Origin of the sequence: Pontiella desulfatans (assembly GCF_900890425.1) — a bacterium.
GTDB classification, from domain to species: Bacteria; Verrucomicrobiota; Kiritimatiellia; order Kiritimatiellales; family Pontiellaceae; genus Pontiella; species Pontiella desulfatans.
In genome coordinates this window covers 2,998,382-3,056,052 of the sequence record NZ_CAAHFG010000001.1, presented here as the reverse complement: position 1 = coordinate 3,056,052, position 57,671 = coordinate 2,998,382, and the positions used below count along the sequence as shown (strand labels likewise).

The 57,671-nt window shown below is 53.4% G+C and carries 37 protein-coding genes (2 of these 37 running past the window's edge); 33 read left to right on the top strand and 4 right to left on the bottom strand.

The window, feature by feature from the left end:
* From E9954_RS10735 to E9954_RS10600, 28 genes are all read left to right on the top strand, one after another.
* Window positions 1-502: the 3' end of a sulfatase family protein gene (locus E9954_RS10735; protein ID WP_136079168.1), read on the top strand. The gene continues 953 nt to the left of window position 1, outside the view; only the last 502 of its 1,455 coding nucleotides appear in the window; its start codon lies beyond the left edge, outside the window; its stop codon occupies window positions 500-502.
* A gap of 26 nt (window positions 503-528) precedes the next feature.
* A complete protein-coding gene (locus E9954_RS10730; RefSeq protein WP_136079167.1) occupies window positions 529-1,950 on the top strand; it encodes a sulfatase family protein in 1,422 nt (473 codons plus the stop codon).
* Window positions 1,951-1,969: 19 nt separating this feature from the next.
* Window positions 1,970-3,556: a sulfatase gene (locus E9954_RS10725; protein ID WP_136079166.1), complete on the top strand. Its 1,587-nt coding sequence runs from the start codon at window positions 1,970-1,972 to the stop codon at window positions 3,554-3,556.
* Window positions 3,549-5,939 carry an alpha-L-rhamnosidase-related protein gene (locus tag E9954_RS10720; protein WP_136079165.1) on the top strand — a complete coding sequence of 797 codons (2,391 nt, stop codon included), beginning with the start codon at window positions 3,549-3,551 and terminating at the stop codon, window positions 5,937-5,939. Before E9954_RS10725 ends, E9954_RS10720 begins: the two co-directional genes overlap by 8 nt.
* A 72-nt stretch (window positions 5,940-6,011) precedes the next feature.
* A complete protein-coding gene (locus tag E9954_RS10715; RefSeq protein ID WP_136079164.1) occupies window positions 6,012-7,511 on the top strand; it encodes a sulfatase family protein in 1,500 nt (499 codons plus the stop codon).
* A complete protein-coding gene (locus E9954_RS10710) occupies window positions 7,511-8,506 on the top strand; it encodes a hypothetical protein (protein WP_222847143.1) in 996 nt (331 codons plus the stop codon). The genes E9954_RS10715 and E9954_RS10710 overlap by 1 nt, the downstream gene beginning before the upstream one ends.
* Before the next feature lie 69 nt (window positions 8,507-8,575).
* Entirely contained in the window at window positions 8,576-9,454 is an 879-nt protein-coding gene (locus tag E9954_RS10705) for a TolB-like translocation protein (protein ID WP_136080214.1), read from the top strand.
* Between the two features lie 59 nt (window positions 9,455-9,513).
* Window positions 9,514-11,007 (top strand): sulfatase family protein, encoded by a 1,494-nt coding sequence (locus E9954_RS10700; protein WP_136079163.1) that lies wholly within the window; start codon window positions 9,514-9,516, stop codon window positions 11,005-11,007.
* A gap of 156 nt (window positions 11,008-11,163) precedes the next feature.
* Window positions 11,164-12,438: an FAD-dependent oxidoreductase gene (locus E9954_RS10695; protein ID WP_222847141.1), complete on the top strand. Its 1,275-nt coding sequence runs from the start codon at window positions 11,164-11,166 to the stop codon at window positions 12,436-12,438.
* 114 nt (window positions 12,439-12,552) lie between these two features.
* Window positions 12,553-13,908, top strand: a complete 1,356-nt coding sequence (locus E9954_RS10690) for a sulfatase family protein (RefSeq protein WP_136079162.1) — start codon at window positions 12,553-12,555, stop codon at window positions 13,906-13,908.
* Window positions 13,901-14,908 (top strand): hypothetical protein, encoded by a 1,008-nt coding sequence (locus E9954_RS10685; protein WP_136079161.1) that lies wholly within the window; start codon window positions 13,901-13,903, stop codon window positions 14,906-14,908. Before E9954_RS10690 ends, E9954_RS10685 begins: the two co-directional genes overlap by 8 nt.
* Window positions 14,909-14,951: 43 nt before the next feature.
* Window positions 14,952-16,037: a uroporphyrinogen decarboxylase family protein gene (locus tag E9954_RS10680; RefSeq protein ID WP_136079160.1), complete on the top strand. Its 1,086-nt coding sequence runs from the start codon at window positions 14,952-14,954 to the stop codon at window positions 16,035-16,037.
* A gap of 556 nt (window positions 16,038-16,593) precedes the next feature.
* Window positions 16,594-18,228 (top strand): sulfatase family protein, encoded by a 1,635-nt coding sequence (locus E9954_RS10675; protein ID WP_168442155.1) that lies wholly within the window; start codon window positions 16,594-16,596, stop codon window positions 18,226-18,228.
* Between the two features lie 69 nt (window positions 18,229-18,297).
* Window positions 18,298-19,893, top strand: coding sequence for a sulfatase family protein (locus E9954_RS10670; RefSeq protein WP_168442154.1), 1,596 nt, complete (start codon window positions 18,298-18,300; stop codon window positions 19,891-19,893).
* Entirely contained in the window at window positions 19,890-20,084 is a 195-nt protein-coding gene (locus E9954_RS10665; protein WP_136079157.1) for a hypothetical protein, read from the top strand. The genes E9954_RS10670 and E9954_RS10665 overlap by 4 nt, the downstream gene beginning before the upstream one ends.
* Before the next feature lie 29 nt (window positions 20,085-20,113).
* Window positions 20,114-22,207, top strand: a complete 2,094-nt coding sequence (locus E9954_RS10660) for a hypothetical protein (RefSeq protein ID WP_136079156.1) — start codon at window positions 20,114-20,116, stop codon at window positions 22,205-22,207.
* Window positions 22,208-22,235: 28 nt separating this feature from the next.
* Window positions 22,236-23,678: an arylsulfatase gene (locus E9954_RS10655; RefSeq protein ID WP_222847140.1), complete on the top strand. Its 1,443-nt coding sequence runs from the start codon at window positions 22,236-22,238 to the stop codon at window positions 23,676-23,678.
* Window positions 23,679-23,713: 35 nt separating this feature from the next.
* Window positions 23,714-25,207: a sulfatase gene (locus E9954_RS10650; protein ID WP_136079155.1), complete on the top strand. Its 1,494-nt coding sequence runs from the start codon at window positions 23,714-23,716 to the stop codon at window positions 25,205-25,207.
* Window positions 25,208-25,357: 150 nt separating this feature from the next.
* Complete coding sequence (locus tag E9954_RS10645; protein ID WP_136079154.1) at window positions 25,358-26,782, top strand: sulfatase family protein; 1,425 nt, start codon at window positions 25,358-25,360, stop codon at window positions 26,780-26,782.
* Complete coding sequence (locus E9954_RS10640) at window positions 26,779-28,341, top strand: arylsulfatase (protein ID WP_136079153.1); 1,563 nt, start codon at window positions 26,779-26,781, stop codon at window positions 28,339-28,341. Before E9954_RS10645 ends, E9954_RS10640 begins: the two co-directional genes overlap by 4 nt.
* A gap of 53 nt (window positions 28,342-28,394) precedes the next feature.
* Window positions 28,395-31,154 (top strand): HzsA-related protein, encoded by a 2,760-nt coding sequence (locus tag E9954_RS10635; protein ID WP_136079152.1) that lies wholly within the window; start codon window positions 28,395-28,397, stop codon window positions 31,152-31,154.
* 39 nt (window positions 31,155-31,193) lie between these two features.
* On the top strand, window positions 31,194-32,570 hold the full coding sequence (locus tag E9954_RS10630; protein WP_136079151.1) for a sulfatase: 1,377 nt from the start codon (window positions 31,194-31,196) through the stop codon (window positions 32,568-32,570).
* A gap of 7 nt (window positions 32,571-32,577) precedes the next feature.
* Entirely contained in the window at window positions 32,578-33,693 is a 1,116-nt protein-coding gene (locus tag E9954_RS10625) for a uroporphyrinogen decarboxylase family protein (protein ID WP_136079150.1), read from the top strand.
* 2 nt (window positions 33,694-33,695) lie between these two features.
* Window positions 33,696-35,651, top strand: a complete 1,956-nt coding sequence (locus E9954_RS10620) for a sulfatase family protein (protein ID WP_168442153.1) — start codon at window positions 33,696-33,698, stop codon at window positions 35,649-35,651.
* A 15-nt stretch (window positions 35,652-35,666) separates the two neighbouring features.
* On the top strand, window positions 35,667-38,681 hold the full coding sequence (locus tag E9954_RS10615) for a glycoside hydrolase family 2 protein (RefSeq protein ID WP_136079148.1): 3,015 nt from the start codon (window positions 35,667-35,669) through the stop codon (window positions 38,679-38,681).
* The gene (locus E9954_RS10610; RefSeq protein ID WP_136079147.1) at window positions 38,678-41,515 is read left to right on the top strand and encodes a sugar-binding domain-containing protein; all 2,838 of its coding nucleotides are present in this window, start codon (window positions 38,678-38,680) and stop codon (window positions 41,513-41,515) included. Before E9954_RS10615 ends, E9954_RS10610 begins: the two co-directional genes overlap by 4 nt.
* Before the next feature lie 108 nt (window positions 41,516-41,623).
* Complete coding sequence (locus E9954_RS10605; protein WP_136079123.1) at window positions 41,624-42,868, top strand: IS4 family transposase; 1,245 nt, start codon at window positions 41,624-41,626, stop codon at window positions 42,866-42,868.
* A 180-nt stretch (window positions 42,869-43,048) separates the two neighbouring features.
* Window positions 43,049-44,965: a sulfatase family protein gene (locus E9954_RS10600; protein ID WP_168442152.1), complete on the top strand. Its 1,917-nt coding sequence runs from the start codon at window positions 43,049-43,051 to the stop codon at window positions 44,963-44,965.
* 39 nt (window positions 44,966-45,004) lie between these two features.
* Here E9954_RS10600 and E9954_RS10595 read toward each other — a convergent pair whose 3' ends face one another.
* Window positions 45,005-45,889 (bottom strand): helix-turn-helix domain-containing protein, encoded by an 885-nt coding sequence (locus E9954_RS10595; protein WP_136079145.1) that lies wholly within the window; start codon window positions 45,887-45,889, stop codon window positions 45,005-45,007.
* A 225-nt stretch (window positions 45,890-46,114) separates the two neighbouring features.
* Here E9954_RS10595 and E9954_RS10590 point away from each other — a divergent pair, with 225 nt between their 5' ends.
* Together E9954_RS10590 and E9954_RS10585 are read left to right on the top strand one after the other, a co-directional pair.
* Window positions 46,115-47,158 carry an L-rhamnose/proton symporter RhaT gene (locus E9954_RS10590; protein WP_136079144.1) on the top strand — a complete coding sequence of 348 codons (1,044 nt, stop codon included), beginning with the start codon at window positions 46,115-46,117 and terminating at the stop codon, window positions 47,156-47,158.
* Window positions 47,159-47,268: 110 nt separating this feature from the next.
* Window positions 47,269-48,675 (top strand): L-fucose/L-arabinose isomerase family protein, encoded by a 1,407-nt coding sequence (locus E9954_RS10585; RefSeq protein ID WP_136079143.1) that lies wholly within the window; start codon window positions 47,269-47,271, stop codon window positions 48,673-48,675.
* 66 nt (window positions 48,676-48,741) lie between these two features.
* Here E9954_RS10585 and E9954_RS10580 read toward each other — a convergent pair whose 3' ends face one another.
* The 3 genes from E9954_RS10580 to E9954_RS10570 all read right to left on the bottom strand — a co-directional run bounded on the left by E9954_RS10580 (window position 48,742) and on the right by E9954_RS10570 (window position 52,072).
* Window positions 48,742-49,377, bottom strand: coding sequence for a response regulator transcription factor (locus E9954_RS10580; RefSeq protein WP_136079142.1), 636 nt, complete (start codon window positions 49,375-49,377; stop codon window positions 48,742-48,744).
* Between the two features lie 97 nt (window positions 49,378-49,474).
* Window positions 49,475-50,071: a hypothetical protein gene (locus E9954_RS10575; RefSeq protein ID WP_136079141.1), complete on the bottom strand. Its 597-nt coding sequence runs from the start codon at window positions 50,069-50,071 to the stop codon at window positions 49,475-49,477.
* A gap of 57 nt (window positions 50,072-50,128) precedes the next feature.
* Window positions 50,129-52,072, bottom strand: coding sequence for a sensor histidine kinase (locus tag E9954_RS10570; RefSeq protein WP_136079140.1), 1,944 nt, complete (start codon window positions 52,070-52,072; stop codon window positions 50,129-50,131).
* A gap of 136 nt (window positions 52,073-52,208) precedes the next feature.
* On the opposite strand from E9954_RS10570, the gene E9954_RS10565 reads away from it, so the two are divergent.
* The 3 genes from E9954_RS10565 to E9954_RS10555 all read left to right on the top strand — a co-directional run.
* Entirely contained in the window at window positions 52,209-53,795 is a 1,587-nt protein-coding gene (locus E9954_RS10565; protein WP_136079139.1) for a hypothetical protein, read from the top strand.
* Window positions 53,796-54,211: 416 nt separating this feature from the next.
* On the top strand, window positions 54,212-55,021 hold the full coding sequence (locus E9954_RS10560; RefSeq protein WP_136079138.1) for a PEP-CTERM sorting domain-containing protein: 810 nt from the start codon (window positions 54,212-54,214) through the stop codon (window positions 55,019-55,021).
* Window positions 55,022-55,315: 294 nt separating this feature from the next.
* A protein-coding gene (locus E9954_RS10555; RefSeq protein ID WP_136079137.1) for a glycoside hydrolase family 2 TIM barrel-domain containing protein crosses the window boundary here: on the top strand, window positions 55,316-57,671 show its 5' portion. It continues 1,370 nt past the right edge of the window; only the first 2,356 of its 3,726 coding nucleotides appear in the window; the start codon lies at window positions 55,316-55,318; its stop codon lies off the right edge, out of view.

Sequence of the window (57,671 nt, the reverse complement as noted above, 5' to 3'; positions counted from 1 at the left end):
GCCGCTGCTGGTCGTTGACCCGCGGGGGCTGGAACCGCAGGTTGTTCCGCAGATCGCAGTGAACGTCGACATCACCCCGACCATTCTGGAATACGCCGGTCTTCCGGTTCCGGCACACTATCACGGACGCAGCCTGAAACCGTTTGTGGACGGGAAAATGCCCAACGACTGGCGCACTGATTTTCTCGGTGAATTCTGCGGAGGTAACGGCTCGATTCCGGACTGGGAAGGTATTCACGGTGAGCGCTATGTGTATGCCCGTTATTTCGACAACGATCATGAGTTCCTGCACGACCTGAAAAAGGATCCCGATCAGCTTAAAAACCTGGCGAATCATCCTGAATATAAAGTGATTCTGGAACAGATGCGTAAACGCTGCGACGAAGAAATTGAACTGCGCGGCGGTGCCTTCACGCAGGAGGAGCGTTCACCGCGCGCCAAACGCCCGCCAAAGAAAAAGGGCGACTCAAAAAATAAAAAGCAGAAAGAAAAAAGATCGTAAAAACGGGAAATAGGAGATCGTTGGGCATGGGGAAATACAAAGTAGATCGGGTAGGGCGCCGCGGGTTCATGAAAAATACCGCCGCCGCAATGGCCTCGGCCACCCTTGCGAATGCAAAGGCGCAGGGAAGCGGAGTCAGACGGCCGAACATCATTTACATCTTCACGGATCAGCAGAGTGCGAAGATGATGAGCTGCACGGGGAATCCATGGCTCAAGACGCCGGCGGCGGACTATCTGGCGAAAAACGGCGTACGCTTTGAACGCGCCTACACCACCAATCCCGTTTGCGTTCCGGCGCGCACCTCGTTTATGACCGGGCAGTTCCCCGATACCTATGGAATCCGTTCAAACAGCAATGCAAAGCAGTTTAAGCCGAAGCCCGGATACGAGCAGAACCATATCGGGGCACAGCTCAAGCGCGCCGGGTACGACCTCGCCTATGGCGGAAAAACCCACCTGCCACCGGAACTGGAGCCCGGTAAACTCGGATTCGAGGTGATGAGTACGGGGCGGAAGATGGACTTGTCGGAAGATGCCGTGGAATACATCAAACGGGATCACGAAAAACCCTACTATCTGGTGCTTTCCTACATCAATCCGCACGATATCTGTTACTATCACCGCACCGACCTGAAGCCGAAGAAGGAGAATGTTGAGCTGTTGAAGGTTGCGAAAAGCGATCCCGGCTTTTTCACCAATGGAAGCTGCCCGCCGCTGCCGCCGAACTTTGAACCCCAGACGGATGAACCCGAAGCGTTTCAGGCGAAGAAGGCCATTAAGCTGAGCAACCGCAACGCGCTTTCCGAAGAGGATTGGCGTCTGGGGCGCTGGCTCTACTGCCGCCTGACAGAGAGTGTTGATGCTGAAATCCAGGTGGTTCTGGATGCCCTGAAAGAGAGCGGCCAGGAAAAAAATACAGTGGTCATTTTCTCCAGCGACCATGGTGAAAACGACGCGACGTATCGTCTCAGTGGTAAGAGCACGTTTAATGAAGAAAGCATCCGGGTGCCTTTCATTGTGATGGATAAGGGCGGTGCGCAGCAGGGCGGGCTGGTCGATAAAACCCATCTGATCTCAAACGGGCTGGATCTGCTGCCGACGGTGCTGGACTATGCCGGCGTACCCGGTGCCAAAGGCGATCCGCGTGGGCGCAGCGTGCGTCCGCTGGTGGAGGGTCAGGCAGCCTCGTGGCGCGACCATCTCGGGGTGGAAAGTGCATACGGCCGTATGGTGATGAACGACCGGTTCAAGTATATTGAGTATGACGTCGATCGTAATATCGAGGTGCGCCTGCACGACATGCAGAATGATCCCTGCGAAAAGACTCATTTCACTGCAGATACCCAACGCGCAACGGACCTTGAGGATATGCGGGAACTCTTTAAGCGCTGGTTCCCCCATGAAGGAACCCTGATGCGCAACAAAAATAAAAAGAAAAAAGCTTAAAGCTGAATGGTGATCAGGAATGATGAAAAATGTGTTTAACTGGATAGTGAGTGGATTGGTTGTTGCTTCCGTTGTTTCGGCTGCAGAGCAGAAACCCAATATTGTTTTTATCCTGGCCGATGATCTCGGGATTAATGATGTGGCGGCCTTTGCCGGCCATTTCACCGGAAAGAGAACCGGCGAGCTGTTTTATGAAACCCCGCATCTCGATCAGTTGGTCAGCAAAGGGATTGCTTTTTCGCAGGCGTATGCCAACCCGCTCTGTTCCCCGACCCGGGCCTCCATTTTGACGGGTAAAAACGCGGCCCGTTCAGGATTCACAACGGCAACCCCGAACACGCCGACCTATTATCATAAAAAGATGACCGTGCCGGCGGGGTACAGTCCGCATGATGCGATTGATCACAAAGATCCCATTAAACACCAACAGGCCTGGCTGAACGGAAAATCCAATACCGGGTTGGCTCCGTCGCCGTTCAATCTGCCGAACGTGCTGGACAGCCACCATTCGGTCTTTATCGGAAAATGGCATGTGGGAGGGCATAATGTCGAAGACCTGCAGCCGGCCGCCCACGGTTTTGATGAAGTGCCCTGGTGCAAAGATGCGGGAGCACATGCCTATTACGCCAAAGGAAAAAAGGGAAAGAAAAAACAAGCTGACCGGTATGAGGGGGAATACCTCACCGATCACCTGACCGATCTTGCGGTCGATTTCATTGATAACTACGGTGCTGAACAGAAGAAGGGCGTTGCTCAAAAACCGTTCTTTCTCTACTTCTGTCACTTTGCGGTGCACACCCCGCTGCAGGCGCCCGAAGAAACCAAACAGCTTTTTGCCGACAAGCCGCAAAAAGGAACGCTGGGTCATGAAAATGTGACGTATGCGGCGATGATTAAACACCTCGACGACTCGGTCGGGCGCATCATGGAGACACTTCAAGCGCAGGGGCTGGATCAGAACACGCTGATCGTTTTTGCATCGGATAACGGCGGTGCGGAATATACGAAGTCGACGGACAATGCGCCATTCAAGGGCGGCAAAGCCACCATGTACGAGGGCGGCGTCCGCGTGCCGATGGTCTACTATCTGCCGGGAAAATATGAAGGGGGCGTCTGGTGCGATTCCGTGGTTTCGATGTACGACCACCTGCCGACACTTGCGTCCATCACGGGAAACAAAATCCCCGCCGATCTCGACGGTAAGGATTTGACCGGAATCCTGGCAAACCCCAAAGCGGACGGTGGCGACCGAACGATCGTCTGGCACTATCCGTACAATGTGAAAGTGATGCACCCCGATAATGGGCTTCCGCTAACACCCCACACCGCGATGCGCAAAGGGGATTATAAGCTGATCTGGGACTGGCACGGCAAGCTGGAGCTCTACAACATTGTTGAAGATCCATACGAGAAAAAGGATCTCGCGAAGCAACTGCCTGAAGTGACGGAGGCGCTGTTTGCAACGATGCAGGGCTGGCTGAAGGAAAATGTAAAGCCGCACTATCTGCCGCAGCTGAACCCTGATTACGATGCAGCGCAGGACCAACGTCCCTATCCGTTTCGCGACCTGCGAGTCAAAGGGTTTACGGAGATGAAGAATGATTGATAAACGATGGATCGGGGCCGCTTTTGCGGGATCTGTTTTAATGGTGTCTGGCGCGGATTCGTGGCAGGCGTCGTGGATCGGGGTTGACGGAACGGGGATTGAAATAACACCGAATCCTGAAGCGGTGAAAGAAGGAGTCCCTGACAAAAAACGTAAAAAGAAGATGCCGAAACCTTCAGGTTACTGGACGTGCTTCAGAAAAGGTATAAAGCTCGACAAGGCTCCGGATCATGCGGTTGCAAAGATCGCTGTCGATTCCAAGTACTGGCTCTGGATCAACGGCGAGCAGGTCGTCTTTGAGGGACAGCTCAAACGCGGGCCAAACCCGAAGGATACCTATTATGATACCGTCGATTTGTCCGCCCACCTGAAAAAGGGCGACAACACGATCGCGCTGCTCGTCTGGTATTTCGGGAAAAGCGGGTTCAGCCATAATGACAGTGGCAAGGCCGGCCTGATTTTTGATGCAAGCATCGACGATAAACCGCTGTTGAGTGATGCGAGCTGGAAGACGATCATTCACCCGGCTTATGGTTTCACCGGGGCGCCTCACCCGAACATTCGTTTGCCCGAATCCAACATCCGCTTTGATGCTCAAAAAGATATGTTGGATTGGCAGATGCCCGGCTTTGATGATTCCCAATGGCTGGCGGCGACTGAGTATGGAACGGTGCCGTGTGACCCTTGGAATAACCTGATACTCCGTCCGATTCCGTTGTGGAAAGATTTCGGATTGAAAGATTATGTGAATGTCGACGAGCTGCCGTCGGTTTCCACGGGCGAACCCATAATCGCCAAGCTTCCGTACAACGCGCAGATTACACCGTATTTGAAAGTGGAAGGCCCGGCGGGGCAGCTTATCGATCTGCGGATGGACAACTATCGCGGGGGCGGTCCGCCCAATGTCCGGGCGGAATATGTGACCCGCGCAGGTGTGCAGGAATACGAAAGCCTCGGCTGGATGAACGGGCATGAAATGCACTATACGATTCCCGCCGGCTTCAAAATCCTGGCCCTGAAGTATCGTGAAACCGGATACGATACGGAATTTACCGGTACGTTTGAGTGCGACGATGAATTTTTCAACCGCTACCGTCAGAAAGCCCTGCGCACGCTTTATGTTACGATGCGGGATACCTATTTTGATTGCCCGGACCGCGAGCGTGCTCAGTGGTGGGGCGATGCGGTGAACGAACTCGGCGAGGCATTCTATGTGCTGGATCCACGCAGCAGTGACCTCGCCCAAAAGGGCATTCTCGAACTGATGAATTGGCAGAAAGATGACGGTACGATTTTTTCACCGGTACCCGGGAACTATACACGGGAACTACCGATGCAGATGCTCAACTCCGTCGGTTATTTCGGCTTCTGGACCTATTACCTCTATTCGGGCGACCTCGAAACCATCCGCACGGTTTATCCGGGCGTGAAACGTTATCTGGAAGTCTGGCAGATCGGAGACGACGGACTTGTTATCCCGCGCAAAGGCGGCTGGACCTGGGGCGACTGGGGCAAGGACAAGGATATGACGATCCTTTATAACGGCTGGTTTTATCTGGCGCTCAAGGGGCAGAAGCTGATGGCGGAAGCCGTGGGTGAAACGGCCGATATTCCGGTCATCACGGCCCGAATGAAAAGCATAGAAGCGAACTTCAACAAAACCTTCTGGACCGGAAAAGAGTACCGCTCGCCCGGCTACAAAGGGTCGACCGATGACCGTGCTCACGCGCTGGCGGTCATCTCCGGTCTCGCCCAGCCGGAGCAGTATCCCGCGATTCTTGAAGTCTTTCGCACGGAGGAACACTGCAGTCCCTATATGGAAAAGTATGTCGGCGAGGCGCTCTATCAAATGCGTTTTGAAGAGGACGCCATTGCTCGCGCCAAGAAACGCTACAACTATATGACCGCGCACGAATACACGACGCTCTTTGAAGGGTGGGAAATCGGCCGGAAGGGCTTCGGCGGCGGAACCATCAATCACGCCTGGAGCGGCGGAATGCTGACGTTGTTATCTCAGTATGGCGCGGGCGTCGCGCCGGTAACGCCGGGATATGAAACGTATCAGGTCCTGCCGCAAATGGGGTCGCTTCAGTTTATTAAAACCATCGTTCCGTCGGTAAAAGGTGACATTAAACTGGAACTCCATAATCAGACGGACGCGTTCTCCATAAACCTGGTTTCACCGGAACACACCGAGGCGATGGTCGGGCTGCCCAAACCATCGGGGGGCTCCGTCAAGCACATCACCGCAAATGGAGAAACCGTTTGGGAGGACGGACAAGCGACGCAATTACCCAATGGGCTGCGTTTTGTGGAGGAGACGGAACACTACATCAAGTTCAGTGCCCGGCCCGGTGACTGGAAATTCAGTACCTTTTATTAATGTGGATGAACCGAGGCGTTTGAAGTTGAAATCAACATTTGGCAGCCCCGTAAAAAAGGAAACAGGTGGTGCATGATGCAACGTAGATCATTATTAAAAACAACTGCGGCCAGCAGTGGGGCCCTGATGGTGCCGTCGATGCTGCGGGCAGCAACAGGTTTGAAAAAGAGGCCGAATATACTTTTTATCATGAGTGACCAGCAGCATGACCGCATGATGAGTTGTGCGGACAACAAGTGGTTGAACACGCCGCATCTGGATGGCTTGGCGGCGGAAGGCGTTCGCTTTGCGAGCGCCTACGCTGCAAATCCGGTGTGCGTGCCGAGCCGGATGAGCATGGCAACCGGTATGATGCCCGGCCGCTTTGGCGGGGGAGATAATAAAACGGCATCAAAAGCAAAACTTGCCCCGCACATTGATGAGAACTCAATGGGGAAAATCATGAAGCGCGCCGGTTATGACACCTTCTATGGCGGAAAGGTGCATATGTGCGGGCAACTGAGGCCTGACAGTGATCATGGCGCAGGATATGGCACCTATTTCAAAGACCAGCGGGACCTGTTGCCGGGAGCCTGCCTTGAATTCATCACGCAGGAGCGGGAGAAGCCCTTCTTCGCGGTGGCGTCATTTATCAACCCGCACGATATCTGTTTCGCCCACAAGGCGCATGCAACGGGTAAATCTCCCGTGAAGAACCTTTACGATGAGGCGATGGCGATGCCGCTGGATGAACTGCCGCCGCTTCCCGACAACTACGGCATACAGGTCGGGGAGCCTTCCGGGATTCAGGCAAAACTGAGCACCACGGCGGTAACGCCGTCGATGACGATGCGCACCGAGTATGTCGAGAAAGCATGGCGGATTAATCGCTACATCTACCACCGGCTCACCGAACGGGTGGATGGTGAAATCGGTAAGATTCTGGACGGATTGAAACAGGCCGGTCTGGAAGAGAACACGCTGATAATTTTCACCAGTGACCACGGTAATATGGATGCAAGCCATCGACTGGCCAGTAAATCCTTTCCTTATGAGGAGTCGGTTGGCGTTCCGTTTATCATGAAATACAAAGGGGGCATTCCTGCCGGTCAGGTCGACGGGGAACACCTCGTTTCCACTGGACTCGATATCCTGCCGACGATCTGCGACTATGCCGGTGTCGAAATACCCGAACACCTTATCGGTAAAAGCCTGCGCCCGGTTGCTGAAGGTAAAGCCGTCACCGACTGGCGCGAGTATGTCGTGTCGGAAGATGCCAAGTGGCGGATGCTCCGGACGGAGAACTACAAGTATACCACCTTCTCTGATCCCGCCAGTAAAGAGTCTTTGGTCGATCTGAAGAAGGATCCCGGCGAAATGCGAAACCTGGTTGATCACCCCGAATACAAGGAAATCCTGCGGGGTCATCGGAAACTGCTTGCGGAGTGGTGCGAGACAACCGGCGACACGGAGGCATTTAAGTTTGCGCGCAACGACGATGGAAGCAGCGATTACACGCCGCCGCCCGAGGCGGAGGCTCCCGGGGAAAAAGCGGGCAACCGGAAGAAGAAAGCGAAGAAGGGGAAAGCCTGATGAATCAGTTAAGGGTGAGTAGCTGTTTTTTAGGGACGGTGTTTTTTGCACTCCATTTGGTGCAGGCGCAAACCAACACGCATGGGTTTGTCGGGCTCCGTCCACTTTCCCGAACCAAAGCGGACTGGAAAAGTGTGCATGGCGGCTCCTGGCACGGTACCCCGACCTATGCCGACCAGAAAGGAAACTATCCTTTTTGTGCCGAACATGTGGATGTCATCAAAGGTTGGCTGGATGGCGATTTTAAAACCAGGCGGATGTTTTTTGAGCATTATTGGGGAATTGACGAGAAATGGGATGTTCTTGACCCTCAAAAAAACACGCTGATTAAAAAAATCAAAAAATGGGAAGCGGCGGGAGGAATCGTCGATCACATTTTAATGGCTCGCGAATACCGGCTGGCAATACATCGGGGACATCCGGATGCCAAGCCGGGGCCGTTCAAGGAAGACACCCGTATTCTCTACGAGGAAGATGTCGCCAATATCCGTCAGTTGTTCAAAGACGCTCACAAACAGGGGCTGATCAAGCATGATAATTACAAGCTGATTATGATGGTGGAGCATCCTTCGTTTTTTGCTGACGATCCGCGCGTGCATCCGCTCATCGAAAAAATGGACGGCGTCGCCTATGAGTGCCACCAGTTCAACCGCCACTGGCCGCTTAAAACCGGCTGGTCGAACCCGGAAGAAGTGATCCGGGGCGCAAAATGGACTCTGGCTCAGAATAAAGAATACATCTTCTATTACGGCCCGATCATCTGGAAGGCGGATAAGAAAAGGTACTATGAGTTTATCGAGCGCGACTGGCTCGAAACCTATTGGGCAGCCGGACTGCCGAAGCACCATCCGAACATGCATTACTATTTGAACACTTTCCCGAATGGCAGCGGACGCTTTCGTCCCATCGGCCCCGAATCCGACCCGCACTCCGTGCTCGGATTTACCAAATGGCTGATTGAAGAGATTAAAAATCCGGAGTGTGTAACCCCGTAGGAGTTTGCAGAAACCTCGAGTATAAGGAAAAAATAGATGTGTGTCGCCAATCGTTGCGTCCAACCTGTTATGACTATCGAAACCCTGCGCAGTTTGCTCGCCGAGCGGGACTCGTACAGCATGCTCGAAATCGTGGATGTCCATACGGGCGAACGCACGGTGCTTAAGGAATTCGATCACGTCATCGAGGCGCCCAACTGGACGCGGGACGGTAAAACCCTAGTCTACAACAGCCGGGGAAAAATGTTCACCTACGAACTGGCAACCAGCGAGGTGAGGGAGATCGATACCGGCTTTGCGATGGACTGCAATAACGACCACGTGCTGTCGCCGGATAACCGTCAGCTTGCCATCAGTCATTTCACGAATGAAGATGCCGTATCGCGCATTTACACGCTGCCGTTGGCGGGCGGTATGCCGACCCTTGTCACCGAAAGGGGACCCAGTTACCTGCATGGCTGGTCTCCCGATGGGGAGCGAATCGCCTACTGTGCCGAAAGGGATGGGCAATACGATATTTACACGATCCCGGTCAACGGCGGCGCGGAAACGCAGCTCACCGATGAACCCGGTCTGGATGATGGTGCCGAATATTCACCGGACGGAAAGCATGTCTGGTTTAACTCCACGCGCACCGGTCTGATGCAGATCTGGCGCATGGCTGTAGATGGTTCGAAGCAAACCCATATGGTCCGGGAGGAAGCCAACTGCTGGTTTCCGCACGTCTCACCGGATGGGCAGTGGGTCGCCTACATCGCTTACGGTAAGGATGATGTCGAAGCGGGTGATCATCCACCGAATAAACAGGTTGAAATTCGCCTTGTCCCGGCCGGGGGAGGCGCGTCTAAAACCATCGTAAAACTCTTTGGAGGGCAGGGCACGATGAATGTCAATTCATGGGCACCCGACAGCCGCAGGCTGGCGTTTGTCTCGTATCGACTCAAATGATCGGTATGCTGTACCCGACCCGACTGGACTATAAATAAACACACAGATGAAGGATTAGAATGAAGTATTTGAACAAAAAATGGGCAACCGCCTGGGTTGCAACCTTTCTGATGAGCACGGCTTTTGGTGCGTCACGTTCGCCTAACGTGGTTTTAATTTTGGCGGATGATCTGGGCTACGGGGATTTGGGCTGTTACGGCGCGACCAGAATCAAGACGCCGAACATTGACCGCATCGCGAAAACCGGCATGCGCTTTACCGATGCCTATGCGCCGGGCGCGATTTGCTCGCCGAGTCGTTATGCCATTATGACCGGCCGCTATGACTGGCGGACGGGCGAAAAGTGCGGGGTCATTAACTGGGATGCGCCATACCATCTTGAGCCGGGGCGTCCAACCCTTGGAACCCTATTCCAGAACAGCGGCTACCGCACCGGATATTTCGGCAAGTGGCACCTCGGCTTCGGCATGCGCCACACCGTGGATTGGGACAAGCCGCTGATGCCCGGGCCGCTCGAAGCGGGCTTTGATTCCTTTTACGGCCTGCCGGCCAATCACGAAAATGTTCCCTACATTTATGTGGAAGGCCATGCGGTGGTGGATCGCATTCCCGGCGAAAAGGTGCGTCTGGAAGGAACGCATCCGAAGTGGGAAACGCGCGGGGTTTCGCCGTTGCGGGATAAATTTGAATGCGGTCCGCGCGTGGCCGATAAAGCAGTGGAATTCATCGAATCGGTACCGGAAGGCCAACCGTTCTTCCTCTACTATTCATCCGTGGAACCGCACATTCCGATTACACCGTCCGATCCGTTCAAAGGCAGCAGTGAATGCGGGCCGTACGGCGATTTTATCCAGCAGCTCGATCACCATGTCGGCCGGATTCTTTCCGCGCTTGAAGCCAAGGGCGTGATGGACAACACGATTATTCTTTTCACCTCCGACAACGGCGGGCTCTATGTCGGGGAAAGCGGAACGCTGCCCCATGCGGAGGCCGCGCGAAAAGGACACCGGATCAACGGCGAGCTGCGCGGACGCAAACATGTCATCTATGAAGGCGGTGTCCGCGTTCCACTGATCGCCAGCTGGGCAGGGAACATTCCGGCCGGAACGGAATCTGCGCAGGTGGTGAGCGGCGTGGATATCATCGCGACGCTCGGCGAAATTATCGGATACCCGTTTGGCCATCGGGAATATATTGAAGACAGTTTCAGTATCGCCCCGGTGCTGCTCGGCAATCAGCCGATCGATGAACCGGTCCGTCCGCCGGTCGTCTCCACGTCGGCGATCGGCACCTTTATGATCCGTGATGGCGAGTATAAGGTGATCGAAGAGCGCGCGCTCATTCCCCAGCTGATGGAGCACGTGAAAAGGCACTATGATGGATGGGGCGGGGAAAACAGCAAACAGGTCTATAAGCTCTCGAAGGATATCACCGAAGAGCAGAACATTTTTGTGGAACGCCAGGATGTCTACGACCGCCTGACGGCCTACCTCAACCGCCTGCGCCGCGACGGCAGCAGCAAAGGCTTCGATCCCGCCGATTATCCGAAGTAGGGGGCTAATGTAGGCTCGGTCCCCGACCGGGCGCACTGACGATGATTGGTTTTAATCGCATAATGGGATTGATACAAGTCTATATATATGACAGATTGTATTTTGCTGGTGTGGTTATAAAAAAGTGAACACGGAATAAAAAAAACCGAGGTAATCGTGAAAAACATTGGACGACGTACAGTTATGCAGGTGTCAGCGGCGGGAGTTGCGCTGGCAGCGACCGCAAAAGCAAAACAGTCCGGCATGGTTCCTGTTAAACAGAAGCCCGTAACCGGTTCGGTCAGCAATGAAGTGGATGTGCTGGTGGTTGGCGGCGGAACCGCCGGTGTGGTTGCAGCGATTCAGGCGGCGCGCGCGGGCGCACAGACGATGATTGTCGAGCGCGGCACCCAGTTGGGCGGAACGATGACCACCGGGGGGGTGGCATGGCCGGGGATTTTTGACGCATGGGGTAAACAGGTGATCGGCGGCATCGGCTGGGAACTGGTAAAAGAGAGCGTCGAACTCGACGCCGGCGAAATGCCCGACTTTTCAGTTTATGAGAAACCCCACTGGAAAAATCAGGTTCAAATCAATCAGTACCTCTATGCGCTGCTGGCCGAGGAAAAGTGTGAAATGGCCGGCGTTAAAATTGCCTATTACGAATTCCCGATAAACGTGACGAAAACGGCCGGGGGCTGGACGGTGGACTGTGCCGGATTCGGAACGCAGCGCACGGTAAAATGCAGGCAGCTTATTGACTGCACCGGCGGAGCCGAAGTGGTCGGCCTGGCCGGCGGAACACGTCTGCGCGAAGAGGAGACTCAACCCGGATCGTTTCTATATAAGATGGGTAAGCCGCATGAGCCCGGCAGAGGGCAATGCCAACGTATTTATGTTCATGATGCCGACTCGACCAATTCCCAGACGGTCACGGAGGCGAACCTCGCTGGAAGAAAAGGCGTTCTCAAGAAGTTGCGCCAGAATCTTAAAAAACATAAGGGGCTGCAAATGATGCACCTGCAGCCCGAAACCTCGTTCCGTGAGAGTTATCGGATTCAGGGCGAAGCATTTATTACCGAGGCGGACTTCGTATCCGGGAAAATGTATGAGGAGTCGATCTGCAATTCCTTTTATCCCATTGATCTCCATACCGGAGGAAAGTTGGTGGGCAAAAAACTGAAGCCCGGCATCGTGCCGACCGTTCCGTTGGGTGCGTTGATTCCGGCGGGCATGAAAAACATTATGGTGGCAGGCCGTTGTGTGTCGAGTGACCGCCTGGCGAACTCGGCGTTACGTGTTCAGGCTTCCTGCATGGCCATGGGGCAGGCGGCGGGTGCTGCCGCCGCGCTGGCGGTTGAAAAGCAGACCTCGCCGGGTGCCGTTCCGCTAGATGATCTCAAAGCCTTGCTGAAAACCCACGGTGCCATTTTGGCGGGCGAGTCGATCTGAATAAAAGGTGTAATGTATGTAGTCCCGCTCTTGGGCGGTTGTGAAAAAGACATGTTGTTCTGCCTTTAGGCGAGGCGTGTTTGTATCTCTCTAGAAAGTTCTGGGATTTGATTTATGGATAGAAGAAAAAACATTGTGTTTCTGCATGTTGACCAGTTGACGGCCAATGTGCTCAGCGCCTATGGCGAAACGGGGGCCAACCGGCCCGCAACGTTTACCCGCACGCCGGGGCTGGATCATATTGCGTCGAGGGGACGCACTTTCATTAACAGCTACTGCGCCGGCCCACAGTGTGTGCCGTCGCGTTCCAGCTGGTATACCTCGCGCACGGTCGCGGAGACGGGCGTGTTGCGCAACCAGTATGTGATGGGAACGGAGTTTCCAAACCTTGGAAGCTGGCTGCGCGACAAGGCGGACTACCTGCCGGTCTATGCCGGTAAGTGGCACGTCAGCCGGATCAGGGTGGAAGATGGGTTTGAACTGCTGGACAAAGGTTCGGGGCACGGGGAGGCGAACGATGCCGGCGTCGGGCGCAGCGCCATGGCTTTCCTGAATAACTATAGCGGGGAAAAGCCGTTCTTCCTGAATGTCGGCCTGCTCAATCCACACGATTGCTGCTTTTTTTCTCCAACCTACGGAAAGTACGGGTTGAGCGACCGCGGGGCTTCGGGCGACCTGTCCATCGAATCGCCCCCGCTACCTAAAAATTTCAATGGCGCGGAAAGCAAGTGGCTCAAGGATTGGACCGAGGCCGACTGGCGCTATTATCTCTACCAATACTCGCGGCAGACGGAGATGATCGACACCATTACCAAGCGCATCTGGGACACGCTGCGCGCATCCAAATTTGCCGATAATACGCTCTTTATCTTCAGCGCAGATCACGGGGAAGGGGCCGCCAACAAGGGGCGGGTGTCGAAGGGGTATCTCGACGACAACACCATGCGTGTGCCGCTGATCTGCGAAGGGCCGGGGATTGCGAATCCCGGAACGGTGGATCGCTCCCATCTGGTGAGTGGCATCGACATCGGGGCGACGGTTTGCGAGATCGCTGGATGCGCTCCGATGCCGGGCGTGTCGGTTGCGCGCAGTTTCCTGCCGCTGCTGGCCGGGGAGCAGGAGCCGTGGCGCGACTATGTGGTCTGCGAATCCGGCAAGGGCGGGTTCGGTGCGTCGGTGATCAGTGAGCGCTATCAATGCAACTTCCGCCACGACGGACAATGGGAGGTTTTTGATCGGATAAATGATCCGTTCCAGATCAACAATCTCGCTGCCACCGATGCCGGCAGGCAGGCGAAGGAAAAGCATCTGGAATACCTGCGCGATTATCTCGGAAAAATCACCGTCTGCCTCAACGGTGGACAGGTGACGCCCAAATATGCCGATACAGCCGACGCGTCTATGGCGAATTTCCAGACGATGTTGAAGATGTATGATGCGATCAGCAGAGGGGAGGCGCTTTATGTTTAACCGTCACGATTTTATTCGAAACACGTCCATGACTGCCGCGCTGGCCGCTGCCGGACAGCTGCCTCTCTGGGCGGCCACAGAAAACGGCGACTGCTACGTCGCGCAGGGGTTTGCTAAATTCCTCAAGACCTATGTTCCGCCGAAGACCGCGACCGGCGGCAACGTCGATTACACGCTGATCGATATGACTAAAGAGTACGGTCAGCTCAGGGTTGCCCGAATGGGAGCCGGTGCGGTTTCCTGCGTTTATTCCATTCAGCCTGGCAGCAGCTGCGAAGCCCGCTTTGAGTTGAACGGTGACCTGTTGGCCGGCGTTCGTTCGTGGAAGCTCACTTCGACGACGGATCCGGTTTCCCAATCGATGGAAGGCCTGAACGTCTACACGGAAACCGGTGAGGTGCGTAACGGGCAGGCCGTTGTAAAGGTCGGAGAAATATGTACCAGTCAGTTTGCGCTCGCTGCGCCGCTCATGCCGGACTGGCTCCTTCCGCTGGCCGTTACGATGCTCCCGGCACAAGCCGACGGTTATGATTTTTGCCTGTTGCGCGAGGGAACCTATTTTCTCAGCGGGCAGCGCCTGTGCTACGACGGCATCGTTAAGATTCCGGTTAAGGGCGGACAGATGCTGGAGTTGAAAAACTACCTGCATGTCGGGGAGGGCACGCTGCCCACGAACTACCTGGTTGACGGGAACGGCGCGACGCTCATTGTGACCCATGGCATTACCGCACAGGTGCTTGGAGGGGAAGCGATGCCCACTCCGAAAAAAATCGTTACAAAACCGAAAGAGAAAGGTGATCCTAATCTCGTTCGGATGTGGGTCGAGGGGAACCGTAAAAAACAGAAGGAAGGTTCCTTCGTGAAGATGTTCAAGACCCAAACGGGGAAGGTCGTCATCACCGTGAGGCAACCCGACGGAACGGAAGCGAATATTCCGCACAAAATCCTGACGGCGGGAGATCTCGCTTATCTCGAATCGATTCAGGCTCATATCCGATAACTGGAATGCATTTGCGCTATCAGCAAAAAAAATGAGCAACAGAATGACTAAACGAGAAAATCTACTGAAACTGTATCGGCGCGAAGGATGCGAAGAGGTTCCGGTCGGAATGCATTTCTGTCCGTCGCTGGAAGAGGAATTCAAGCGCCGTTATCCGGGCAAGACCGATTATCTGGAGCATTTCGGTGCACCGTACCGCATTATTTACGATCCCGGTTTTGCGTGGAACTTTGACGAAATATGGCGCATTCCGGAGCGCAACGTCGACTGGCACGACTTTTATCCGGACGGCTTCACCTACGATAAGAAATTTGACGGCTGGGGCGTGGCGCATGAGGAGAACCCGAACTCCGAGCATATGACTCGTATGCATCATCCGATGAAGAATTTCGAGGAGCTCGAAGAGTTACAGAACTACCCGTGGCCCGATTTTGAAAACATGGATTTTTCCTACCTGCCGGAACAGGTGAAGGCGATTCAGGATCAGGGGCTGGCGGTTTTTGTCTGGGCGGAATGCACGATCTGGGAAACCGCGTGGTATCTGCGCAGTATGGACGAGCTGTTTGTGGATATGGCGATGGAGGATGAAAAGGCGACGTATCTGCTGGATAAGATCACGGATCTGGCCTGTTTTCGTGTCCGTAAGTTTGCCGCGGCCGGAGTGGATATTCTCGGGCTGGGCGATGATATCGGCATGCAGGACTCGCCGATGATGTCTAATGAGATGTATCAGGAGTGGCTGAAACCGCGCCTGGCGAAAGTGATTGCCGCAGCCAAAGAAGTGAAGCCCGATATTCTGATCAGCTACCACTCCTGCGGATTCTGCAAGCCGTTCATCAATGACCTGATTGAGGCGGGCGTGGATATCCTCAATCCGGTTCAACCGGAGTGCATGGACTTTAAGGAAATCTTCGAGGAATATGGCGGTCGCATTTCGTTTAACGGCACGATCGGTACGCAGCAGCTCATGCCGCACGGTACGCCGGAAGAGGTGAAGGCCGAAGTGAAGCGCAATCTGGAAATCGCGGGCGATAAAGGCGGACTGTTTTGTTGCCCGACCCATATGCTCGAACCGGAAGTGCCGTGGGAAAATATCGAAGCGTATGTGAGCGCATGCAAAAGTATCTAGCCCGAATTTCTCCCCGAAATTCGGGAAGTGCGACCGCCGAGCCGACCGAAGGGAGACGGGCTTTGCGAATGCAAAGCAATGAGCGAAGCGAATGGCAACGCAGAGGCCGACTCGAAGAGGCGGCAATGAAGCGAAGCGGAATGGCAAATCCTAAAGACCCCATTGGAGCGAAGAGGAAATATAATTTCCGCAGGAAATAACGACCAGCGGGAGTGGTTCACCACGAAACAAAACCTAATGTTTAAAGTAGTAAAATTCAAAACGCCGACAGATGTCTGCCGACAAGGCCAAAAACACATTGCTTGGGATTTGAGTGTTTTGGATTTTGACATTGTTTCGGATTTGGGTGCTTCGGATTTAGAACTTCCTGTATTTTCCGCCAAAGGCGGTGAGACACGAAGTGAGGCCGACTCGAAGAGGCGGCAGCGAAGCGGCAAATGCAGGCTAGCGTCTCCTTTGCACCTACTAATTTTGGTAGGTTTACAACGGCTCAGAATCCGTATTTAATAAGCGGCTATTTTGAGAGAATTTCAAAAGATCGATGGGCAGGAATGAGATGAAAAAGAGCGCGTTTTTATTGATCGCCGTGTTGCTGGCGGCCATGGGTTCGGCTCATGCGATGACGGCGGCGGAGAAGAAGCCGAACTTTATTGTGATCATTGCGGATGACTTGGGTTATGCCGATATGTCCTTTTTGCCGCAGGCACCGGCCGATGTGAAAAAGTTTAAAACCCCGGGATTTGACCGGCTGGCCTCGTCGGGAACCTATTTCGCGAATGCATACTCAACATGCCCGATCTGCAGCTCCTCGCGCGCGGGGATCATTACGGGCCGCTATCAGCAGCGCTGGGGGAACTACTGGTACGGAAACGGCGGGTTGCCTCTGAATGAGCAGACCATTCCGGAAGCGCTCCTCAAAGCGGGGTATACGACGGCCAAATACGGGAAAACCCACATGAACGGCGGGCCCAAGCATCTTCCGACCTTACATGGATTCGAGGAATACTTGGGCTACTTAAAGCACACCTGGGACTACATCCGTCTGAGTGAAAAGGACCGGGATGCCGTCATGTCCCGCAAGCGCCTCGAGGGCAAGCCGCTGACTCATATGGGTTCGAATGTCGTGGGGCCGCTGGTATCCGTCAATGGACTCGGCGCGAGTTACGATCAGATCGAAGAGGTTTCGTTTGAGGATGGCTTTATCACCGAGGTGCTGACGGATAAGGCGGTTGAATTCATCAAACGCGACAAGGGCGATAAGCCGTTCTACCTGCATGTGGCCCATAATGCGGTTCACTATCCGACCTTTATCGTCGAGGAGAGCTGGGCCAAAAAAACAGGTGCGCGCTACGTGCCTTGGGATCGCGATGCCGAGGAGTGGGGCTACCCGTACTGGGAGCCGAACCATGGGTCGTCCGCTAAGTTTCTCGTTAAATGGGGGCATATGGGCGAGATTGATCCGGAAGGGCGTCGTTGCTATCTGGCCAACCTGCTTGCGCTGGATCACAGTGTCACCCGCATCCTCGATGCGCTGGAGGAGAGCGGGCAGCGGGAAAATACCGTGGTGGTGCTCATTTCAGATAACGGCGGCACCATCAATACCTATGCCAACAATACCCCGTTGAGCGGCTTCAAATATATGTTCGGCGAAGGCGGGATCCGTATTCCGATGTTGGTCAGCATGCCGGGCACGATTCCGCAGAACCAAGTGAACGACAAAGCGATTGTTTCCTCAATGGACCTGTTCCCGACGTTTGTTGATCTGGCGGGGCAGGAGATCCCCGCCAACCTCGACGGAAAAAGCCTCATCCCGCTGGTTAAAGGCGAGCGCGATACCCAGCACGAATGGCTGGCCTGGGCGATGAGCCGCGACTCGTGGGTGATCCGTAAAGGAAAATGGAAGCTGACGAATAACGTGGGCTGGAAGCACAAGGATTTCGATGTGCTGCCCAACGGCGATGTGGCGGAAGCTGCCGAAGAGTACGTGTATCCGAACGAGCCACAATTGTTTAATCTGGACGCGGATATTGGCGAAACAAAAAATCTGATCGAGCAGAACCCCGAGATCGCGAAGGAATTGCGCGCCCTCTATGCCGAATGGGATAAGCAGATGCCGGGTCCGCTGACCAAAAAAGGCGAGCCCGTAAAGCATCAGATCCGCCCCTCGCAGGAAACGCAAAAGAAGCGTTGAACCGCAGAACGCCGAAGGTATTAAAAATAACGTCTGTTTTGAGAAACAGAATCGATGGAAAACAATGAGATGAAAAAGAGAACCCTATTATTAATCGCCGGACTATTTAGTTTGGCACTTTCAGTATCCGCCGCTCAAAAGCCGAATGTGGTTGTCTTTTTTATGGACGACCTGGACTTTTCGGGGATGGGTGCTGGTTATGATCTGATGGAGTTTTCGTCATGTGAACGGCTGGCGGGCGGCGAGCCGGAATTCCCGGTGATTGTCACGCCGCACACGGATAAGCTGGTGGAGCAGTCGCTGATTTTTGACCAGTTTTTCATCACCTCGCCCGTCTGCTCGCCCTCGCGTTTCTCGCTGCTCACCGGCAAATATGCTTCGACCGCGTACAACCTGAAAAACGATTTTTTACCCGGTCAGACGGTGCATATGCTCGACTGGTCGCCGCACGTGAAGCTGGGGCAGTATACGCTGCCCGGAATGTTCAAGTCCGCCGGATACCGCACGGGGATTGTCGGGAAACTGCACTGCGAGGACAGCTATTATGCGATGAGTGCCCTGTATAAGAAATACACCAAAGAAAACCCGCTGAGCCCGGAGGCGTCGGCGGAGCTGACGGCGGGGTACTTGAACTTTGTTAAAGAGATCAAAGAGTTGTATCAATGCGATTATGCGGATCGGATTTATTTCGACAACGCCGAGTCCGGTTACTTCCCCAGACCGCTAAAAGCATTCAACCTGGATTGGTGTACGGAGGGGGCGCTCGAGTTTCTTGAAACAGGCAAGGACGAGCCGTTCTTCCTCTATTTTTCAGTGAACTATCCGCATGGCGTGTCCGGGGCGGGAGTTCACCGATTCAGCGAAGAGGCGCGGCGCAAAACCCCGTTGGGGATGCTCGAACAAATTCCGGGCGTTTTGCCGGATATCGAAGTCGCGCGCCAACAGATCCGCGACGCGGGCGGGAATCCGAACGCGACTGATAGCTTGACGATGGTGGACCACGCGCTCGGTGCGATTGAGACCAAACTGCGCGAGACCGGAAATTACGAAAACACGATTTTTATTTATTTGAGCGACCACCAAAAGCTGGCCAAGAACAATCCACACGGCGCGACGCACGTGCCGTTCGTGATCCGCTGGCCCGCAAAATTCAAGAAGCAGTGGCGCAGCGATGCGCTCTGCGCGAACATCGATGTGCTGCCGACGCTGGCCGAAATCGTCGGTGCAAAAATCCCCGCCCAAGCGAAGATCGATGGCCAAAGTTTTGCGCCGTTATTGCTCGGCGAAAAGGAGTTCAAAGGACGCGACTCGGTGCTGCTGGAAATCAATTACGCGCGCGCTTTGATCGAAGGCGACTATAAATATATCGAATACTTCGCGCCGGATAAGGTCCGCAATGCGATTGCGAGCGGAAAAACCGAGATTTATAAAAAGACCAAAAAAGAGCGACGTGTGGGTTGGCACGGCATGCGGTATTATGTCGAGAGATATTACCCGAACTATTTCGACCCGGTCCAGCTGGTCAATCTGAAAAAAGATCCCTTTGAAAAGGTTAATCTGGCGGACAACCCGGAATATCAGCCGACAATCAAAAAGATGCGCGCCGAGCTGCTCGCTGAAATTGAACGCCTGAAAATCGAGCAAAAAAACTGGAGTAAGAAATGAATAAGGTACGTTGTTCCGCCTTTCGTGTCCGCCATAGCCCTTGGGCGACGGCTGGAAGGCGGCGAGTTTTTTTAGGTTTGGTTTTTTTGGCAGGCGCATTTTCTGCCTTCGCCGCCTCGCCGCTCTTCCTGCCGGATGTTCCCGTGACGCCGGAAGCGATGCAGCTGTTCCTCGGGCGGGCGGGCCGGTAACGTTTTGATAAAAACATAAGGAGATTAAGATGAAGTTATTTCGAGCATCCATTTATTTAGCTATAATCGCCCTGAGTGCGCAGATGACACACTCAGAGGAGGCTATTGACCGTAAAGCGCTCGTATCACGGCATCATATTATTGATCCGCCCGTTGATATGCCGCTGCCTTTGGGCAATGGTGAGTTTTGTTTCGGCGTGGATGCTACCGGACTGCAGACATTGGATGGAAATTCATTTTCCCATTGGGGCAAACACACGGCGCCTCTTCCTCCTGGCGTTACAGAAAAAGATATTCCGGAAACGGGTACCTTTGATCGTGGACGGATCACGGGGCACATGGCTACTCCTAAAGAAAAAGGGCTGGTTTGGAGATGGATGTCTGATAATCCATGGCCCGTCCATCTTGGCAGGCTCCGGTTTATCGACGCGGCGGGCAAGGTTCTTGCTGCGGAATCTATAAAAAATCCGAAGCGAAAACTCGACGTGTGGCAAGGGATACAGGTTGCCTCGTTTCTATATGAAGGCGTCGAGGTAAAGGTGGAAACCCTGGGATTGTCTGATCAGGACGGGGTTGCGGTCCGAGTGCAGTCGGAACTGTTGCGGGAAGGCAAAATCGGTGTTGAACTGGACTTCCCCATTGCGGAGGGCAAAAGAAGATATAAAGCCGAGGGAGGTCCTTGCAAGGTTCACAAAACCACGATGACGGTCGCTGGTGAAGAACTCTCTTTTGAGCGGCAGATGGACAATGACATCTACAAAGGGGGGTGGCGCGTATGTGAAGGAACCGCAAGCTTCAACGCGTACCCCGATGAACGTAAGGCCCGACTGATCCCTGGCGATGGAGATGTTCTTTCGTTTGTTTGTCTGTTCGGTCAGACCCAACCGGGCTCCGCATCGTATACCGACTTTGACGGTATCAAAAAGCAGACTGCTGGTTTTTGGGAAACGTTTTGGATGAGTGGAGGGGCTATTGACCTTTCCCAGAGTAAAGATCCGCGTTGGAAAGAGTTAGAGCGCCGCCTGGTTCTCTCTCAATACCTGATGCGAAGCAATAACGCCGGTTCGCTACCCACGGCTGAATACGGACTCATGGCATTCGGGGGTTGGGCCGGTCAGTTCCATATGGAAATGGCCTGGTGGCATATGGCTCATTACGGGGTTTGGGATCGTTGGCACCTGGCAGAGGAGGCATTGACTATGTATCAGCGATTTCTTCCGATTGCCCGTAAACGGGCGGCCCAGCTCGACTACAAGGGGGCTAAGTGGGGCAAACAAAACAGCCCTGACGGAAGAATGAAGCCTTGGGACGGTAATTTGAGCCTGAGCTGGCAGCAGCCCCACCCGATATTTTTTGCAGAACAGGAATACCGGATCAATCCCGATATAAAAACGCTGGAGAAATGGAACGAGGTGGTTTTTGCCACCGCTGAATATATGGCCTCGTTTCCAGTGAAAGATGAAGAAGGGCGGTATAAGCTGGAATTTGTCGTCACGGCAAATGAAAACGGAATTTGTCATAACCCGGCTTTTGAATCGGCGTATTGGCGCTGGGGTCTGAACAAAGCTCAGGAGTGGAGAAAGCGATTGGGCATGAAGCCCGAAAAGAGCTGGCAGGAAGTGAGTGATAATTTAGTCCCGCTGACGCTTGAAAAAAATCCTAAGACGGGGGAGCAGGTCTTCGCATGGTGTGAGGAGTGGGTGTGGACGAACCCGAAAAATAGAACCGACTATGGACACCCGGATCAAATCGGCGGGTTTAGTTTTGTTCCGTTTGTCGACGGAGTGAGTCCGCAGATTGCGGCTAATACGGTCCGGCACATTAACGACAGCTGGGTGTGGACCCGGTGTTGGGGGTGGGACTTCCCCTGGGCGGCTATGGCTGCGGCCAGAACAGAACAGCCTGAACTGGCAGTTGAACTGTTGCTTAAGGATAATCCTCGAAACCACTATTCTGAGCGGGGCATCAATGGCGACTGGTATTTACCGGGCAACGGCGGCGTACTCTACGCGGTAGCCATGATGGCGGCCGGTTGGGACGGGGCTCCCGAACGCCATGCGCCCGGTTTCCCGGGTAACGGGCAATGGAAGGTGCGCTGGGAGGGACTTAAGCGTGCACAGTAATTTAGTATTCAGAGATTCAGGAGGTACTATGATGAAGAAAATTAGTTTGATAGTCAGTGGTCTTGTAGCGGCGGTTAGCATCCAGGCTGCTGAACAGCCTAACATTGTGTATATGATGCTGGATGAATGGGGCTATTACGAGATGTCAAATCTGGGTCATCCGCTTCTGGAAACACCAAATATGGATCAATTCAGAAAAGAGGGCATGCGTTTTACGCAGATGCTGGCAGGATCCGTCGTATGTGCGCCCACACGCGCAACCCTTATGCTCGGGAAGCATTCCGGTCATACCAGTGTGCGGATGAATAGCGGTTCGACTCCGATTCGCGCTGAAGATGTGACACTGGCAAAAGTGATCAAAGATGCCGGTTATGCCGTGGGCGGTTTCGGCAAATGGGGGATTGGCGATCGTGGTACCGAAGGAGTCCCTGAAAAGCACGGCTTTGACATTTTCTACGGTTACTACAATCAGGGCCATGCACATTCCTACTATCCGGACTGTCTGATAAAGAACAGTGAACTTGTTCCGCTGAAGGGAAACACAAATCATGCATTCAAAGGGGAAACTTTTTCTCAGTATCTAATTCACGATGAGGCCAAGAAGTTTATTCGTGAACACGCGGGTAAACGACCTTTCTTTGCTTATCTCCCCTATACACCACCTCATGCTTATTACGGAATTCCTGAGAATGATCCGGATTATTTGAAATACAAAGATAAAGACTGGGATGCTCCGCCTCATCACAGAAATCCGAAGGTTGCTCCGCCGGATGAAGCTCATCGTTACGCAGCATTTGTATCTATGATGGACCGACAGCTTGGTGAAATTCTAGCCATCCTGAAAGAAGCCGGAGTGGATGATAATACCATCGTTATCTTGACGGGCGATAATGGGGGGAGTTGTAAACCGTTCACCAGCAAAAAGTATCCGCATGGCTTTTTTGGCCCCAACAAAGATCCTAAAACGGGCGTTGTGTTTCGCTTAGGAAAAGGGCACGTCTATGAAGGGGGATTGCGGGTTGCTTATCTGGTGCGCTGGCCCGGGAAAATAAAAGCGAATTCGACCTCGGACCACCTCGGATACTTCCCCGATGCTTTTCCCACCCTCGCGACGTTGGCCGGGGCGCAAATTCCTGAAGACATCGATGGTATATCTTTTCTGCCAACCCTGTTGGGGCAGGATGACCAACAGAAGAAACATGATTATCTGTACTGGGAATACAAGGGGCAGGTAGCGGTGCGTCAGGGGGATTGGAAGCTGATAACCGATTCAGAATATCAAAAAAAGGAGCTGTATAATCTCGCAAGCGATGTGTCCGAATCAAACAACATTGCAGAACAGCATCCTGAGATCGTTGCGCGGCTTATGGGTCTTGCAAAAGAATCTCACATCCCGGAAGTAAATGGCAAAATCCTCGACAAATCAAAAATGTGGAAAGGTAAAAACAAGCCCAAAGCATATCTTGAGTAAAATCTGTGGCAAAAATTATAAGAGAGATGAGGGGTATGAAGAATATTTCAATTGTTGCAAGCGCACTTCTTGCATGCTGTTGTATAAACACCAAAGCGCAGGAAAAGCCGAATGTGCTGCTGATTGCGATTGATGATTTGAACGACTGGATCGGCTGTATGGGCGGACACCCGCAGGCGAAGACGCCGAATATGGACCGTCTCGCCGCGCGCGGGGTACTTTTCAATAATGCGCACTGCCAGTCACCGGTCTGCAATCCGTCGCGGGCCAGTATGATGACTTCGCTCTATCCGAGTACATCGGGGATCTACTTTCTGAAACCCGGTATTGAGGGATCTCCTGTAGCAATGGAAAATACCTTGCTGCCGGTTCGGTTTCAGGACGAAGGATATTATGTTACCGGAGCGGGGAAACTCTTTCATGGCAACGACCAGAACGAAAAACACCAGCCGAATTGGGCGGGATCCTTTGGCGGTTTCGGACCTTATCCTCAAAAGAAAATTAGCCCGTTTCCCGGGATGAAAGTGTGGGATTGGGGTGTGTTTCCGGAGCAGGATGACCTAATGCCGGATTATAAAATTGCCGCCTGGGGAGCAGAGCAGTTGGCAAAGAGTCATGATAAACCTTTATTTCTGGCGACAGGCTTTTACACTCCCCACGTACCGCAGTTTGCTCCGCAAAAGTGGTTTGATCTCTATCCGATGGAAACACTGCAGTTACCTAAGGTGGCAGAACGCGATTTGGAAGACATTTCTGAATACGGAATTAATATCACTCGACTCAGACACTCGGGTCCAAACATGAAGTGGACCGAGAAGAATGACCAATGGAAGCCACTTGTCCAGTCCTATCTGGCCTGTGTGAGTTTTGTGGACCATCAGGTCGGAAAACTGCTCGATGCCTTGGAAAACAGCCCTTGCAAAGAGAACGCATATATTGTGCTCTACACTGATCATGGGTTTCATCTGGGCGAGAAGGAGCGCTTTGCTAAGCGCAGTTTATGGGAGGACGGAACACGTACGCCGATGATCATCGCCGGGCCGGGCATTGCGGAAGGGGCTGTATGCTCCAAACCAGCGCAGTTGCTCGATATTTATCCGACGCTGCTGGAGCTGACCGGATTGAAAGCCGACTCGAAACTCGAAGGGAATTCACTTGTTCCACTGTTGAAGAACCCACAGGCCGATTGGCCCCACATGGCGCGTACCAGTTTCGGGCCGGGCAATTATTCGATAGTCTCAGAGAACTATCGTTATATCCATTATAATGACGGCTCGGAAGAGTTCTATGACCATAAAAAAGACACGCACGAGTGGAACAATCTGGCTAATAACCCGGAATATGCCGAGCGCATCAAAAGACACCGCGCTCAAGTCCCGCAGCAACGGCACGAAATTCTGGGAGAAAACTCAACCGGGCACAGCTCATTTTTCGCTACTGAAGCGGTCAGCCGTGGAGAACCGATTCCTGCCGACCCAAAACGATCAAAAAAGAAGAAAAGCAATAGCATGGCGCGAAAACCCAAATGAGAAATAAACATTCAGCCACTGAATGTTCCCGGCGACGCGGAACTCCGCAATGTGAAAGCGCTAACCCAAGATAAAACCGAGATGGTGGAGTACACCTTTTATTAATCTCCGAAAAGGTAGAGCAAACGACAACATACGTGAGTATCGACTATGAACAGACAAACACGACGTCAATTTATTAAAACCGCAAGCGCGGCGATTCCTGCCCTCGGCATAGGAAATCAGCTTTTTGCCGCAACGGGAGCGGGTAAAAAGCCGAATCTCGTTTTTGTTTTTGCTGACCAAATGCGCGCCCATGCGATGGGCTGTATGGGGAACGATCAGGTGATTACGCCGAACCTCGATAAAATGGCGGCCGACGGGTTGCTGGTTAGGAATGCATTATCGATTCAGCCGGTCTGTACACCGTATCGCGCCCATCTTCTTACCGGCCGCTATGGTCATTCCACCGGCGTGATCCACAACGATATTCGTCTGCCGGACCGTGAAACGCTGCTCCCCGAACAGATGAAAAAGGCGGGCTATGCCACCGGCTATATCGGCAAATGGCATTTGACCGAGACTCGTCTAAATCCGATCGATGCAAAAAGCAGCCGTGGCTGGGATTTCTGGGCCGTGCGCAACTGCTCGCATAAACACTCCGATCCGGTCTACTGGCTGAATGATTCAAAACAACCGACCCGTGTCCCCGGCTGGGAACCCGATGTGCAGACCGATCTGGCGGTTGAATTTATTAAAAAGAAAAAGAACGATCCGTTCTGCCTGTTTTTATCGTTTGGACCTCCGCATCAACCGTATAAGGCGCCCCAAAAATATTTGAATATGTACGAGAGGCAAACACTCAAGCCCCGCCCGAATGTTCCATATGAAATCTATCCCGTGAAGGGAAAGGGCGATACCGTGAAACCTTCGATGGCAGAAGTGCTGCACGAGTACTACGCCATGGTGACGAGCGTGGATGAATGCATGGGGCGGATCAATGCGGCACTGGAAGAGGCGGGCGTCGCCGACGATACGATTGTGGTATTCACTTCCGATCACGGTGATATGCTCGGGTCGCAGGGGCATATCCGCAAACAGCGTCCTTGGGAAGAGTCCATCAATATCCCGTTCATTGTTCGGTATCCATCTAAAATCAAGCAGGGGCAGGTTAAGGACTGGATCGTCTCGTCGGTCGATGTGATGCCGACCCTGCTGGGAATGTGCAATGTGCCGATTCCTCCACAAGTTGAGGGAATGGATTATTCAGACACCTTTTTGGGCAAATCCGATAAGGAACGCGATGCGGCCTTCCTCTTCAACGTACATGGCGGGGGCGGCCCGGGAACCGACTGGCGCGGCATCCGCACCAAAGAATGGGTCTATGCCTACCACTATTCGGGCGATTGGGTGATGTATGATTTGAAAAACGACCCCTACGAGTTGGACAACCTGATTGATAACCCCGCGTACGCAGCCCAAAAGAAAAAGTTGCGTGATCAGCTCGAAGCGATGCGCGCCGAATTGGGCGAAACGATACCGCTAAAAGGAATACAACCCGACCCAGTCAAGTTGCCGAAAGGGAAGCAGGAATGAGTAATTTGAAACCTAAATTATGGCTGCTGCTTCTAATGAGCATGTTCTTTGTGGGCGCGGCTCATGCAAAGAAACCGAATGTCATGCTGATCCTGGTCGATGATATGGGCTACTCCGATTTAGGGTGCTATGGTGGCGAAATAAAAACGCCGGCCATTGACGGCTTGGCTTCAAATGGCGTGCGGTACGCTCAATATTACAACTGTGCCCGCTGCTGGTCGACGCGAGCGGCCTTGATGTGTGGATATTATCCGCATCAGGTCAACCGCGATAACGTTCTGGATATAAGTGGCGGAGGCGGTGGTCATAAACGGCCCGCCTGGGCCACATTAGTTCCGGAGTATCTGAAATCAGCGGGGTATCGCTCCCATCACGCCGGAAAATGGGATGACGGTAAACCGACCGCGAGCGGTTTCGATCAATCCCTTCATATCGCAGATCCAGATCGTTTCTTCAGTCCTCAAGAATTGTATCTCAATGATAACAAGCAGGCTCCAGTGAAACGGAACGATGGGTTTTATGGCACGACAGCGGTTGCAGAGCATACCATTGAATTTCTGAAAGATCATAAAGCGAATCATCCGGATCAGCCCTTCTTCTCCTATGTTGCTTTTGCCGCGCCTCATTTCCCCTTACACGCCCTGCCGGAGGATATCGCGCGGGTTGGCGACCGGTACGCGGTCGGGTGGGATACTATTCGCAATGAACGCTGGGAACGGCTCCAGAAAATGGGGCTGGTTACCGGAAAACTTTCTGAAGCGGATTACAATCAGAGCGTTCCTAAGAATGTGTTAAAACAACTCGCACTCATTGGCGAGGATGAGGTCGCTTGCACGGTTCCCTGGAATGAGCTTACGGAAAAACAGATGCAGTTCCAGCAGGCCAAGATGAGCATTCATGCCGCGATGGTTGAGCGCATCGACATTGAGGTAGCAAGAATCGTCGCTCAGCTTAAAGCGATGGACGCATTCGATGATACCCTGATCTTCTTCCTGTCCGATAATGGAGCAACCCGGGAACTGATGGTGCGTGGTGACAGTCACGACCCAAGCGCCTCGCCGGGTTCTGCCGGCAGTTTTCTGTGCCTGGGACCGGGATGGGCCACGACCTGTAATACACCTTTTCGAAAATATAAGAAATGGTCCCATGAGGGCGGGGCATGCACTCCATTTATCGCGCATTGGCCCAACGGGATATCCGCTAAAGGGGCGATCAACCAAACCCCGGGCCATGTCATCGATCTGGTTCCAACCCTGCTGGATGTTGCCGGTGTAACGGTGGGGGACCAGAAAGTGCCTTTTCCCGGCACATCACTCTTTAACGACGATATCGAAAAGAAGCGCATGCTCTGGTGGTCGCATAAGGGCAATCATGCGCTCAGGCACGGCGATTGGAAACTGGTGAAAGTGAACCAAGCGAAGTGGGAGCTGTTTAACCTGGCCGAAGACCGAACCGAAACCAATGACCTGTCCGCAAGCCATCCGGAGAAAGTAAAAGAGCTGGAGAGACTATGGCTGGCGCAGGTGGATCAATTTCGGCAAAACAAAAAGGTGAAGTGATTTTGTAATACGTTGAAAACCCTGTCTTCAGGGTTTGGCAGGGAGGAAATAAAATGAAATATAACATGTGTATCGCTTTTTTAATGGGGGCGATGGTGAGTGGCGCGGAATTAACGCCGCAGCGGTTTAACGATGAGGTGGATTGGACGAAGAACTCGCTGTTGAAAGAAACGCGCAAAGAGGTGTTCCCGAAGGAGAAACACGCGAAGTTTATGCAGCAAGCCGACGCTTTACGGAAGCAGGTCGAACAAAACCCGGAATCGCTGCAAGCGGCATACGATCAGCTCCAGCAACTCAAAGCCGAGATCAAAGCGCTCAGGAATACCGATTTCTTCCCGTCGATTCCCGCAATGCGTCCGGTCAGCAAAACCGATGCCGAAAAACTGCTGAAAGCTGATTGGCTTTTTCAGGCGAACCATCAGGTGACGTCGGCGAGAATCGCGCAGGAAATCGGCTGGGCAAAACAGCTCGCCACTCGAATCGATTCAATGAAGGGCGCAGACAAAACGGCAGAAGCCCGAACGGCCGCGCTCAAAAAAATCGAAAAACTCGAACGCGAAATTCCGAAAACCAGCGGCAAAGATAAACTCGAAGAACTCTACATAGACATTCGTCGCGCCAAACGCGAAATTATGTTCAGCAACCCGACGGTCGATTTTGACCGCATCCTTTTAATCGACAGCCCGCATCCGGAAACGGTGCACTCAAACCACGAGTCAGGACACCGGAACGGCTCGCAGCAATTCAACTCGGGCAGTAAGCTCCAGATTATCAGCGGGCTGAACCCGAACGCGGTCGTGCAAAATCTGTTGCCGGACGATTTGGATACCTATATCTGGCGCCCCGATCTGTCGTACGACGCGGAAAAAATCATCTTCTCGAAAAAGGACCACTTCGACCCGTCGTTCAAGCTCTTTGAAGTTAACGTGGACGGGAGCGGGCTCAAACAGTTGACGAACAGCGACTACGACGATCTCGACCCGATTTATCTGCCGGACGGGAACATTCTTTTTTCGACCACCCGCGCACATACCTATGTCCGCTGCCTGCCCACTTCGCCCGCTTTCGTATTGGCCCGCGCCGATGCGGACGGAAAGAATATCCGCATTATTTCGCGCAACAACGAGCCGGACTATCTGCCCGCGATGATGCCCGACGGCTCGGTGATCTATACGCGCTGGGAATACACCGAGCGCCCGCTCTGGCGCCTTCAGGGGTTGTGGACGATGAACCCGGACGGAACCAATCCGCAAATCTATTGGGGCAACCGTACGTTTACCCCCGATATGCTGATCGAGGCGCGCCCCATCCCCGGAACGGGCAAAGTGATGTTTGTCGGACAGGGGCACCACCGCGTGTTCAGCGGCTCGCTCGGCGTCATCAATTTGAGCGAAGGGCGCGAGCATCCGGACGGGATTTATAAGATTACGTCCGATCTGGTATGGCCTGAAACGGGCGACCCGAAACCGCCGCATCCGACCTATTCGCCAAACTATCACGTGAGCGGAAGCTACGGCGCCTATAAAACGCCGTACCCCATCGGTGAAAACGATTTTCTGGTTTCGGTCCGGAGCGGGCCCGGCAACAGTGGCGGGAATAGGGTGTCGGTATATAATCCATTCTCACTCTATCTGATGGATATGGACGGGAACCGCGAACTGATTTATCGCGGCAACAATAATATCCTGTACGCGATGCCGTTGAAACCGCGCCCCGTTCCGCCCGCCCGCGCGGACACCGTCGATTGGCCCAAAAAAGGCGAGCCGGCGAAAGACGGCGTGCTATACAGCGCCGATGTCTATGAGGGCATCGAAAAAGATCTGCCGCGCGGAACCGCGAAATATCTGCGGATTCTCGAAATGGATGCGAAGACCTACACGTCGATGGTCAAGAGCTTCCGGCATTCCGGTCCGGCGGTTTCGATTATTCAGGAAGACGGGGTCAAACGGATTCTCGGCACGGTTCCGGTTGAAGAGGACGGCTCCGTTCACTTTAAAGTGCCGAGCGGCAAAGCGCTCCATTTCCAATTGCTCGATAAAGACTACCGCTGTCTGCAAATTATGCGCTCGTTCACGGGCGTGATGCCCGGCGAAACGCGCGGCTGTACTGGATGTCATGAACAGGACAACCGCACTCCGGTCGCATTTCAAGCCGCTTCAACAGCGCTGCGTCGCGCCCCTTCAGAAATCACGCCGCCGCCGTGGGGACCGGTCAGCATCAGTTATGAACGTTTCGCCCAGCCGGTGCTCGACAAGCACTGCGGAAGCTGTCATCAGGGCGATAAAAACCCGAAAGCGCGTAAGGCACTCGACCTGACGTTGCGCGGCGGATTACCTGAACTCGGCGTGCCTAAAGAGCTTTGGCCGTTTAAGCAACCGTACCTAACGCTGGTTGGTCCGACGTGGTTTAAAGGAAGGCACGAGATTAAAAATGTGAAGTCTATGCCATCATATTCACCGGTTAAATACGATACTCCGGGCACGGGCATCGCTGGCGCGCTTCAGGTGGAGGCCGATAATGGAAACTTTAACGTGCGTCTGCTTAAACCGCGCACCGTTCTTTCGTACACGAGCCCTCTGATTAAAATGGTGCGTGAAGGTACGCATAAGAATGTGAAAATTGAAGGCGATGATTTGCGGCGCCTGATGGCGTGGGTCGATGCGAACTGCGTCTATCGCGGCGACAAAGAGATCCGGATGATTCCCGACCCGGTCGGTCCGGAATTTGACCGCTTTGCCGTTAGACCCACGATCAAAAACGCACCGGTGATCGACCGCCTCCAACCTGTAACCGACAACATTGATGGGAAATAATAAGATAAAGAGAAGACACCTAAAAAAATAGGGAACCGCATGAAAAAGAGAACACAATTATTAATCGCCGGTCTGTTCGGTTTGGCACTTTCAGCCTCAGCTGCTCAAAAACCGAATGTGCTGTTTATTGCCGTTGACGACTTGAACCACTGGATTGAGCCGCTCGGCCGTCACCCGCAGGCGAAGACCCCGAATATTCAGCGGTTGGCCGATATGGGGGTGACCTTCGTGAATGCACAATGTGCCGTGCCGGCCTGCGAGCCTTCGCGCGCGGCGATCATGGGCGGACGCCGCCCGTGGACAAGTGGCTGTTATTTGAATCGGCACGAATGGAAAAAATTCCAGCAACCGGGCGAGGGGTTGAGTGCCCAGTTTTTGAAGGCGGGCTACCATGTGGCCGGCGCCGGAAAGATTTATCATAGTATGCATTACTATCCGGAAGAGTGGTCGGAATATATGAACTCGAAAGGGCTCTCGCTGCACGGACGTGGCGTGAAAGTGGATGACGGATTCCTGAATGACAAAATTCATCCGGACCTGAAAGACGAAGACATCATCGATTGGCATTCGGTCGATTACATTGCGGAACGCCTGCAGCGTGATGACGACCAACCGTTCTTTCTCGCCTGCGGCATCTATAAGCCGCATCTGGCATTCGTCGCACCGCGAAAATATTACGAGCCGTTCCCGCTCGAATCGATTCAACGCCCTGTAACAAAAGAGGGCGACATCAAAGACCTGCCGCCGGCGGCGCTGAAAATGTTGTCGACCTCGAAGCATAAGAAAATGCTGGAGAACAATCAGTGGGACCGCGCCATTCAGTCCTACCTCGCGACCATGCTCTACGCCGATATGAACATCGGCCGCCTGCTCGATGCGCTGGAAAAGAGTCCGCACAAAGACAACACGATTATCGTGCTCTGGTCCGATCACGGCTGGTCGCTCGGCGAAAAACAGCGTTGGCATAAATTCGCGCTTTGGGAAGAACCGGCGCGCGCTCCCTTTATTTGGGTCGTGCCCGGCCTGACCCAGCCCGGCACAAAGTCGACGAAACCGGTCGACTTGATGAGCGTGTATCCGACGCTCTGCTCGTTGGCGGGCATTGAAAAACCGGAACATGTGTCCGGACACGACATCACGCCGCTGCTCAAAAATCCGAACGCCGACTGGGCTTATCCCGCCATCACGACATACGGTCGCGGAAACCATGCCGTCCGAACCGAGACGCATCGCTATATCCGCTACGCGAACGGCGACGAAGAGATCTATCACAACGCCAAAGATCCGTACGAATGGACGAATCAGGCGAACAATCCCGAATATGCAAAGTTGAAGAAGAAACTCGCCGCCTGGCTCCCGAAAGAGGAAGTGCCGAGCCCGCCGCTCGCCCCGAAGGGGAAAAAGAAGAAGAAGTAAAGGGCCCATGATGACCAGAAAAGTTGAAGCCATTCAAAAACGGATCGAAGCGGCGTATCGGTTCGAAAACCACGATTATATTCCCTATGTCGTCAGTCATATGAATTACTGGATGGACGGGGAGAAGCCGGAGCGGATTCCGTCGGATTATTTCACGAACCCGAAAGCCATGATGGACTATCAGCTTGAGAATATACGGATTCATCAGGAGCAGATCGACGATGACTATATTCCGTTTTTGATGCCCTGGTTCGGCACCTGCGTGGTTCCATCCGCGCTGGGCTGTCCCGTCCATTTTTCAGCCGACGGTGATCCAGGCGTGAACGGTTCGGTTATCAGCGAGCCTGAACAGGTCGCCAGTTTGAAAAAGCCGGACTACGAAAAAGACGGGTTAATGCCGGATGTTTTGCGCACGATTACCTATATGCGCGAAAACAGCGATTTGCCGATTGCCTACACGGATGTGCAGGGCCCGCTGAATATCGCTTTGAATATTTGCGGATTGGAAAATCTGTTTTGCTGGTTTTACACCAACCCCGACGAAGCCCATCAACTGATGGATTTTGCTACGGACGTTCTGATCGATTGGATAAAAATTCAGCAGAAATACGCGGGCAAAGACCGGCTACGCGGCAATTTTCCGCACGGGATTTTCCTGCCGGAAAAATTTGGAAACATCTGGCTGGCCGATGATGACTGCACGCAGATTTCCGCGGAGTTCTACCGCGAGTTTGTGGTTCCGTATAACTCGCGGATTTTTAAGGAGTTTGGCGGCGGCACGCTCCATTTTTGCGGCTCGGCCAAACATCAGCTTCAGAATTTTGTGGATACGGACGGACTCGTCGGGGTGAACAATTTCTGCATGGGCGACTTTGAGCAGGTGCAGCTCATGCAGGAACTGTTTAAGGATCGCGCCGCCTTAATGATCTGCGATTTTGCTCCTCATAATCCGGAGCAGTACTACAACGAATTGTTTTCGGTTCTTAAGCCGGAAGGCACCATTCTTGCCTCGTTTGTGATGGCTCGCTATGCGCTGGACAACGGAAAATATACAACCGAAGAACGCGACGTTCTCGATACGGCCTTGCGCATTGATCAAATTTTGAAGGAGAAGAGCTGGTGAAAATGAATAAGGTATGTTGTTCCGCCTTCAGGCGGCGAGTGAGTTTAGGTTTGGTTTGTTTTGCAGGCTTGCTTTGGAATGGGCAAGCGGCAGAACGGCCGAACATTCTCTGGATCACGATGGAAGATACCTCTCCGCATTTTATCGGTTGCTATGGCGATAAAAATGCGCGCACGCCGAATATCGACCGTCTGGCGCGCGAAGGCGTTCGTTTTACCCGCGCTTTTGCAACGGGCGCGGTATGCTCGTCGAGCCGATCCACCATCTTTACCGGCGAACGAACCTACGAAATGGGTACCGGAAACCATCGCAGTGCCTATCCGATCCCCGATTACATTAAAGGGTTCCCGTATTACATGAAAGAGGTCGGCTACTTCACGAGCAACTGCGGCAAAAAGGATTACGCGATTGCTGACCGCGAGCGCAAGAAACACGAGGCTTGGACGCTCGATGGCGTTGTCGGCTGGTGGGACCGCGAAGATGATCGCCCGTTTTTCTGCGTCTTTAATCAAAACGACTCGCATCAATCTCGGACGATGTCTAAACCCTTCGATTGGTATGAGGAAGCGGTGCTCAAAAACCTTGGGCCGGAACAAATCGTCCGGGACGACCAGTTCGAAATGCCGCCGTTTTTGAAAGACAGCCCGGAAATGCGCAAACAATTCGCGCGCGTCTATAACTCGATCCAGCTCACGGACAAAAAAATCGGTGAACTGCTCAAACGACTCGAAGATGACGGACTGCGCGACGATACGATCATCTTTCTCTATGCCGACCACGGCGAAGGCATCCCGCGCGGAAAACAGAACGGGATCAATTTGGCGTATCAGGTTCCGTTTATCATCTCGGTTCCCGAAAAATGGAAGCATCTCTCGCCGTGGGGCAAGCCGGGCTCGACGACAGACGAACTCGTCAGCTTTGAAGATTTGGGGCCGACGCTGATCAGTCTGGCGGGCGGAACGATTCCCGAGCATATGAACGGCCGGATTCTGATGGGCGAAAACCGCAGCAAACCAACCGACCACTTGATCCTTTCTGCCAACCGTTCCGGCAATGGAATCGACGTGATGCGGGCGGTCACTCATGGCGACTATTTCTACACGCGCAACTTTATGGCGCATATGCCCGAAGAACGGTTCAAAACCTACTCCGAAATCTCCGAGATCATGCAGCAAATGCGCGACGATTTGGGCGATGGTGAGTTGAATGAATTGCAGAAAAGTCTCTTTATTCCGCGTCCGCCCGAATTCCTGTTCAATATCAAAGCCGATCCGTGGGAAACAAAAAATCTGGCGAGCGATCCCGCACATAAAGAGCGACTCCAGAAAATGCGCCAACAGTTAAAAAAGGAAATCATTTCCAAGCGCGACGTAATGCTGTTGCCGGAATACGAAATCGACCTGATTTCAAAAGAGGGCACGGCGTATGAGTTCCGGCTCGACGACAAAAACTATCCGATTAGAGAGATTTATGCCGCCGCGTCGCTCTCAGGTTTCCGGGGCGTAGCGGTCACTAAAAAACAAGTGAGTCTGCTGAAAAGCCCGAACCGCTTTGTCCGGTATTGGGCGGCGATGGGGCTGTTCGCGCAAAGCAAGCAGGAATTGGCACCGTATGAAGCGGAGATTGCCGCCGCGATGAACGATACCTATCCGCCCGCCGGCGCAACCGTCGCAGCGGTGATGTGGAAAAATTTTGAAACAAACGAGGCGGAACAAAAGGTGAAGGAATATCTCCAGTTTGATCACTGGCTTATCAATCTGCGGATGGTCAACTATCTGTTTTACATCGATAACCGCGCGCTGTTTGTCGACGCGATCGATGAGCTCCGCGAACGTACCATTGAGGGCGTGGCGAAAGCGGAGAAGGAGTTCAAACAGCGGGTGAAAAATGTAAGAAACGCCTGCGATATTTTTTCCGACATCCGTGAAAGAGAGGCGGCTGCCTCAGCAAACCCGTAACTAAAGAAGATAGAAATGAATAAGAAAATTGTACTGTTTAATTTGATGCTGTTGGCAGGTTTTGCCCATGCGGAAGTTCCGCGGCTGAGCCCGTTGCCGACGGAGAACCCGACGGTAAAGGAATCAGTGATGGAGCTCTCCGGTGTTTGGCAGTTTGCCTACGACGTGAAGCCGGACGCCTGGCAGGGCGAGGTCGATTACGCGAAATGGGATCAAATCCGTGTGCCGGGCCAATGGGGCGGGCAGGGCTACTGGCTTGAGAGCGATGACGAACTGCGGGCCATCTATACCCGAACGATCGATATTCCGTCCGACTGGAACGGCCAGCGCGTTAAGCTTCAGTTTGACGGGTTTGTCGGACCCGCCGAAGTGTTCATTAACGGTAAAACGGTCGGCAAACGCATCGGTTTTCCGCGTCATCCTGAAGAACGGGATCGGCTCTGGTCGGAACGCTGGGGCATCGGGCATACCGCATTCGAGTGGGATGTGACGGAGGCCTGCCAACCGGGCAAAGAAAACCGGATGGTGGTGGTGATGCAGAAATCGCCCGATATGTATGACCACGCCGATTGCGGCGGTCTGATGCGCCCGCTGCGTCTTGTCGCGCTTCCGGCGGTCAATGTCTCGTTGTTCCACGTCAGCACCGAGCTGGACGAAACCTATACCGATGCTGTCGTCGATGTTGAAATTGAACTAACCAACGAAGGCGCGTCGCCGAGCGGTCCGCTCGCGATTTCTCTTCAGCTGACCGAATGGAAAAAGGATCAAACGGTGGCGAAAGCTGTGGCGGAATTTAAGCCGTTGGCGGCGGGCGAATCGCGTACCGAACACATTAAAATCCCGGTTAAATCGCCGAAGAAATGGGATCCCGAACACCCGAACCTTTACATGGCGCACGGCACGCTGGCGCTGAATAAAAAAGCGGTGATGAAGGTTGAGCGCAGTTTTGGCGTCCGCGAAATTGAGGTGCGCGGTACCGAGTTTTTGGTCAACGGCGTGGCGGTTAAAGCGCGCGGTACGAACCGTCACGAAACGCACCCGATTCTCGGGCGCGGTATTCCGGAAGCCATGCAGCGCGAAGATGCCGAGCTTTTCCGCGCCGCGAACGTCAACTTTATCCGCACCTCGCATTATCCGCCCGACGGACGGTTCCTCGATATCTGCGATGAAGTCGGGCTGATGGTCGAAGTGGAAGCACCATTCTGGGGCTGGCATTGGGGCACAAAGAATCAGGGCGTTCCGCTGACCGACGAATTCGGGGATCTGATCATGCGCTCCACGCTCGAAATGGTGCAGCGCGATCGCAGTCATCCGAGCGTCGTGCTCTGGTCGCTCGCCAACGAATGTGACTGGAACGAATATTTTGAGAATGCGTATCACGCGGTCAGGAAGCTGGACCCGGCCCGCCCGACCATTTTCGATATGTCGTTCTATAAAAAGAAGGCGTACGACAACGGCCTTTGCGAAGTGGCGGCGTCGCACTATCCGGGGCAGTTTATTTTCGATTTGATGAAAAACGAAACACGCCCGGTTTTCCTCGGCGAATACGCGCACCTCTATTGCTACGACTATCGCGAGTTGGGCTACGATCCCGGCCTGCGCGATTTATGGGGCCCCGGTTTCATTAAATACTGGAATCAGGTGGATGCGGAAGAGCAACTGATGGGCGGCACCATCTGGTGCGGCATCGACTCGATTTTCTTCATCGACACCGCCGGAAAAAATGTGGGTGATGTGGAGCAGAATTTTGGACTGCACGCCATTTATAAAGAGAAACAGGTCGAAGAAAAAAATGAACCTCTACTCGCAACGGGTTGCGGGGCGTGGGGCTTCATCGATGGATGGCGCCGCGAAAAGCCGGAATACTGGTACATTAAAAAAGCCTACGCGCCGATCCAACTTTCGAACACCACAATCGGCTCGGACGCAATGCTCGAAATCGAAAACCGCAACTTTTTCAGTAACCTCGACGAATTTCGCTTCGAGTGGAGCGCGGGCGATAAAACCGGAACCGCCACGGCGGATGTCGCGCCGCAGGAAACCGGAACGCTGAAACTGAAGGGGCTTCGCGGGGTTGCTGAAGATCAGTCGGTGATTTTGCGCGCGATTAGCCCGCTCGGATTTGAAGTCAACCGCTGGAAGCTCGCCTTCGCGGACGCGCCGAAAGCTGCGGATAAAAAAACGACAGAAGAGCATGCCGTGTCCCTGAAGGATAACGGCGATGGGTTTGGAGTAACGGCAGGATCGCTTGCAGTGAAAGTTGATGCAACAGGTTCGCTCCAAATCGAAAAAGAGGGCGATCCGATCGTAACAGGCGGTCCGCACCTGATGGTGCTGGAGGCGGTCGCCACCCGGAAAATCATTACCAAACACGAGCCGAACACACCGGCAAGTCCGGTTTGCTCGAACTGGAAATCCGGAAAAATTTCGGCGAAAAAGATCGGCGCGGATGTGGTGATCACTATTCCGGGCAGTTACGACGAAGCAGACGGTTTCTTTACGGTTGCCGTTAAAGACGACGGCACATTCGATGTGGCCCACGATTTCAAATTGAAAAAGGATCTGAAGGTTTTGCAGACCGGCGTCGTGCTCGATCTGCCACGCGTGATGGATCAGCTGAGCTGGGAACGTGATGCCGAGCTAAGTATTTATCCCGACGACCATATCGGCCGCCCTGTAGGCTCATCGCCCGCCTTTTATCCGGATGTGAAACGGTGCGGCGTGTTCGGCCCGCTTTCCGATGTGGATTATCCGTGGTCGCAGGATGCGACGGACTTGGGCTGTAACGATTTCCGCTCCACGAAATATAATGTCTTTACCGCGTCGCTTTCGGATGCGGATGGAAATGGTTTGCGGTTTAATTCGGACGCATCGCAGCACGTTCGCTGCTGGGTGCTGCCAAAAATGACGCGGATGCTCGCCGCCGATTATTCCGGGCATGGCAGTGAGCATCATTGCAAATTTGGAACGCCCCGAGAGATGAATTCGGGGACAGTTGTTGTGGGACGTGCAACCTTTGAGGTGAAATGATGAAAACAAAGAAATGTAAATTGGTGGTCGCGGGTTTGCTCTGTTTATCCGCTTGTGGCGTGTTCGGTAATACCATTGCGCTAGATGGCGAATGGCAGATGCGGGTCGATGACAAAGGGGAGGGCGTTGCTCAGAAATTTTTTGCGGAAACGTTCAGTGGCGAAACGGGCGTTCTGCCCGGCACGAACCACGACAACTTAAAGAACGAAACCAGCAATAGACGGGACATGGCCAATTCTACGGAACCACGCTCCTATCGCGGCAGCATCTGGTATCAGCGCGAAATTGAAATCGATGACCTATCCAAAGAGTACATTTTGTTTATGGAACGGTGTGGCTGGGAATCATTCATTTGGGTAAACGGGAAATATGCCGGAACGCAGAATTCATTGGTCGCGCCACACGAACACAACCTCACAAAATCCCTCAAAAAAGGAAAAAACCAGCTGACGGTTCTGTTCGATAACCTGAACCGCAAAGGACGCGGTGTGGCGCCGGGCGACAATGAAATGGTGCTTCATTATGACCTGACGACCGATGTAAAAAAGAGCGCCAAGCTCAACTGCGGCGGGCATAATCTCGTTCACAACTGGAATGGTGCCATCGGAAAAATTGAACTGCGCGTTTTTGATAAAACGCATATCGTAAAAGCCGACGTTTTCAGCGACATCCAAAAATCGGAAATCAATGTCAAAGTCCTGATCGCCAACGCGAATAAAAAGGCGGAGGAAATCAAAATCACCGCCGAAGTGGACGGGCAGAAAAAAACGGCGCAGTTTAAATTAAGCGGAGCGGTAGAACAAACCGTCGAATTTTCGATGCCGATTAAAAACGCGAAACTGTGGAGCGAATTCAACCCGGCGCTTTACACTCTCAAACTCGCGATGGGCGATCAGCAAACGGAAACGCAGTTCGGAATGCGTGAGCTGAAAAGCGACGGAATCCAAATGATGCTGAACGGAAAACGTATTTCGTTGCGCGGTACACTTGAATGTATGTTCTACCCGATTTTGGGGCACGAACCGATGGATGTGGCCTCGTGGAAAAAACAGATCGGCATCGCTCAATCCTACGGGCTGAACTATTTCCGTTTTCATACAGGTTGTCCACCAGACGCGGCTTTTCAGGCGGCGGATGAGCTCGGTTTTTATCTGCAGGTTGAAGTGCCGGGTACCTCCTGCCCAAGCACAAAGCGCGAAGAGGATGCTGCGACTACGCAGTATCTGACCGACGAACTCAAGCGGATCATCTATTATTACGGGAACCACCCGTCATTTATGCTCGCTTCGATGGGCAACGAGCAACTGATTATGCAGGGAGAACCGGACTTTATTGAACGACAAACCGCGCGCCTGGCTGAAAAGGTACAATACGGGCAGACCACCGATCCGCGTCATTTGTATTCTTCAACGACGCACCCATGGACATCGGATCGGATCGATGACTTTTACAGCAGTGCCTGGGGTACCCAAAAGGAGCATCTCTGCGGCGTAAAATGGGGTGGTGGACCGGTTAAGGGTTACGAGCCATTCAATAAGGAAGGCTACCGTTACGGGTCAGCGTTCGACTTTGCGGGACGTCTGGAAGGATTGAACCGCCCGTTGATCACGCATGAAAATGGACAGTGGTGTGTGTATGCTGATTTCCGCGAAATCACGCGCTATTACGGAGCCATGCGCGCGTATAACTATGAAGATTTCCAAAAGGATTTGTGCAAAAAAGGACTCGGCGATTGGGCAAACGATTTTACGCTGGCGTCCGGCAAACTGACCCTGCTGCTCTACAAAGCCGAAATCGAGGCGCTTCTTTGCACACCCGAACTGAGCGGATTTCAACTGCTCTCATTGCAGGACTACCCGGGGCAGGGTACCTCGCCCATCGGAATCATCAATGCGATGTGGGAATCGAAAGGGCTGACCACACCGGCGGAATTCCGTCAGTTCTGTTCCGACTTTGTGCCGATGGCGCGCCTCGAAAAAATGGTGTGGGACAACAGCGAAACGTTTAAGGCTGACCTTCAAATCTCAAACTATTCCGCAGCTGACTTTACGGGTGAAATGAACTGGGCGTTGCGCAATAAAATCGGGCAAGTCGTTGCTTCCGGAAACCTGAAAAAAGTGAATGCGCCGACCGGGCAGCTTTCGTCCGCGGGTGAAATCAACATTCCACTTGGTGACATCAAAACGGCAACGGCATTGGAGCTGGTTGTCAGCGCCTCCAACGGACGCGTCAACCGCTACAACATTTGGGTCTATCCGCAGCAAAACCAAGTGGATATTCCGGAAGGGGTAATGTTTGCAACGGCGTGGGATGACTCGGTCGAGGCCGCACTCGAAAACGGCGTAAAGGTGGTCTGTGCACCGAGCGCGAAGGCGTTCAAAGATTCGGTCCCCGGCACGTTCAGCGGAACCTTCTGGAACGCGCGGATGAAACATCGCCAGATTTCCAAAACCATGGGACTGCTGATTGATTCGGCCAACCCGGCCCTCGCCGACTTCCCCTCGGAATTTCACAGCGATTGGCAATGGCAGGATTTGGTGAACCGTTCCTTCTCGGTCAGGATCGAAAGTCTGCCGCTTGCGATTCGCCCGGCGGTACGCACAGTCGATAATTTCCACCACAACCGCTCGCTGGCGATGATCTTCGAGTTCAAATACAAAAACGGATCGGTGCTGGTCTGTACCGCCGATATTGTCAACGATCTCGAAACTCGCCCAGAAGCGCGTCAGCTTCGCAAAAGCCTGCTCAACTATGCCGCTTCGCCGCTGTTCAAACCGGACGTACCCGTGACGCCGGAAGCGATGCAGGAGTTCCTCGGGCGGACGGACCGGTAGCGTTTAGAAAAAACATCAGGAGATTAAGATGAAGTTATTTCACTGTCATCCCATAGCTCTTAAATAAAAAGGCTGGTAAGTGCGTCTTAAATCCTCCACTCGGAGGGTATGAAAAAACAAAGACAAAAACACAAACCAGCCGGACATAGGTATACTACCTTGAAACAAATGTGCAATCTGATTCCCGGACACATGGTGTCGAACCTTGCGAAGAAGCATGGCGTAGACGCCCGATGCCGGACGTACGCGCCGTGGAGCCATGTGGTTTCGTTGATGTACGCCCACTTCTCGCACGCGCTTGGACTCAATGATGTGTGCGACGCGCTCCAGATGAATGCGGCGGCGCTCTCGACTATACGAGGTGCAGTTCCTCCTTCGCGCAACAACCTGAGCCATGCGAACAGGGTCCGCAGCGCGGACATGGCTGAAGAACTCTACTGGAGCATGATGAAGCATCTGATGGATACGGTTCCGGGCTTCGCGAAAGGCAAAGTTCGGCGCGGATACCTTCGGCGCTTCAGCAAGGCGATCCATGCGATGGACTCGACCACGGTCCAACTGGTCGCCAACTGCATGGACTGGGCGAAGCACCGCCGTCGCAAAGCCGCGGCCAAGTGTCATCTGCGCCTCGACCTGCAGAGCTTTCTGCCCCGGTGCGCCATCGTTGATACGGCGAAGCACCATGATAGCACCAAGGCGCAGGCGTTGTGCGCAGGGCTCAAATCCGGTGAAATCGCCGTGTTCGACAAGGCTTACACGAAATTCGGGCATCTCTACGAACTGACGGAGCGCGGCATCTGGTGGGTAGGCCGGGCCAAGGACAACATGCAATACGATGTGGTGCGCACGCTCGAAACTACCGGACACAAGCGCATCATTCGCGACGAGGTGATTGAGATGGCGCTCGAAAAATCGAAGGAGGCCTACCCGAGCGAGCTGCGCCGCGTCGTTGCCCTCGTGGAGATCAACGGCAAAGATGTCGAAATAGTCTTCATGACCAACCACATGGAGTGGAGCGCGTGGACGATCGCTGAACTCTACCGTTGCCGATGGGACATCGAGGTATTTTTCAAAGAGATCAAGCAGACGCTCCAGCTCTCCGACTTCCTCGGCTACAGCGCCAACGCCGTTCGCTGGCAGGTCTGGACGGGGCTGCTGGTGCATCTGCTCATGCGCTGCCTGGCGTTCATGCACGGGTGGGGACACAGCTTCAAGCGTCTCTTTACCGTTGTGCGCGCCGCGCTGTGGCGACGCTGGGATCTGACGGCCTTGCTGGAATCCTATGGGACAGCCAAACCACCCAGTCGTATCAGAGGAGCACCGGAACAGGCGTATCTGCCGGGGTTCGTCTAAAAGCTGTGGGACAGCCAACTGTTTAAAACGGGAAACCATCATTAACCTTCGATAAAAAATCGAAATCGACTAAATGAATCGAACATCAAAAACCTTAACAAAAACGGGCGCTTATACTTCATTAGCGTTCTCTATGGGATGACAGTGAATCCAAGTAATAAAAATAAGGAGAATGTCCGCATGAAGAAACTGGGTTTGTTAATGGTTCTGTTTGCACTGTCGTCCGTAGCCTTCGCGGCAGAAAAACCGAATATCCTCTGGATTACGATGGAAGACACCTCGCCGCATTTTATCGGATGCTATGGCGATAAAAATGCGCGCACCCCGAATATCGACCGCTTGGCGCGCGAGGGCGTTCGCTTCACGAATGCGTACGCAACCGGCCCGGTTTGTTCGTCAAGCCGTTCCACCATTTTTACGGGCGCCCGAACCTATGAAATGGGAACCGGCAACCATCGCAGCCAGTACCCTGTTCCCGAGTTCATCAAAGGATTCCCCTATTACATGAAAGAGGTCGGATACTTCACGAGTAACTGCGGCAAAAAGGACTACAATTTTGCCGACATTGAGTGGAAGAAACACGAGGCGTGGACGATGGACGGTACAGTCGGCTGGTGGAAGCGCGAAGAGGGCCAACCGTTTTTCTGCGTCTTCAATCAGAACGATTCGCATCAATCCCGAACGATGTCTAAATCCTTCGAATGGTATGAAAAAATGGTGCTCGAAAACCTTTCGCCGGAGCAGATGATCCGCGACGACCAGTTCGTGATGCCGCCGTTCCTGAAAGACAGCCCGGAAATGCGCAAGCAATTCGCCCGCGTTTATAACTCGATCAAACTCACGGATATCCGCATCGGCGAACTGCTCAAAAAGCTCGAAGACGACGGACTGCGCGACGATACCATCATCTTTTTCTATGCTGACCACGGCGAAGGCATTCCGCGCGGAAAACAGAACGGAATCAACCTGAGCTACCAGGTTCCGTTTGTCATCTCGATTCCTGAAAAATGGAAACACCTCTCACCGTGGGGCACGGGCGGCGTAACGACCGACGAGCTGATCAGCTTTGAAGATCTGGCGCCGACCCTCATCAGCCTGGCGGGCGGAACAATTCCCGAACATATGAACGGGCGGATTTTGATGGGAAAAAATCGCACCAAACCGACCGATCACCTAGTCTTTTCCGCTGACCGCTGCGACAACGGGATCGGGCTGATGCGCGGGGTCAGCAATGGCGACTATTTCTACGCGCGCAACTATATGGCGTACATGCCCGAAGAACGGTTCAAATCCTACACCGAAATCTCCGATATCATGAAGCAGATGCGCTCAGATTTAGGGGCAGGGGAGCTGAACGAATTTCAGGCGAGCCTCTTCGTTCCGCGCGAGCCGGAATTTCTATTCAATATCAAAGAAGATCCGTGGGAAACGAAAAATCTCGCCAGTGATCCGAAGCACAAAAAACGGCTGGAAAAAATGCGCAAACAGCTTGAAGCTAAACTGGTTTCAGGGCGCGATGTGCACTTGCTGCCGGAATACGAAATCGGACTGGTTTCCAAAGAGAGCACCGCGTACGAGTTCCGGCTCGACGACAAAAACTATCCAATTAAAGAGGTGGTTGCCGCCGCGTCGCTCTCCGGTTTCCGAGGCGCAGATGTTACCAAAAAACAGGTGGCCTTGCTGAAAGACCCGAACCGGTTTGTCCGCTATTGGGCTGCGTTGGGATTGATGTCGCAAAGCAAACAGGATTTGGCGCCGTACGAAGCAGAAATCGCCGAGGTCATGAACGACGCCTGTCCGCCCGCCGGTGTAACCGCCGCCGCTGTGATCTGGAAAAACTTCGAAACCAAAGCGGCGGAAGAAAAAATTAAGGAATATTTCCAGCACGAAAACTGGTTCATCAAATTGATGGCGGTCAACTATCTGTTTTACGTCGAAAACCGCGCGCCGTTCATTGACGCAGTCAACGAACTCAACGACGGTTGCCGCAAAGCCAAAGTAGAGAAGGCGGAAAAACAGCGGCTAAAATATGTCAGCAGCTCCTGCATCATCTTTTTCGAAATCCTCGCCCGGGAGGAACAGGCCAAATCTGAATAATCTCGCGGCGTCCGTTAACAGCCGGGACAACATGAAAAATCAATGCTGGTCTGTGCGGTAGTGCAGGGGGGAGATGCCGGTTTTCTTTTTGAAGAGGCGGGAAAAGTAGTAGATCGACTCGAAGCCGAGCTGTGCGGCGATGTCGGCGACGGAGAGCGGACTGTTGCGCAGGAGTCGACGGGCTTTGTTGAGCCGAATCTGAATCTGGTACTGCCCGGGCGGCAGGCCGGTGATCTGCTTGAAGCGGTGGCGGAAGGCGGAATAGCTGATGCCGAGTTCGCCGGCGAGTTCCGGGAAGTCAATCGACTGTTCGGCGTTTTTCAAAATATGTAAACGGGCTTGGCGGATGAGGGTTTCCGTTTCGCGCGCTTCAGCGCTGCTGTAGCGCAGGCGCGCCAGGATGCGGGCAACAATCTGCGAGGCTTGCGTGGCGATAATATGCTCGAATCCGGGCGACTGGGTTTGTGTGGCTTCGGCTATCTCGATGAACAGCCGCAGGATCTGGTCGTCGGCGCCGATGGAGTGCACCGGCTTCTTTAGCGAAAACTCGTCGTGACCCATGATGCGTCGCGCCTGTTCGCCGTCAAATTCCACCCAGTATTCATCCCAGCCCGTTGCCGGATCGGGCTGGTAACAGTGCCATTCGTCGGGATGCACCATAAACAGATCGCCTTCGTTGATCGTGTGTGCGCCTCCAGAGCGCGATTCAAAGGTGCCGCCGCCACGGGTGATGTAGACGAGCGTATAGCTGTCGAGCGTGCGGCCGCTGGTCACCGACATGTGATCATCGGGGTGCTGTCCGGGCGGATAGGGGGTGTTGGGCGGAATGACCGTGTAGCCGGCATCCAGGATAAACAATCCCCATTCCTCCGCTTCGGGCGAATGCGGAAGGTAGCAGGACCAAGCTTTTTCGTTTCTGTTCATTAAAAGTCATAATGTGCAAAAATGATGCCATTCTGTCCATTGTTAAATTTGGGCGGGGTGGTACTTTTTGTTATGTAACCGGTTTGGAAGAGTCGAAGTAGATTGCCGATTTTTTTGCCGGTAGCTTCTGCACTTTTAATCGGCAATCATCAATCGGCAATAGGTTGTCGAAGCGGTTGGTGATGGATCATAAAAGAACAAGAAGTTTGGGATAAAGGAGCTAACATGGTTGCGTTGGGTATATTTTTGCATGCGGTGGGCGGATTTGCGGCGGGGAGTTTTTATCTGCCGTTGAAAAAGGTTCGCGAGTGGTCGTGGGAGAGCGGCTGGCTGGTGAACGGGTTCTTTTCGTGGATCATTGCGCCGCTGGTGGTGGCGCTGCTGACGGTGCCCGAACTCTTCGGCACCATTCTAAGTACGCCGACAGCCGCACTGGGGTGGACGTTTCTGTTTGGCCTGCTTTGGGGCATCGGCGGGCTGACGTTCGGGTTGTCGGTCCGCTATCTGGGCATGTCGCTCGGCTACGGCGTGGCGCTGGGATTCTGCGCAGCCTTCGGGACGCTGGTTCCGGCGATTTATGACGGCAGCATCATCACGTTGCTTACAACCGGCCCCGGCTGGGTGGTGCTCTCCGGCATTCTGGTTTGCCTGATCGGCATAGGGGTATGCGGTTACGCGGGACATCTGAAGGAGTCCGCGTTGACGAAAGAGGAAGAGGATAAACAGGATTTCCATCTCGGACGCGGGCTGCTGGTGGCCGGATTTGCCGGGCTGATGAGCGCTTGCATGGCGTTTGCCTTCGCGGCGGGTAAGCCTGTTGCAGAAGCAGCGGCCGCATCCGGCACCGCAGGTCTTTGGGTAAACAATGCCGTTCTCGTGGTGGTGTTGCTTGGCGGCTTTACCACCAATGCGGTCTGGTGTGGATACCTCCTCCGCTCGAACGGAAGCTGGAAAGATTTATCCAGCAAGGATGCACCTCTAAAGAAAAACTACAGTTTCGCGGCGCTCGCGGGGGTCACCTGGTATCTACAGTTCATGTTCTACGGGATGGGTTCGACTAAAATGGGCGAGTATGATTTCACGAGCTGGACACTGCATATGTCGTTCGTGATCATGGCCAGCAACCTGTGGAGTCTCTATCTGAAGGAGTGGAAGGGCACCGGCCGGAAGGCCATTGGAACCCTTGTCTTCGGCATTTTGGTCATCGCCTTTTCCACGGTACTCATTGGGCTTGGTAACTATCTGCAAGGTGCAGGGGGCGGACACTAGTACGCCGTCAGGGATTAAATTTCGCGTCTTTGCGGTCAAAAAAAAGCAGTAGTTGTTCGGGCATCAGAATTTAAGGAAATTATTTTTAAACAAACGCAGGAGAAATAATCATGAAGGCAGGAATTTTTTCAATCGGACTCGACACGTACTGGCCGCAGTTTGACGGATTGCTCGACAACCTGAACGGTTATCATGCCGAAATCCGCGACCGCATTGGGGACATGGGCGCGGAGCTTGTCGATGCCGGCATGGTGGACAACGTCGAAAAGGCGGGCGCGGCGGCGGAGCTCTTCAAGAAAGAGGATGTCGAGGTGATCTTCCTCTTCATTTCCACCTACGCGCTCTCGTCGACCGTGCTGCCAGTGGTGCAGAAAACCAAGGTGCCGGTGGTGATGCTCAATCTGCAGCCGGTGGCGCAACTCGATTACGAAAAGTTTAACGCACTCGGCGATCGCGGCGTCATGACCGGTGTTTGGCTCGAACACTGTCAGTCCTGCTCCGTGCCGGAGCTGGCTTGTGTTTTTAACCGGACGGGAATCGACTACCACGTCGTGACCGGCTACCTCCAGGAAGAGGAAGCGTGGCAGGAGATTCAGGATTGGGTGGACGCCGCCAACGTCGCCGCTGGGATGCGCGAAAACCGGGTCGGTGTGCTCGGCCACTACTACTGCGGCATGCTCGATGTCTATTCCGACCTGACTCAGCAGTCGGCCACCTTCGGCAATCATTTCCAACTCTTGGAAATGTGCGAGGTGTATGAGCTGCGCAAAGCGGTGACGGATGACGAAGTTGCTACAAAAGTGGCTGAGCTTAATGAGAAATTTGAAGTCTCGGCCGAGTGCGAGCAGGCTGAAATCGAGCGGGCGGCAAAGACTTCCGTTGCGCTCGATAAGCTGATCGATAAACACAACCTCGGTTCCATGGCCTATTATTATGAAGGCGCGGGCGAATATGAAAACATCGTTACTTCTGTCATTGCAGGCAACACGCTCTTAACCGGTCGCAATATTCCGGTCGCGGGCGAGTGCGAAGTGAAGAATGTGCAGGCGATGAAAATCATGGATCTGTTCGGCGTCGGCGGTTCCTTCTCCGAATTCTATCTCTCTGATTTCGTCGATGATGTCGTTTATCTCGGTCACGACGGGCCGGCGCATTTCGCGATTTCCGAAGGACGCGTCGCACTCGTTCCGTTGTCGGTCTATCACGGCAAGCCCGGCAAAGGGCTTTCGGTTCAGATGACCGTCCAGCACGGACCGGTCACAATTCTTTCCGTGGTGACGCGCCGCGACGGCTCTGTCTTTCTCCAGTTTGCGGAAGGCGAATCCGTTCCAGGGCCGATCCTGCAGATCGGCAACACCAACAGCCGCTACAAATTCAGCATTGGCGCCAAAGGCTTCATGAACGACTGGTCCAAAGGCGGGCCCGCGCACCACTGTGCGATCGGCGTGGGCCATATCGGCGACAAAATCGAAAAACTCGGCGCACTGCTCGGTATTGAAGTGAGTCGAATTTGTTGATGGATAAACGTTGGGCGTACTGAAGGTTGCGTACATTTTTCCATCATTTTAATTGCCGGATGTAGGTTAAATCAGCCCTTGGCGGGTGGCTTTGGCGACGGCGGCGGTGAGGTTGGGCACGTCGAGTTTCTTGAACGTTCCGCGGATGTGAAAGCAGACGGTGTGGTAGCTCAGCTCCAGTTTCTCCGCCACCTCCTTTTGAGCGAAGCCCTGCGCGAGGAGTTTGAGGATTTGGATTTCGCGCGGAGAGAGCGGGTTCTTTTCCGTGGCATCGTGGCCGCACAACACGCTGAGCACAACGCGCGAAAGCTGGGCGTCGATATAGGTCCCTCCCTCGGCAATGGCTCGGATGACTTCGCGGATTTTATCGATGGATGCGCCTTTAATCAGATAGCCCGCCGCGTCGAGGTGAAACGCTTCAAGCGCGGTTCGAAAATCGCTGTCTTGCGTCAGCACAATGACGTCGGTTTCGGGGGCCGTTTCTTTAAGTAGCGGAAGCATTTTGAGGCCGTGCTCGCCGGGCAGATTGAGATCGAGCAAGAGAATGTCGGGTTTTTTGAGAGCCGACCCTTTGAGTGCTTTAAGGTAGGCTTCCGTGGAAGGAAAGCTTCCGAGGCAGGTCATATCGTCCGTCAGTTTAATAATTTTCAGGAGCGATTTCCGGTACGACTCGTTATCTTCTACAATGGCTATTTTTATCATAAGATTTTAATGTAAAAGGTACGTTGTCCCGCCTTTAGGCGGTCATTCCGCAGAGCCGCCTAAAGGCGGGACAACGTACCTTTTCTACATACCTTCTTTAATCCCATTTCTCTCCCATATCCAAAACAGGATACGTCTCCCAAAGCTCAAGACAGGTTTCTCTCCCGAGGGTTTCTACAAAGGCTCCGGCACTCGAAAATTCCCATTCCTGCCATTTTTTAACATATCCATGCTTTACTGGATTGTTGTGAATATAATTACAGGCCGCATAAAAATGCGCTTTTGAACGGATTCTTCGGTCGGCGCATTTACTCCAGCACGTACGCCCCTGTAACTTTTCCTCTCGATTCCACTGAAACGACGCCTTTCCGTGCAACACACCGAGTTTTTTCGTTAACCCTTTTAAGTCAGCAGTCAGAGCCAAAATATGCCAGTGGTTTGGAAGCACACACCAGGCATAAATTTCATCCGCATTTTCTTCGAAAAATGAAATCAGCTGTGATGAAAAGCTCAACATTCGTTCATAAGAATAACCGATGATCGGTTTGTGCTCATAGCATGCACCGGAAAGATGAAAGCGGGTGGGGGAATCGCATTTAAAATGTGGAGGGGAATGCATCGGCCGAGAAAGCTGTTCTCGGAACTGCAATAGCTCTGATTGCTGTTCTTTATTTAGTTTTCGCCATGTATACATTTTTCTTTATCTCATTCGCCGCCTAAAGGCGGGACAACATACCTTTCCCACTGCCGCCTAAAGGCGGGACAACGTACCTTTCGACAACGTGCATTTAATCGTCGTGCCTCCCGTTTCGGGGGAAGTGACCTCAATTTTGGCGTTCAGTTTTTTGGCGCGTTTAGCTAAATGGGTCGGCTGGGTGTTCAGCGGCAGCCCTTTACCATTATCACGGATTTCAAGGTGAAGCGCGTGTCCCTTTTTTCGTGTGCGGATTTCCACCGCATCGGCGGCGGCGTGTTTGATAATGTTGTTGAGTACCTCCTTGAAGAAGAGGAGCAGATCCCACTTCTGGATGGGAATCAGTTGGTTGAACTGTTTTTCCGCCTGCAAATCCAGCGTCAGCTCAAAGCCGGAGAGCATTTGACGGGCGGTGTTGCGGAAGCGGTCGATCAGGTCGCCCTGGCTTGAGTTTTTTTCCAGGAACAGGATGAGTGCGCGGGTCTCTTTGGCACTGCGCTCGGCGCTTCCGATAATATCGGCGATCAGCTCGGCCTCATCGTCGCTGTTCTTGCCGGAGGAGAGTTCGGCGAGCAGTTGCGCGGAGTTGGCGATGCTGCTGAGCGTGGCACCCGTTTCGTCGTGCAAATCGTCGGCAATCCGTTCGCGCAGGGCCTGCGTGTTCTTGCGGTGTTGATACCGGTTTCGGAGCAGAAGAAAGAGGAACGAAATCAGCAGAAAAGGGATGGCAAAGAGCAGGTTGCGCACCGTCTCCTTTTGTTGGGCATAGCTGCGTTCCTGCTTGAGGATCAGTTCGGCGTTTTCCTGTTCGAGTTCCGCCCGGCGCGCGAGCTGGAGCAGCCACTTTTTCTGCGGGACAATTGTTCCGAGAATCGATTTGCCGTCGGTCAAAACCGTGGGCTTTATTTTGTGGATTTCACCTATTTTTAAAGGGGTGGCGGTCTCGAACGGGATTCCGGTCAGCCGGTTTATGCCGTTGTGCAGCAGTTCAATTTCGGAGAGCGATATCATCGGCGATCCGCTTCTGCGTGGGTCTTTCCGTCCTTCTTTCAGTGTGATTTGAACGTAGCGCCCTGTGATCGATTTAAGTTTTTTACAGAGCGGAGCGTTGCTTACATAGGTGGGGTGCTTTGCATTTGAGATGATCCGGGTGACGGCGTTTTCAAAAGAGGGTGAGTCAGAGACCTTGAGCAAAATTTCTTTTGGAAACCCGATGCTGGCCGAATGTGGATTCAAAAACTGCGGGTTGAGATTATTTGGATAAAAGCGCGCCCCGTTCAGGGTTTGCGTTTTCCCGAGATCGAAGAAAAGCTGAAGCTGCGCTTCGAACGAAGTAAACTGGCGGAACGGTTTGCCGGTCGCCGGATCAATGGGCGGGAAATAGGAATAGCCGTCCACCAGATAATCGGGGTCGAAAACGAAGGGGGAACGAAAGGGGCTTTCGCTGTCAACCGCCGCGTTGAGCGCCATGTTTTCTTCGCCCGAAAAAACCAGCAGCTCGTTCAGCATGAAAATAGGCAGTTTTGAAAACCAGACGTTTCCAGGGCTCAGTTTTGTAACGCTCAACGTGAGGCTTTTCACGGGGCGCGGGTCGGCGATCTTGAAAATGACCGGAGCGATGCCCGGGCAGAGAAAATCGGACTGCGTATGATCCGCAATCAGGAGGGTTTCGTTTTCCGGCGTTTGTGCTTCGATCTTAAAGCGGAGCGGAAATCCGCGGGCGACATACTCGTTTTTGTTGTTCAGGAAATTTACCGGAACCAGCACAACCGTATCGGCCGGCTTCGGCTCGGGAAACGCAATCGTGATGCGATCACCCGTCCGCTGGTTTTCCGCAACTTTAGAGAGATAGCCCAGCGTCGGGATGAGCGTATCGATTTTAAGGCGCGGCAGTTTTTCCAGTTGGGCTGCGGTAGCTGTTCGCTCGGCCTCCAAGCGGTTTTGCTCCGGGGTGCAGCCCAGGAGCAATGCGCTGGTTACGATATAAAGTGCGGATTTCATTCCGCTAAAAGAGCAGAAAATCCGGAGAAATGGAAGCCCGCACACTCCTACTGATTTCAGTAGGTTGTGCGATTTCGAAAATCGGGTAAATTGATATCTGTAGTTAATGGTTAACTACTACCAAAAGGAGAATGAAATGAAGAGAATACTGATAGGACTGATCATGATGGGTTTGGCCGGTGTGGCGCATGCCATTATATACACGGATGCTAGCGGGGATCATTTGTGGTCAAACACCAACAACTGGGACACGCTAGCGCTTCCCGCAGGAAGCGATAACGTAGTTGCTACTAACCAAACGATTCTGATCGATGCAGGTACTGCCGAGGCAAAAGCTCTTACTTTAGTTGGCTCCACTCTTACCGTTGATAGTGGGGCTACGCTTGATATGAGAGCTTTCTTTCAACCCGACAACCAGACCGTGACGAACAATGGGACTATTGCGTCGTTTCTCGCCATCAACCATAATGGCACATTTGTTAATACGGGGACGGTGATTGTGGAGGGAAATACAAAAAACCCCGACCAAGGTATTAAATTCGAATCGGGTACCTTTACTATGTTGGGCGGAACCTTTACTGCTTCTACTTTTGGTGTTGGTATACTCACTGCAACTGGCACTGACGGTCTGCTGAATGTGCATGGCGGTACGATGACGTTCGGTGATACGGACTTTTTTGACATAAGTAATACTAGCACTTACGGAAACTACTTCATCGATGTGGCCAACGACGGCGCGCTGATTATTGAAGGCACGAATATGGTGAGTTATTTCCAGAGTGCTATTTCGTCTAATTTGCTCACCGGCGTCACGTCGGATCAGGTTGTTTTTGATGGTTCAGACACGATCGTTAGCAGCGTGGAGGTGCCGCCGGCCTTTACATCGGTCATTTATTCAAATGATTTTGCCGGAGCCGAATTCAAGGCGACCGGAGTCACAACCACTAGCAACGGAGTGGAGATTAGCGGTGGCACATTATCGGTCACCAACTCGTCAGGAGGGGCCAGCACGGATGGTTTCAGCATTAATCTCAGCGCGTTGGATCTGGATAACGACAGCTCCGTGACCGGACTCAAAATCACCGCTGTGATGAGGGTTGACGGCGGTCAACTGTCCGGCTTCGGCTTTGCCGATTCCGCCAATGTAAATATGGTCAAGTACGGATTGCCGTGGAGTCGCTTCAGTAGCGGCAATTCTGTTACTGTTCACGCTGGAGTGGGACTCAACAACGGTTCGATAGACAGCACGGCGGCTAATGTGTTTTCCAACGATACTGCATCCGTTTTTGAATTTACCTACTACAAGAACAATACGGCCGACCTCGCCATTGATGGAACGGATTATTTTACCGGGCTGGCTATAAGTCCAGTTGATAGTGCGACGAACGCTGTAACCCCAACGTTGGATTATGCGCATGTTTCCTTTCGGGCCATGTCGACAAATGGCTACTTGAACAGCGTCTTGATCGAGCCCATCCGCGTCGAACTGCCGGAAGATCCGGATCCGATCGGCGACATCACCATGGGCGGTCTCGTCGACGGCGATCTGGTCTTCTCGTGGGGAACATCCGATGGACAGACCTATAACGTCGAAACCAACGCCGACCTGACGATCCCTTCGGGATGGGGCATCCAGGACACGATTATCGGGGATGGGTCTCCCGTTTCGGTTACGAACAGTACGATTCTTGATGAACTGTTCTATAAAGTAACGACTCCATAACCCGGAGTTAAGATCCGGGCGTCCGTTCGGAGGATAGAAGGCGTGTCCGTGCGAAATGCGCGGGCACGCTTTTTTGTACGGCAGCCATGGCATGTAGCAGGGATGAACCTATATCCGGGAATAGAACCGCTAATGGACGCCAATGAACGCTAATAATGAAGAGGTTATGAAAACCAATCCCTTCACCTGAAAAAGTAGAAGAGATACCCCTCCCGAATTTAAGCAAAAAGCCCTGTATCATTGTCCATTCGCGTCTATTGGCGTTCATTCGCGGTTTGTCATCTCCGTTTTTAGGATGAAAGTTCCCTCCGGCCTGCCTTTTTACACCCCTACTGATTTCAGTAGGTTGTGCGATTCTTCTGAGTCGGGTAAATTGGTGCCTGTTTTAACGATAACAACCAACAAAGGAGAATGAAATGAAGAGAGCAATGATAGGGGTGATCATGTTGGGGTTGGCCGGCGTAGCGCATGCCGACCTTATATTTACCAATGCAAGTGGTAACGCATGGAGCACGACTGCGAACTGGCTTGATAAGACCACTGGACTTCCGGTGAGTCGGGTTCCCTTATCCACCGACAAGGTAACTCTTGGTGCCGACGGTGGTCCGGTTCTGGTCGATGCAGCGGGTGCTGCGTCGCACAATCTTACCTTGGGGACCGCTCTTACCATTGGTAGTGCGGGGACACTTAGTTCGAGAGCTGTCATTTTTGGTAGCGCTGCTTCAATTACGAACGCTGGAACTCTTAATATGCAACTTTACATTGGTGTAAATAAATCCAGCTCCGTGTTTGATAATACGGGGGATATCAATAGTACGACAACAGCCGCAGCCTTGAGTATAAAGGAAGGTGGTACCTTCAATATGCTAGACGGAACCTTTGATGCAGTTGGATTGCTTGGTGCAACTGGCAATAGCGGTTTTCTGAACCTGCATGGCGGTACGATGACCTTCACCGATGTGGACTGGTTTGACACAGGTGCTGCCTATTACGGGGGCTACGAAATCGATGTGGCCAACGACGGTGAGTTGATTGTTTCCGGTACGAATATGGTGAGTTATTTCCAGCAAGCTATTACGGATGGGCACCTCACAGGCGTCAATGCGGACCAGGTTTCTTTTGTTGGTGGAAACACCATCGTTGCCATCCCGGAACCGGCCACGATCGGCCTGCTGGGGCTTGGCGCTTCGACCATACTCGTCATCCGCCGCAAGATGATACTCTAGGCAAGCAGGCAGGCATCGAACTGCACAAACCTCTCCCTTCCAGCAGGGGGAGGTTTTTTATATAAATCGGCGAAGCCGATAATGTTCCAGATGTTGGAAACGCTGGGTAAAATGATTCAGAAAAGGTATGTTGTACCGCCTTTAGGCGGCTCTGCGAAATGGCTCTGCGAACTGGCTCTGCGGAAAGGCCGCCTAAAGGCGGAACAACGTACTTTCCCCCTACTGATTTCAGCAGGTTGTGCGCATGCCTGCATTCGGTATACTGGGGTCCGTTTTTATTCATAAAGGAGATAGATGATGTTTTCGAGTCAGAGAGCTTTTTTGGCTGTCGCTATGTTGTTTGCGGTGATGGCTTCGGCAAAATCGGCCGAAACCAAGCCGGAGTGGGCCAACCGGGAGGTGTTTGCCGTAAACCGGCTGCCGTCCCATGCGTTTGCCCACCGTTTCCCGAGTATGGAGACGGCGCGCCCCGAACCGAACTGGGCGATGCCGTATCACCCCGACCGCTATAAGATGCTGAACGGAAACTGGAAGTTTAACTGGAGCGAGAACCCGAAGTCTGCTCCCGCGGACTTTTACAAGCCCAGCTACAGCGTCAAAGACTGGGATGAGATCCCCGTTCCGTTGCCGTGGCAGATTGCCGGGTACGGCGAGCTCTATTATTTCAATACGGGCATGGCGATGGTTTCTCACCCGCGCAATGGACGCGGTGGCGAGACGGGCAACGACCTCGACTTGACCAATGACAAGCAAGTGGGTATGGCCAAAAAGAAAGCGGCGACCGAAGGGTTTGTTCCAACCGAATTCAATCCGGTCGGCAGTTATGTGACCGAGTTTACCGTGCCTGAAAACTGGAACAAAGAGCGGGTGATTCTGCACTTCGGCGGCGTGAAAAGCGCCTTTTATTGCTGGGTCAACGGCAAGCAGGTGGGCTATTCGCAGGACAGTTTCACGCCCGCAGAATTTGACATTACTTCGTTCCTGAAATCGGGTAAAAACCGTCTGGCGGTTAAAGTGATCCGTTGGAGCGACGGAACCTATATGGAAAACCAGGATATGCTCCGCATGAGCGGCATTATCCGCGATGTCTACATCTATCAGACGCCCATGACCCATATCGCGGACTTTTTCCTGATCCCGGAACTGAACGATGAGCTGAGCGCGGGAACGATCAAGCTGGACGTTGACCTGGGCGGTTCGTCTGAGCCGCGCACGGTCGAGTTTGAACTGGTCAACAATCAGACGGGCAAAAGCGTACTCAACAAAGCGGCGAAGTCAAAAGGCGGCAAAGTCCAGATCAATGCATCGGTTGCCAAGCCGGATCTCTGGCACGTAGAGCAGCCGAAACTTTACACCGCATTCCTTACCCTGAAAAAGGGGGACAAGGTCGAAGAAATGCTTCGCCAGGATGTCGGGTTCCGCACGTTTTCGTGGGATGAGTTCGGGAATATGTACCTCAACGGCGCCCGCTATATGATCCGCGGGGTGAACGCGCACGATACGAGTCAGCACACCGGCCGCACCCTCAGTTATGAAGAGATGGTGAAGGATGTCACCACCATGCGCGCGTTGAACATTAACAGCCTGCGGATGGCGCACTACCCGAAAGATATTCGCTATTACGCGCTCTGTAACCGCTACGGCATCGCGGTGGCGGATGAATGCAACATGGAGAGCCATACCTTTGACCGGATCTACGCCGATCCGGCGGTCGAGCCGCTCTATCGTCCGCAGGCCCTGTTCCGCATGAACAACATGGTTCAGCGCGACAAGAACCAGCCCTGTGTGATTATATGGTCCTACGGCAACGAGCAGTTCCCGAAAAACCTGGAAGAGATCCCGACGCTTACGGCGATGGCTGAAGCCACCAAGAAAACCGATCCGACCCGCCCGGGCTTCGCCGAGCGCACCTTCCAAAAGCACAACGACAAGAATACGCATCTCCACAATATCGAGCTCATCGCGCCGATGTACGGCGGGTTCGAGCGTTATCCAAAATGGAACGAGAGCGGGCAGGACCGGCGCCCCTTCTTTATGTGCGAATATGCGCATGCGATGGGTAACTCCATGCCGCGTTTCCAGGAGCAGTGGCACTTCTTTGAAGCCAACCGCGGTATGAACGGCGGATACATCTGGGACTTTGCGGACCAGTCGGTCTTGATGGAAGTGGAGGGCCAGAAGGGTAAGCACTGGACCTATGGCGGCGACTGGGGCGCGTTCGACAACAGCGGCCTGTTTTGTAATAACGGCGTGGTGCTTCCCGACCGTTCCTTCAACGGAAAATCGTATCAGGTTCGCGCGGTGTATCAGCAGGTCCAGTTTGATCCCGCCGATGCGGCCGGCGTAGCGACGATCAAAAACAAGTTCGGCATCCGCAACCTTAACGAGTTCGATTTCCGCTGGGCACTGCTTGAAAACGGAAAAGCGGTCGAGAGCGCGCAAGTGGACTTTGATCTGGCTCCGCTTTCGGAGACCGAGTTTAAAGCGCCATTCAAATATAAGCTCAAAAAGGGACAACGCTATGACATCAACTTCGATGTCGCGCTGAAAGCCGACGAGTTCCGCGGCAAAAAAGGCGACTTTGTGGCGGCGGGCCAGGTTCCGCTTCAGGCCAAAGCCGAGGTGGCGGCCGCTATGCCGAAGGCCGCGC

What these genes read in the sequence shown, in the direction of transcription:
- E9954_RS10730 (WP_136079167.1), top strand. Translation starts at nt 529, where the DNA reads ATGGGGAAATACAAAGTAGATCGGGTAGGGCGCCGCGGGTTCATGAAA.
- E9954_RS10725 (WP_136079166.1), top strand. Translation starts at nt 1,970, where the DNA reads ATGATGAAAAATGTGTTTAACTGGATAGTGAGTGGATTGGTTGTTGCT.
- E9954_RS10720 (WP_136079165.1), top strand. Translation starts at nt 3,549, where the DNA reads ATGATTGATAAACGATGGATCGGGGCCGCTTTTGCGGGATCTGTTTTA.
- E9954_RS10715 (WP_136079164.1), top strand. Translation starts at nt 6,012, where the DNA reads ATGATGCAACGTAGATCATTATTAAAAACAACTGCGGCCAGCAGTGGG.
- E9954_RS10710 (WP_222847143.1), top strand. Translation starts at nt 7,511, where the DNA reads ATGAATCAGTTAAGGGTGAGTAGCTGTTTTTTAGGGACGGTGTTTTTT.
- E9954_RS10705 (WP_136080214.1), top strand. Translation starts at nt 8,576, where the DNA reads ATGACTATCGAAACCCTGCGCAGTTTGCTCGCCGAGCGGGACTCGTAC.
- E9954_RS10700 (WP_136079163.1), top strand. Translation starts at nt 9,514, where the DNA reads ATGAAGTATTTGAACAAAAAATGGGCAACCGCCTGGGTTGCAACCTTT.
- E9954_RS10690 (WP_136079162.1), top strand. Translation starts at nt 12,553, where the DNA reads ATGGATAGAAGAAAAAACATTGTGTTTCTGCATGTTGACCAGTTGACG.
- E9954_RS10685 (WP_136079161.1), top strand. Translation starts at nt 13,901, where the DNA reads ATGTTTAACCGTCACGATTTTATTCGAAACACGTCCATGACTGCCGCG.
- E9954_RS10680 (WP_136079160.1), top strand. Translation starts at nt 14,952, where the DNA reads ATGACTAAACGAGAAAATCTACTGAAACTGTATCGGCGCGAAGGATGC.
- E9954_RS10675 (WP_168442155.1), top strand. Translation starts at nt 16,594, where the DNA reads ATGAAAAAGAGCGCGTTTTTATTGATCGCCGTGTTGCTGGCGGCCATG.
- E9954_RS10670 (WP_168442154.1), top strand. Translation starts at nt 18,298, where the DNA reads ATGAAAAAGAGAACCCTATTATTAATCGCCGGACTATTTAGTTTGGCA.
- E9954_RS10665 (WP_136079157.1), top strand. Translation starts at nt 19,890, where the DNA reads ATGAATAAGGTACGTTGTTCCGCCTTTCGTGTCCGCCATAGCCCTTGG.
- E9954_RS10660 (WP_136079156.1), top strand. Translation starts at nt 20,114, where the DNA reads ATGAAGTTATTTCGAGCATCCATTTATTTAGCTATAATCGCCCTGAGT.
- E9954_RS10655 (WP_222847140.1), top strand. Translation starts at nt 22,236, where the DNA reads ATGATGAAGAAAATTAGTTTGATAGTCAGTGGTCTTGTAGCGGCGGTT.
- E9954_RS10650 (WP_136079155.1), top strand. Translation starts at nt 23,714, where the DNA reads ATGAAGAATATTTCAATTGTTGCAAGCGCACTTCTTGCATGCTGTTGT.
- E9954_RS10645 (WP_136079154.1), top strand. Translation starts at nt 25,358, where the DNA reads ATGAACAGACAAACACGACGTCAATTTATTAAAACCGCAAGCGCGGCG.
- E9954_RS10640 (WP_136079153.1), top strand. Translation starts at nt 26,779, where the DNA reads ATGAGTAATTTGAAACCTAAATTATGGCTGCTGCTTCTAATGAGCATG.
- E9954_RS10635 (WP_136079152.1), top strand. Translation starts at nt 28,395, where the DNA reads ATGAAATATAACATGTGTATCGCTTTTTTAATGGGGGCGATGGTGAGT.
- E9954_RS10630 (WP_136079151.1), top strand. Translation starts at nt 31,194, where the DNA reads ATGAAAAAGAGAACACAATTATTAATCGCCGGTCTGTTCGGTTTGGCA.
- E9954_RS10625 (WP_136079150.1), top strand. Translation starts at nt 32,578, where the DNA reads ATGATGACCAGAAAAGTTGAAGCCATTCAAAAACGGATCGAAGCGGCG.
- E9954_RS10620 (WP_168442153.1), top strand. Translation starts at nt 33,696, where the DNA reads ATGAATAAGGTATGTTGTTCCGCCTTCAGGCGGCGAGTGAGTTTAGGT.
- E9954_RS10615 (WP_136079148.1), top strand. Translation starts at nt 35,667, where the DNA reads ATGAATAAGAAAATTGTACTGTTTAATTTGATGCTGTTGGCAGGTTTT.
- E9954_RS10610 (WP_136079147.1), top strand. Translation starts at nt 38,678, where the DNA reads ATGATGAAAACAAAGAAATGTAAATTGGTGGTCGCGGGTTTGCTCTGT.
- E9954_RS10605 (WP_136079123.1), top strand. Translation starts at nt 41,624, where the DNA reads ATGAAAAAACAAAGACAAAAACACAAACCAGCCGGACATAGGTATACT.
- E9954_RS10600 (WP_168442152.1), top strand. Translation starts at nt 43,049, where the DNA reads ATGAAGAAACTGGGTTTGTTAATGGTTCTGTTTGCACTGTCGTCCGTA.
- E9954_RS10595 (WP_136079145.1), bottom strand. Translation starts at nt 45,889, where the DNA reads ATGAACAGAAACGAAAAAGCTTGGTCCTGCTACCTTCCGCATTCGCCC.
- E9954_RS10590 (WP_136079144.1), top strand. Translation starts at nt 46,115, where the DNA reads ATGGTTGCGTTGGGTATATTTTTGCATGCGGTGGGCGGATTTGCGGCG.
- E9954_RS10585 (WP_136079143.1), top strand. Translation starts at nt 47,269, where the DNA reads ATGAAGGCAGGAATTTTTTCAATCGGACTCGACACGTACTGGCCGCAG.
- E9954_RS10580 (WP_136079142.1), bottom strand. Translation starts at nt 49,377, where the DNA reads ATGATAAAAATAGCCATTGTAGAAGATAACGAGTCGTACCGGAAATCG.
- E9954_RS10575 (WP_136079141.1), bottom strand. Translation starts at nt 50,071, where the DNA reads ATGTATACATGGCGAAAACTAAATAAAGAACAGCAATCAGAGCTATTG.
- E9954_RS10570 (WP_136079140.1), bottom strand. Translation starts at nt 52,072, where the DNA reads ATGAAATCCGCACTTTATATCGTAACCAGCGCATTGCTCCTGGGCTGC.
- E9954_RS10565 (WP_136079139.1), top strand. Translation starts at nt 52,209, where the DNA reads ATGAAGAGAATACTGATAGGACTGATCATGATGGGTTTGGCCGGTGTG.
- E9954_RS10560 (WP_136079138.1), top strand. Translation starts at nt 54,212, where the DNA reads ATGAAGAGAGCAATGATAGGGGTGATCATGTTGGGGTTGGCCGGCGTA.